This is a genomic window from Methanobrevibacter thaueri, from assembly GCF_015062905.1.
Classification (GTDB): Archaea; Methanobacteriota; Methanobacteria; order Methanobacteriales; family Methanobacteriaceae; genus Methanocatella; species Methanocatella thaueri_A.
Genome location: NZ_SUTK01000009.1, coordinates 1 through 49604, shown reverse-complemented (window position 1 = coordinate 49604; position 49604 = coordinate 1). Strand labels below are relative to the sequence as shown.

52 protein-coding genes are annotated in these 49604 nt (G+C 37.7%); 37 read left to right on the top strand and 15 right to left on the bottom strand.

Annotated features, from left to right (window positions below; all coding sequences use genetic code 11):
* The first annotated feature begins 1 nt into the window (after position 1).
* The 18 genes from E7Z79_RS03345 (at position 2) to E7Z79_RS03265 (ending at position 13176) form a co-directional block, all read left to right on the top strand.
* Positions 2-367 (top strand): 50S ribosomal protein L18e, encoded by a 366-nt coding sequence (locus E7Z79_RS03345; protein ID WP_303738562.1) that lies wholly within the window; start codon positions 2-4, stop codon positions 365-367.
* Positions 368-382: 15 nt separating this feature from the next.
* Positions 383-805 (top strand): 50S ribosomal protein L13, encoded by a 423-nt coding sequence (locus E7Z79_RS03340; RefSeq protein WP_303738565.1) that lies wholly within the window; start codon positions 383-385, stop codon positions 803-805.
* A gap of 16 nt (positions 806-821) precedes the next feature.
* Entirely contained in the window at positions 822-1223 is a 402-nt protein-coding gene (locus tag E7Z79_RS03335; RefSeq protein WP_303738561.1) for a 30S ribosomal protein S9, read from the top strand.
* 42 nt (positions 1224-1265) lie between these two features.
* Positions 1266-1436 (top strand): DNA-directed RNA polymerase subunit N, encoded by a 171-nt coding sequence (locus tag E7Z79_RS03330; protein ID WP_042694539.1) that lies wholly within the window; start codon positions 1266-1268, stop codon positions 1434-1436.
* 50 nt (positions 1437-1486) lie between these two features.
* Positions 1487-1684: a DNA-directed RNA polymerase subunit K gene (locus E7Z79_RS03325; protein ID WP_303738560.1), complete on the top strand. Its 198-nt coding sequence runs from the start codon at positions 1487-1489 to the stop codon at positions 1682-1684.
* A 129-nt stretch (positions 1685-1813) separates the two neighbouring features.
* Complete coding sequence (eno, locus tag E7Z79_RS03320) at positions 1814-3064, top strand: phosphopyruvate hydratase (RefSeq protein WP_303738559.1); 1251 nt, start codon at positions 1814-1816, stop codon at positions 3062-3064.
* Positions 3065-3076: 12 nt separating this feature from the next.
* On the top strand, positions 3077-3271 hold the full coding sequence (locus E7Z79_RS03315; RefSeq protein ID WP_292604242.1) for a 4Fe-4S binding protein: 195 nt from the start codon (positions 3077-3079) through the stop codon (positions 3269-3271).
* Positions 3272-3286: 15 nt separating this feature from the next.
* Positions 3287-3889, top strand: a complete 603-nt coding sequence (gene rpsB, locus E7Z79_RS03310) for a 30S ribosomal protein S2 (protein WP_292888383.1) — start codon at positions 3287-3289, stop codon at positions 3887-3889.
* 9 nt (positions 3890-3898) lie between these two features.
* Entirely contained in the window at positions 3899-4747 is an 849-nt protein-coding gene (gene amrB / locus E7Z79_RS03305) for an AmmeMemoRadiSam system protein B (protein WP_303738564.1), read from the top strand.
* A 9-nt stretch (positions 4748-4756) separates the two neighbouring features.
* Positions 4757-5719, top strand: a complete 963-nt coding sequence (mvk, locus tag E7Z79_RS03300) for a mevalonate kinase (RefSeq protein ID WP_303738558.1) — start codon at positions 4757-4759, stop codon at positions 5717-5719.
* Between the two features lie 4 nt (positions 5720-5723).
* The gene (locus E7Z79_RS03295; RefSeq protein WP_303738557.1) at positions 5724-6524 is read left to right on the top strand and encodes an isopentenyl phosphate kinase; all 801 of its coding nucleotides are present in this window, start codon (positions 5724-5726) and stop codon (positions 6522-6524) included.
* Between the two features lies 1 nt (position 6525).
* Positions 6526-7572: a type 2 isopentenyl-diphosphate Delta-isomerase gene (fni, locus tag E7Z79_RS03290; protein WP_303738556.1), complete on the top strand. Its 1047-nt coding sequence runs from the start codon at positions 6526-6528 to the stop codon at positions 7570-7572.
* Between the two features lie 3 nt (positions 7573-7575).
* The gene (locus E7Z79_RS03285; RefSeq protein ID WP_303738555.1) at positions 7576-8919 is read left to right on the top strand and encodes an RNase J family beta-CASP ribonuclease; all 1344 of its coding nucleotides are present in this window, start codon (positions 7576-7578) and stop codon (positions 8917-8919) included.
* Between the two features lie 12 nt (positions 8920-8931).
* Positions 8932-9912: a short chain isoprenyl diphosphate synthase IdsA gene (gene idsA / locus E7Z79_RS03280; protein WP_303738554.1), complete on the top strand. Its 981-nt coding sequence runs from the start codon at positions 8932-8934 to the stop codon at positions 9910-9912.
* A gap of 682 nt (positions 9913-10594) precedes the next feature.
* Positions 10595-10696 (top strand): hypothetical protein, encoded by a 102-nt coding sequence (locus tag E7Z79_RS09705; RefSeq protein WP_369693423.1) that lies wholly within the window; start codon positions 10595-10597, stop codon positions 10694-10696.
* A gap of 31 nt (positions 10697-10727) precedes the next feature.
* The gene (locus E7Z79_RS03275) at positions 10728-11609 is read left to right on the top strand and encodes a molybdopterin-dependent oxidoreductase (RefSeq protein WP_303738553.1); all 882 of its coding nucleotides are present in this window, start codon (positions 10728-10730) and stop codon (positions 11607-11609) included.
* 13 nt (positions 11610-11622) lie between these two features.
* Positions 11623-12762: a Coenzyme F420 hydrogenase/dehydrogenase, beta subunit C-terminal domain gene (locus tag E7Z79_RS03270; protein ID WP_303738552.1), complete on the top strand. Its 1140-nt coding sequence runs from the start codon at positions 11623-11625 to the stop codon at positions 12760-12762.
* A 9-nt stretch (positions 12763-12771) separates the two neighbouring features.
* On the top strand, positions 12772-13176 hold the full coding sequence (locus E7Z79_RS03265) for a hydrogenase iron-sulfur subunit (protein WP_292604264.1): 405 nt from the start codon (positions 12772-12774) through the stop codon (positions 13174-13176).
* 355 nt (positions 13177-13531) lie between these two features.
* Here the strand turns inward: E7Z79_RS03265 and E7Z79_RS03260 are convergent, their stop codons facing one another.
* Positions 13532-14353: a nicotianamine synthase family protein gene (locus tag E7Z79_RS03260; protein WP_303738563.1), complete on the bottom strand. Its 822-nt coding sequence runs from the start codon at positions 14351-14353 to the stop codon at positions 13532-13534.
* 219 nt (positions 14354-14572) lie between these two features.
* On the opposite strand from E7Z79_RS03260, the gene E7Z79_RS03255 reads away from it, so the two are divergent.
* Genes E7Z79_RS03255 through E7Z79_RS03245 form a run of 3 tightly spaced genes read left to right on the top strand, consistent with a single transcriptional unit; the run spans position 14573 to position 17272 of the window.
* Positions 14573-15358 (top strand): ADP-ribosylglycohydrolase family protein, encoded by a 786-nt coding sequence (locus E7Z79_RS03255; RefSeq protein ID WP_303738551.1) that lies wholly within the window; start codon positions 14573-14575, stop codon positions 15356-15358.
* Between the two features lie 51 nt (positions 15359-15409).
* Complete coding sequence (locus E7Z79_RS03250) at positions 15410-17044, top strand: Ig-like domain repeat protein (protein ID WP_303738550.1); 1635 nt, start codon at positions 15410-15412, stop codon at positions 17042-17044.
* A 48-nt stretch (positions 17045-17092) separates the two neighbouring features.
* Complete coding sequence (locus tag E7Z79_RS03245; protein WP_303738549.1) at positions 17093-17272, top strand: MarR family transcriptional regulator; 180 nt, start codon at positions 17093-17095, stop codon at positions 17270-17272.
* A 618-nt stretch (positions 17273-17890) separates the two neighbouring features.
* On the opposite strand, the gene E7Z79_RS03240 is transcribed toward E7Z79_RS03245, so the two are convergent.
* Positions 17891-18682, bottom strand: coding sequence for a TrmB family transcriptional regulator (locus tag E7Z79_RS03240; protein WP_303738548.1), 792 nt, complete (start codon positions 18680-18682; stop codon positions 17891-17893).
* A 120-nt stretch (positions 18683-18802) separates the two neighbouring features.
* Between E7Z79_RS03240 and hcp the strand changes: the two genes are divergently transcribed.
* A complete protein-coding gene (hcp, locus tag E7Z79_RS03235) occupies positions 18803-20110 on the top strand; it encodes a hydroxylamine reductase (protein ID WP_303738547.1) in 1308 nt (435 codons plus the stop codon).
* A 3-nt stretch (positions 20111-20113) separates the two neighbouring features.
* Positions 20114-20443 carry a cupin domain-containing protein gene (locus E7Z79_RS03230; RefSeq protein WP_303738546.1) on the top strand — a complete coding sequence of 110 codons (330 nt, stop codon included), beginning with the start codon at positions 20114-20116 and terminating at the stop codon, positions 20441-20443.
* A gap of 36 nt (positions 20444-20479) precedes the next feature.
* Here the strand turns inward: E7Z79_RS03230 and E7Z79_RS03225 are convergent, their stop codons facing one another.
* Genes E7Z79_RS03225 through E7Z79_RS03215 form a run of 3 tightly spaced genes read right to left on the bottom strand, consistent with a single transcriptional unit; the run spans position 20480 to position 22840 of the window.
* The gene (locus E7Z79_RS03225) at positions 20480-21022 is read right to left on the bottom strand and encodes a GNAT family N-acetyltransferase (protein ID WP_303738545.1); all 543 of its coding nucleotides are present in this window, start codon (positions 21020-21022) and stop codon (positions 20480-20482) included.
* Position 21023: 1 nt separating this feature from the next.
* Positions 21024-21836, bottom strand: a complete 813-nt coding sequence (locus E7Z79_RS03220; RefSeq protein ID WP_303738544.1) for a class I SAM-dependent methyltransferase — start codon at positions 21834-21836, stop codon at positions 21024-21026.
* Entirely contained in the window at positions 21833-22840 is a 1008-nt protein-coding gene (locus tag E7Z79_RS03215) for an aldo/keto reductase (protein WP_303738543.1), read from the bottom strand. The genes E7Z79_RS03220 and E7Z79_RS03215 overlap by 4 nt, the downstream gene beginning before the upstream one ends.
* A gap of 98 nt (positions 22841-22938) precedes the next feature.
* Between E7Z79_RS03215 and E7Z79_RS03210 the strand changes: the two genes are divergently transcribed.
* Complete coding sequence (locus E7Z79_RS03210; RefSeq protein WP_303738542.1) at positions 22939-24609, top strand: glutamate--tRNA ligase; 1671 nt, start codon at positions 22939-22941, stop codon at positions 24607-24609.
* A gap of 9 nt (positions 24610-24618) precedes the next feature.
* Entirely contained in the window at positions 24619-25083 is a 465-nt protein-coding gene (locus E7Z79_RS03205; RefSeq protein WP_303738541.1) for a hypothetical protein, read from the top strand.
* 103 nt (positions 25084-25186) lie between these two features.
* Here the strand turns inward: E7Z79_RS03205 and E7Z79_RS03200 are convergent, their stop codons facing one another.
* Positions 25187-26605: a hypothetical protein gene (locus E7Z79_RS03200; protein ID WP_303738540.1), complete on the bottom strand. Its 1419-nt coding sequence runs from the start codon at positions 26603-26605 to the stop codon at positions 25187-25189.
* A 292-nt stretch (positions 26606-26897) separates the two neighbouring features.
* Here E7Z79_RS03200 and E7Z79_RS03195 point away from each other — a divergent pair, with 292 nt between their 5' ends.
* Genes E7Z79_RS03195 through E7Z79_RS03180 form a run of 4 tightly spaced genes read left to right on the top strand, consistent with a single transcriptional unit; the run spans position 26898 to position 30026 of the window.
* The gene (locus tag E7Z79_RS03195; protein WP_303738539.1) at positions 26898-28133 is read left to right on the top strand and encodes an LL-diaminopimelate aminotransferase; all 1236 of its coding nucleotides are present in this window, start codon (positions 26898-26900) and stop codon (positions 28131-28133) included.
* A gap of 9 nt (positions 28134-28142) precedes the next feature.
* Positions 28143-28835, top strand: a complete 693-nt coding sequence (locus E7Z79_RS03190; protein WP_303738538.1) for a DUF6882 domain-containing protein — start codon at positions 28143-28145, stop codon at positions 28833-28835.
* A 4-nt stretch (positions 28836-28839) separates the two neighbouring features.
* Positions 28840-29436: a hypothetical protein gene (locus E7Z79_RS03185; protein WP_303738537.1), complete on the top strand. Its 597-nt coding sequence runs from the start codon at positions 28840-28842 to the stop codon at positions 29434-29436.
* On the top strand, positions 29433-30026 hold the full coding sequence (locus E7Z79_RS03180) for a hypothetical protein (protein WP_303738536.1): 594 nt from the start codon (positions 29433-29435) through the stop codon (positions 30024-30026). The genes E7Z79_RS03185 and E7Z79_RS03180 overlap by 4 nt, the downstream gene beginning before the upstream one ends.
* 103 nt (positions 30027-30129) lie before the next feature.
* On the opposite strand, the gene E7Z79_RS03175 is transcribed toward E7Z79_RS03180, so the two are convergent.
* From E7Z79_RS03175 to E7Z79_RS03155, 5 genes are all read right to left on the bottom strand, one after another.
* Positions 30130-30747 (bottom strand): hypothetical protein, encoded by a 618-nt coding sequence (locus E7Z79_RS03175; RefSeq protein WP_303738535.1) that lies wholly within the window; start codon positions 30745-30747, stop codon positions 30130-30132.
* Positions 30744-32489: a glycosyltransferase gene (locus tag E7Z79_RS03170; protein WP_303738534.1), complete on the bottom strand. Its 1746-nt coding sequence runs from the start codon at positions 32487-32489 to the stop codon at positions 30744-30746. Before E7Z79_RS03170 ends, E7Z79_RS03175 begins: the two co-directional genes overlap by 4 nt.
* Before the next feature lie 10 nt (positions 32490-32499).
* Entirely contained in the window at positions 32500-32910 is a 411-nt protein-coding gene (locus tag E7Z79_RS03165) for a response regulator (protein WP_303738533.1), read from the bottom strand.
* A gap of 85 nt (positions 32911-32995) precedes the next feature.
* On the bottom strand, positions 32996-34864 hold the full coding sequence (locus tag E7Z79_RS03160; RefSeq protein ID WP_303738532.1) for a sensor histidine kinase: 1869 nt from the start codon (positions 34862-34864) through the stop codon (positions 32996-32998).
* The gene (locus E7Z79_RS03155; protein WP_303738531.1) at positions 34854-36758 is read right to left on the bottom strand and encodes a histidine kinase dimerization/phosphoacceptor domain -containing protein; all 1905 of its coding nucleotides are present in this window, start codon (positions 36756-36758) and stop codon (positions 34854-34856) included. The genes E7Z79_RS03160 and E7Z79_RS03155 overlap by 11 nt, the downstream gene beginning before the upstream one ends.
* Before the next feature lie 183 nt (positions 36759-36941).
* Between E7Z79_RS03155 and E7Z79_RS03150 the strand changes: the two genes are divergently transcribed.
* The gene (locus E7Z79_RS03150) at positions 36942-37961 is read left to right on the top strand and encodes an adenylosuccinate synthetase (RefSeq protein ID WP_303738530.1); all 1020 of its coding nucleotides are present in this window, start codon (positions 36942-36944) and stop codon (positions 37959-37961) included.
* Between the two features lie 21 nt (positions 37962-37982).
* Here E7Z79_RS03150 and E7Z79_RS03145 read toward each other — a convergent pair whose 3' ends face one another.
* Positions 37983-38147 carry a hypothetical protein gene (locus tag E7Z79_RS03145; protein WP_303738529.1) on the bottom strand — a complete coding sequence of 55 codons (165 nt, stop codon included), beginning with the start codon at positions 38145-38147 and terminating at the stop codon, positions 37983-37985.
* A gap of 203 nt (positions 38148-38350) precedes the next feature.
* Between E7Z79_RS03145 and E7Z79_RS03140 the strand changes: the two genes are divergently transcribed.
* Complete coding sequence (locus E7Z79_RS03140; RefSeq protein ID WP_303738528.1) at positions 38351-40813, top strand: ATP-binding cassette domain-containing protein; 2463 nt, start codon at positions 38351-38353, stop codon at positions 40811-40813.
* Between the two features lie 147 nt (positions 40814-40960).
* Positions 40961-41767, top strand: coding sequence for a potassium channel family protein (locus E7Z79_RS03135; protein ID WP_303738527.1), 807 nt, complete (start codon positions 40961-40963; stop codon positions 41765-41767).
* A 49-nt stretch (positions 41768-41816) separates the two neighbouring features.
* Here the strand turns inward: E7Z79_RS03135 and E7Z79_RS03130 are convergent, their stop codons facing one another.
* Positions 41817-42071, bottom strand: a complete 255-nt coding sequence (locus E7Z79_RS03130) for a hypothetical protein (protein WP_303738526.1) — start codon at positions 42069-42071, stop codon at positions 41817-41819.
* A gap of 87 nt (positions 42072-42158) precedes the next feature.
* Here E7Z79_RS03130 and E7Z79_RS03125 point away from each other — a divergent pair, with 87 nt between their 5' ends.
* Positions 42159-42749 (top strand): stage II sporulation protein M, encoded by a 591-nt coding sequence (locus E7Z79_RS03125; protein WP_303738525.1) that lies wholly within the window; start codon positions 42159-42161, stop codon positions 42747-42749.
* Positions 42750-42801: 52 nt separating this feature from the next.
* Here the strand turns inward: E7Z79_RS03125 and E7Z79_RS03120 are convergent, their stop codons facing one another.
* On the bottom strand, positions 42802-44493 hold the full coding sequence (locus E7Z79_RS03120) for a hypothetical protein (protein WP_303738524.1): 1692 nt from the start codon (positions 44491-44493) through the stop codon (positions 42802-42804).
* Between the two features lie 137 nt (positions 44494-44630).
* On the opposite strand from E7Z79_RS03120, the gene fdhD reads away from it, so the two are divergent.
* The 4 genes from fdhD to E7Z79_RS03100 all read left to right on the top strand — a co-directional run bounded on the left by fdhD (position 44631) and on the right by E7Z79_RS03100 (position 49143).
* Positions 44631-45461, top strand: coding sequence for a formate dehydrogenase accessory sulfurtransferase FdhD (fdhD, locus tag E7Z79_RS03115; protein ID WP_303738523.1), 831 nt, complete (start codon positions 44631-44633; stop codon positions 45459-45461).
* An 89-nt stretch (positions 45462-45550) separates the two neighbouring features.
* A complete protein-coding gene (locus E7Z79_RS03110; protein ID WP_303738522.1) occupies positions 45551-46339 on the top strand; it encodes a class II glutamine amidotransferase in 789 nt (262 codons plus the stop codon).
* Between the two features lie 3 nt (positions 46340-46342).
* Positions 46343-47746: a hypothetical protein gene (locus tag E7Z79_RS03105; protein WP_303738521.1), complete on the top strand. Its 1404-nt coding sequence runs from the start codon at positions 46343-46345 to the stop codon at positions 47744-47746.
* 8 nt (positions 47747-47754) lie between these two features.
* The gene (locus E7Z79_RS03100; RefSeq protein WP_303738520.1) at positions 47755-49143 is read left to right on the top strand and encodes a glutamate--cysteine ligase; all 1389 of its coding nucleotides are present in this window, start codon (positions 47755-47757) and stop codon (positions 49141-49143) included.
* A gap of 2 nt (positions 49144-49145) precedes the next feature.
* On the opposite strand, the gene E7Z79_RS03095 is transcribed toward E7Z79_RS03100, so the two are convergent.
* Positions 49146-49604 (bottom strand): ThiF family adenylyltransferase (locus E7Z79_RS03095; protein ID WP_303738519.1); only part of this gene is annotated, 459 nt, incomplete at its 5' end.

Here is a 49604-nt window from a genome sequence, read left to right as displayed (position 1 = left end):
AATGGTTAAGAAAGTAGTAAAAACAAATCCTAACCTTATTGAACTTATTAATAAACTTTATGAACAATCAAGAAGTGAAGATGCAGCTATTTGGAAAGATGTTGCTCAAAGACTTGAAAGGTCTAACAGAAGAACCGCTGAAGTAAATCTATCAGATATTGCAAGATACGCTGAAGCTGGCGAAACTGTTTTAGTACCTGGTAAAGTTTTATCAAATGGTGATTTAGAAAACAAAGTAGATGTTGTAGCATTAAAATTCTCAGCTAAAGCACAAGAAAAAATCGAAAGTGCAGGCGGAGAATGCATCTCAATTGACGAAATTATTGAAAGTAATCCTAAAGGATCAAACATAAGGATTATGGAATAGGGGATGTGTGTTATGATGATTATTGATGGAGAAGGATGCGTTTTAGGAAGATTAGCTAGTGTAACTAGTAAAAATCTTTTAGAAGGCGAAGAAGTAGTAATTCTCAACGCTGAAAAAATTATGTTAACTGGTAACAAGGATTGGGCTTATGCTAAATACAAACAAAGAGTTGACAGGGCAAGTATCTCTAACCCTCGTGACTTAGGTCCAAAATATCCTAGAAGACCGGATGATATATTCAGAAGAACTGTAAGAGGAATGTTACCTTTCAAAAAATCCAAAGGTAAAACAGCATACAAAGGCTTAAAAGCTTTCGTTGGCGTACCTGCTGAATATGCTGATGCTGAACTCACCGCAGTTCCAGAAGCAGAATACAAAGATCTTAAAAAAGGTATCGAATTAGGAGAAATCTCCAAACTTTTAGGAGCTACCTTTTAGATAAGTAGGTGTTATTATGGTTAAAGTTATTCATACTAGTGGAAAACGTAAAACAGCTATCGCAAGAGGTACTGTTCGTGAAGGAACCGGTAAAGTTAGAATCAACAAAGTTCCTTTAGAACTTTATTCTCCTGAGCTTGCTAACTTGAAATTACAAGAACCATTAACCTTAGCTGGAGACTTAGCTAATCAAGTGGATATCAATATCCACGTTATTGGTGGAGGAGTAATGGGTCAAGCTGAAGCTGCACGTATGGTAATTGCAAAAGGACTCGTACAATGGTCTCAAGATATGGATTTAAAAGAAAAATTCATTCACTATGACAGAACCATGTTAGTAGGTGACCCAAGACGTTCAGAACCTAAAAAATATGGTGGTCCTGGAGCAAGAGCACGTAAACAAAAAAGTTACAGATAAATTCTGTACTTTTATATTTTTAAATTAAAAAAGATGATATAAATGATTCCTATAAGATGCTTAAGTTGCGGAAAACCTGTATCAGCTTACTTTGATGAATACAACAAAAGAGTAGCAGCTGGTGAAAAGTCTAAAGATGTTTTAGATGATTTAGGTTTAACTAGATACTGTTGTAGAAGAATGTTGATTTCCCATGTGGAAACCTGGGAATAAACGATTGTAGGGATATTTTTTAAAAATAATCTTGGTAAAATGCCTAAAAAATGGAAGTAATATTCATGGATGTTGAAAAAAAATTGACAAGGTTTGAAAGAGCTAGAATTCTTGGAGCTAGAGCAATTCAAATATCTATGGGAGCAAAACCTTTAGTTGAAATTGGCGACTCATTAGATCCGATTGACATAGCATACGAAGAACTCAAAGCTGGAGTTTTACCATTAGATGTTATTAGAGATGAATAGATTTAATCTATTTTTCTCCAATTATTTAAAAAAAATAGTAAATACCAACATGACTCTATAAAGAAACTTACTGATTTTTTCAAGATATGGAGCGGTTGGTAATAAATTGAATGACACTGAGGTGTTTTTTTGGATAGTATAATAGAAGATGTCCAAGTCCGAAAGATTTTGGACAGCAGAGGCAATCCAACCATAGAAGTGGATGTAATTACATGGAATGGTTTTGGAAGAGCAGCTGCACCAAGTGGAGCAAGTACCGGTTCAAGAGAGGTAGTATCATTCCCTGAAGGAGGGGTTGACATTGTAGTAAGTGAAATGGAAGACTTGATTGCTTCTGAACTTATTGGAATGGATGCATGTGATGTTGCTACAATTGATGAGATATTGAGAGAAATCGACGGTACAGATAATCTGGCCGCTATTGGAGGCAACACTACTGTTGCTATTTCTATGGCTACCGCCAAGGCTGCCGCATCATCTTATAATATGCCGCTTTATCAGTACATTGGAGGTAATTTCGCAAATGAATTGCCATACCCATTGGGCAATATGATGAATGGTGGTGCTCATGCAGGTGTTAACGCTCCAGATATTCAGGAATTCCTGGTTGTTCCTATTGGAGCCACCAATATGGTTGATGGAATTTTTGCAAACGCTTCTATTCATAAAAAATTAAAAGAACTTATTCAATCTAAAGATTCATCCTTTACCGGAGGTAAGGGAGATGAAGGCGGTTGGGTGCCTAATATCACCAACATGGATGCTTTAGAGATTCAAGCTCAAGCATGTGAGGAGGTTGGCGATGAGATAGGCATTGAAATCAGGCCAGCTTTAGATATGGCTGCATCCGAAATGTGGGATGCCGGTGAGCAGAAATATGTTTATGCTCATGATGGTATCAAAAGGGATACCGGAGATCAAATCGATTTCGTAAATGAAATCATTGATACTTACAAAATGTTTTATGTAGAAGACCCATTTGACGAATCTGACTTTGAAGGATTTGCTCAATTAACTTCTAGAGTTGGGGACAAATGTCTTATTTGTGGAGATGATTTATTCACAACCAATAAAGAGCTTTTAGCTAAGGGTATTGAAATGAATGCCGCTAATGCAATCATTATCAAGCCGAATCAGATCGGTTCATTATCCGAAACCTATGCCACCGTCAAACTGGCAAAGGAAAATGGTATTGTACCTGTAGTTTCACACAGATCTGGCGAAACAACTGATGACACTATTGCTCATCTTGCAGTCGGTTTTAATTCTCCTTTGATTAAAACCGGTGCTATCGGTGGGGAAAGAATAGCTAAATTGAATGAGCTTATTCGCATAGAGGAAAAACTTCCAAATTCAAGAATGGGTAAATTTAGAAAATAAGGAGATTATATTATGTCAAAAGTAATTCTAGATTACGATAAATGTGATGGTGCTGACTGCGCTGAATGTGCTGACGTTTGCCCAATGGAAGTGTTAGTTCTTGAAGGAGACAAAATTACAATCAACAATCCTGAGGACTGCAGTTATTGTGAAGTATGTATGGACGTTTGTCCTAATGAATGTATTAAAATTGAAGATGACTTTTAAATTGTAGGTGAAAAAATGGTAAATGAAGAACTTTTAATAGACTTAGATAATTATTTAGCTGCTGGTTTACACATTGGTACCCAGCAAAAAACTAGTGACATGGAAAAATACATATTCAGAGTAAGATCTGACGGTTTATATGTATTAGATATTCAAAAAACTGATGAAAGAATCAGACAAATTGCAAAATTATTAGCAAAATATGACCCAGAAGACATTTTAGTAGTAGCTACCCGTCAATACGGTCAAGCTCCTGTTAAAAAATTCGGTGAATTAACCGGTGCTAAAACCATTCCTGGAAGATTCATCCCTGGTACTTTAACAAACCCAAATTACGCTAAATTCATTGAACCAAAAATCATTGTTGTAACTGACCCAAGATCAGATGCACAAGCGATTTTAGAATCCAAACAAAACGGTATTCCAGTAGTTGCATTATGTGATACTGAAAACTTACTCAGTTTTGTTGACATTGCTGTACCTGTAAACAACAAAGGTAGAAAAGCTATCGCTTTAGTTTACTGGTTACTTGCAAGACAAATCTTAAGAGAAAGAGGAGACATCCCAGAAGACGGTGACCTTGATATTGATTCAACTGAATTCGAACTTAAATTTTAAGTGAGTCAGATGTTAAGACAACCTGCAGTTGCTGGAGCATTCTATCCGAATGACCCAGACAGATTGAAAGAACTCATTGAAAGTTGCTTTTTGGATGATTCCGGCGTCGGTTATATTCCAGAACTCGGATCATTTGATGGTGAAGAGTATCCTGTCAATGTTATGGTTCCCCATGCAGGTTATCAATATTCTGGTCCAATAGCCTCTCACGGCTATTGCGAAATCGTTAAAAATGGTTTTCCTGAAGTTTTTATTATTATAAGTCCTAACCATACTGGATTTGGTAGTGAGATATCTGTATTCAATGAAGGAGAATGGATTACTCCTTTGGGAAATGTGTGTGTTGACAATGAGTTTGCAGAAAGCATCATTGAGTCTTCAGACATTGCTTCTGCGGATTTCATGGCACATATCCGTGAGCACAGCATTGAAGTTCAGCTGCCATTCCTACAATTTTTCTCGAATGAGTTCAAGATTGTTCCAATCACAATGGGAAAGCAGGATTTTGTAACTTCAACTGACTTGTCAAATGCGATTTTTGAAGCTGCAAACAAATTGAATAAATCCTATTGTGTTATTGCAAGCACTGACCTGTCCCATTTCAATAATCAGGAAAGGGCAAATAAGGTCGACGGATTCGTTCTTGAGGATATTGAGGAAATGAATGAGTTCAAGCTTTTGGAAGAAGTCATTCAGTATAATATTACCATGTGTGGTTATGCTCCGGTAATGGCTACGATGTCCCTTTCCAAAAGATGCAATAAGAACACAAGTGATATATTGGCTTATGGGACTAGCGGTGATGTTACTGGGGATTTCACATCCGTTGTAGGTTATGCTTCAGGTGTTTTTAGATAAGGTGTATTTATGATAGCTAAAGCCTCTGCTCCGGCAAAGACAATACTGTTTGGTGAACATTCTGTAGTTTATAGTGAACCTGCTATAGCAGGAGCAGTCAATAAAAGAGCTTATGTTACTGTTAAACCATCTGAAGATGATGTTACTATTTTTAGAGCTCCAGACATCGGGTTTGAAGCGGAATTACTTACACAACAGAAAAAATACATTTTACTTAAGGGAAAACCGGGAATTATCAGATATATTTTAGAGTCTCTTTATCGAGTACATGACCATACTCCAATAGACATTACCTTAAATTCCAATGTCCCTATAGGTTCAGGGCTTGGATCATCAGCTGCAGTGACTGTAGCCACTCTTGCGGCATTATACAGGTATCATAATATTCGTTTTAACAAACAATCTCTTGCACATGACGCTCACATGGTTGAGCAGGCTGTTCAGGGAGTTGCAAGTCCGCTTGATACTTTGGTTTCAACATATGGGGGGCTTGTCTATCTGTCAAGAAACAAGAAAGTAGAACACTTCAACGTTAATTTCAATGTCCCATTTGTTGTGGGGTACACCACCAAACATGGAAATACAGGCAAGATGGTTAAGGATGTTAAGGCCCGTAAGGAAAGAAATCCGAAAATCATTAATCCAGTCATCACATCAATGGGAAATCTGACCAACTACGCAAAACAGGCAATCCTGAAAAGAGATTTCACCAAGATTGGCGAACTGATGAATATCAACCACGGATTTTTAGATGTTTTAGGTGTAAACACCTTGGAACTGTCCCGTATGGTATATAATGCAAGGGAAGCTGGTGCCATAGGTGCCAAAACTACCGGTGCCGGAGGAGGGGGCAGTATTATTGCGCTCTGTCCGGGCAAAGTGGATGAAGTGGCTGAAGCTATTGACAAGGATGATAATGTCTTAAAAATAAGATTTACTCGAAAAGGAATTTCTTCAAGGGTTTATAAGTGATTTAATGATTATTTTAAAAATTGGCGGCAGCATCTTAACTAATAAGGACTCAACTGAAAGTGAAGTCGATGCTTTGAGCCTTAAAAGAATTGCATCTGAAATCAAAGCTTCTATGGATGCGTCACCTAAACAGTTAGTTATTGTTCATGGTGCAGGTTCTTTTGGACATCCTCCCGCAAAAAAGCATAAGATTGGAGAGGAGTTTGATAAATCTGAGTATCCTCAAAAAAGGCTTGGTTTTTGCGAAATTCAAAATGAAGTTAAAAAACTGAACATGTATATATGTGAAGCATTTATTGCGGAAGGACTGCCTGTCATTGCAGTTCCGGCATCTGGTTTTATAACAGCAACCAATAAAAGAATAACCTCCGGAAATCTGGATTTGTTTAAGAATTATCTTGAAAAGGGTTTCATTCCAGTGATTTACGGTGATGTGGTTTTGGATGACGATTTGGAATTTTGCGTTATTTCAGGAGATCAGCTAATTCAATACTTGGCTAAAAATCTCTCTCCAGACAAGGTTATTTTGGGAACAGATGTTGATGGGGTTTATAACAAGAATCCTAAAACAAATGACGACGCCGTATTTTTTGACAAGTTCACTTCACTTAAGGATTTGGATACTCTCGAAGGAACCACCAACGTTGACGTAACCGGCGGTATGGTCGGAAAGATTAAGGAGCTTTTATATTTAGCAGATTTAGGAATTGAATCTAAAATAATAAATGCCGAAGTGGAAGATAATATTTTCAAGGTATTGGAAGATAAGCCCGTTAAGGGAACAATAATTTCAAGGGGAAATTAACATGATTTCTGATAGAAAATTGGAGCATTTATTAATTTGTGAAAATTATGACGTTGAGTTTAAGGACAAGACCACAGGATTTGAAGATATAGAATTGATCCATAATGTTTTGCCGGAAATCGATAAGAATGAAATTGACTTGTCAACTTCTGTTTTCGGCAAGAAATTAAACTCACCTTTATTCATTACAGCTATTACAGGAGGCCATCCTGCAGCTAAAGAGGTTAACAAACAATTGGCAATAGCAGCCGAAAATCACAGAATTGCTTTGGGAGTGGGCTCTCAAAGGGCAGCCTGTGAACATCCGGAACTTGCAGACACTTATAGCGTTGTTCGTGAAAATGCTCCGGACTGTTTGCTTGTTGGTAATATTGGAGCACCTCAACTTAATTTGGCTCAAAAGGCAGTTGAGATATTGGATGCTGATATATTGGCCATTCATTTAAATCCTCTTCAGGAATCAATACAGCCTGAAGGCGATTTGGATGCAAGGGGTTACACTGAACTGATTGGCCAGATAACTGAAACAGTTGACATTCCTGTTCTTGCAAAAGAGACAGGCTGCGGCATTTCCGCCGAATCAGCAAAAATACTGGTTGAAGCGGGTGTCGATTTCATTGATATTGAGGGAGCTGGAGGAACCAGCTGGGCAGCTGTTGAGACATACCGTGCCGAAGACAGATATCTGGGAGAGATATTCTGGGATTGGGGAATTCCAACTGCTATAAGCACAGTTGAAGTTACTAATGCGGTTAATGTTCCTGTAATCTCTTCAGGGGGCATAAGAACAGGTCTTGAAGCTGCAAAAGCAATTGCTCTTGGAGCCGATGCTGTCGGTATGGCATTGCCATTTTTAAAGAATTGTGCTTCTCAGGAAGCCTTAAACACATTTATTGATAGATTTAATGATTCACTAAGAATCGCTATGTTTTTAGTTGGAGCAAATAATATTGAAGAATTGAAACAGTCTAATTTGGTCATTCGCGGAAAAACAAGGGAGTGGCTAAATGAAAGAGGTATTAACACAAAGAGTTATTCAAGGAGATGAAACATGAGCGTAGAAGTTATCGCTATAGGGGGATATCAGGAAGTCGGGAAAAACATGACTGCTATCCGCATAGGTGACGATGTTGTTATTTTTGATATGGGAATTCACCTGGACAGGATTAGTATGCACGAGGACACTGATATCGACAGAATGCATAGTTTAGATTTAATCGAAAGGGGAGTTATTCCGGACGATACATTGATGAAGGATGTTGACGGTAAAGTAAAGGGAATAGTTTTCTCTCACGGTCACTTGGACCACATCGGTGCTGTTGCTAAGCTTGCTCACAGATATGATGCACCATTAATCGGAACACCATATACTGCTGCTTTAATAGAAAAACAGATTAAAGGGGAACGCAAATTTAAAGTATCAAATCCAATCAAGGTTTTAAACCCTGGAAGCAAGGTAAAGCTTTCAAAAGACATCACATTGGAATTTGTACAATCAACCCACAGTATTCCACAGGCAGTATTTCCGGTATTGCACACTCCTGAAGGAATTATCGTATATGCACTCGATTTTAAATTTGATAACCATCAGAAAGTATCTCCTCCGCCTGATTATAAGAGATTAAAAGAGTTGGGCAAAAAGGGAGTGCTTGCATTGATTGTTGAAACAACCAATGCCAAAAACTTTGACGAAGTAAAAACACACTCTGAAAGGGTTGCAAAAAACATTTTGGAAGACGTGATGAGAGGGCCATTGTATGAAAAGACAGGCATGATCGTTACCACATTCTCATCCCACGTTGAACGTGTACAGGCAATTGCTGACATTGCCAAAAAGAGCCACAGGGAAATATTCTTTTTAGGCCGTTCAATGGAGAGGTTCTGTGGTATTGCACAAAAGCTGGGAATATTGAAATTGCCTGAAAACGCCAGCATTTACGGATCTCCAAAGGCAGTCAACAAGGCCTTGATGAAAGCTGATGAGGACCGTGCAAACTACTTACTTGTAACTACAGGTCACCAAGGAGAACCTGATGCACTGCTTCCAAGGATTGCTAACGGAAGAACTCCGTTCAATATTAAAAAAGGAGATAATGTTATTATTTCAGCACCTATTATTCCAAACCCTACCAATGCGGCCAACAGGCACATCATGGAAAGGAGATTGAAGGTGAAAGGTGCAAGAATTTATCCTAATGCTCACGTTTCCGGACACGCTGGAAGGGAAGACCACCGTGAATTCCTACGTATGTTGAAACCACAGCATATCATACCGGCACACGGAGACTTATCAATGCTTGCGGCTTATGCTGAGCTTGCTGAAGAGGAAGGTTACAGAATCGGATATGACATTCATATTTTGAGAAATGCTCAAGCACAAGTTTTTAGAAGTTAAGGAGGGATTATTATGAGTGATGTAAAAGAAGTACTGGGAAATTATTCAACAGACATTACAAAAACAATTGAGGAAGAATTAGCCACCATAACTCCAGATAATTTGGCTGAAGCATCAGTTTACTTAACTCGTGCTGGAGGAAAAATGCTAAGGCCGGCTTTGACATTAATAACTGCCGAAGCTGTTGGTGGAAAACGAGAATCCGCTCTTAAGACAGGTGCGGCCATTGAACTGATTCATACATTTTCCTTAATACATGATGATATCATGGACCAGGATGATATGAGAAGGGGAATGCCTTCCGTTCATAAGGTTTGGGGAGATGATGTTGCAATTCTTGCCGGAGACACCCTATTTTCAAAAGCTTTTGAAATAATCATTTGTTCTGAAGGAACTAGCTCAGAACAGAACAACAAGGCTTTGGCCACCGTTGCAGATGCATGCGTTAAAATCTGTGAAGGTCAGGCATCAGACATGGGCTTTGAAGACAGGTTTGATGTTACCGAAGATGAATACATGGAAATGATCTTCAAAAAGACAGGTGCTTTGATTGCGGCTGCCACTAAAGCAGGAGCAATCATGGGCGGTGCAAGTGATGAAGTGATTGACGCAATGTATGAGTATGGCCGTTTGATTGGTCTTGCTTTCCAGATTCAGGATGACTATCTTGATATTGCAGCTGATGAGGAAACCCTTGGAAAACCGATCGGTTCCGACATCGGCAAGGGCAAGATGACAATCATTGCAATCAAGGGTTTGGCAAGTGTCGATGACGACAGGTTACTTGAAATCTTAAAATCTGACAATAATTCTCAAGATGAGATAGATGAAGCGGTTGAGATTTTAACAAATTGTGGAGCCATTGAATATGCTCGTAATTTGGCACAAGAATCTGTAGTCAAAGCAAAAGAAGTACTCGAAATATTAGACGACTCTTCATCTAAACAGATACTTGTTGACATTGCAGATTTTGTACTTGAGAGAAGTGCCTAACTTTTCTCATTATTCCTTATTTTTTTACTTTTTTTTATAACTTTTTTTCAGGATCAAATATTCGAAAACTTATTTTTCAGCATCATGATTTCAATTTTTTTTAGGGTAGATTGTTCGTTAGTATTTGAACATTTTTCATTTTTTGAATTGCTGAAATTCTTGTAAAATTAGAAAATAATTTGTCATTATTTTAAACGATTTATCACGATTTATAATAGTTTTAGTTTTTTGGCTATATGTTCTTTATTTTATAAGAATAGAATGAATATAATTTTAAATTCATTTTTGAAATATAGGTAATTAAAATTAAGATATAATTAGCATTTTCTATTATTTATATTGTATTTAAGTTTATTTAAATCCTCAGATATTTTAATAACATTTATATATTCAGTAATATAATATCTATTATTAGGTTATGCAATTAAAATTTTTTAATTGGATAATTTTGTTTCACTGATTAAAAATTGTTCAGAGTTATACGAATAATTTTTCTAAAAATTGGATATTTGGGCATGATTTTAAAAATATAAATTTGGGCCGTATGAGGAGTGACAATAGAATTTTTTTTAAAATCTTGTGACAGTTTCCAGTTTTTCTTATAGTTGAGAATCTGTTAAATTTCGATTATAGTTTTCGCTATGAAAAATATTCTGATGCTCTATACTAATGGAGATAAAATATGTTGGAGATTAAGCACACTTTATGTCCTTCCTGCAGTGTAGGCTGCGGCATTAATGTTGTTTTGAAGGATGGGGAAGTTGTGGGAACATTCCCAATATAAGAGGCACCCTGTTAACGCAGGTAAAAATTGTTTGAATGGAAGAAACTCCATTGATAGTTATTTAAACAAATTCGAGAATGCAGATGGCGATGCATTTATTGATGATATTAAAAAAGAATTGCAATCCGCTGATTCTTCAAATGTCACAGTAATTTGTTCAGGTAACAACACAATTGAAGAAATAGAAGCGATAAAGGAATTCGCACAGTCAAATGGCTATAACATTGGCTTTTATGCAGATGACCTGAAGAATTATGATGAAGTCGCATCCTATGAGGACGTGGAAAATGCCCAAAAGGTTTTTGTCATTGGAGACCTGTTGTATGAAAACCCATTGATCGGAAGAAGAATCGTCCATGCAAAACAGAACGGGGCCAAGATTTCCGCATTCGTTAATGCTGAAAGTTCCGTAACATCTAACATAGCCGATGAATGCTTCAGCGAATCAGTTGGGGAATTTTTGGATGCATGCAAAGGTGACATTGATGAATCCTCTGTTGTAGTATTCAACCAGATTGAAGCCGCTGATGATTTGGCCAAAATCGAAGCTCTCAACTGCAAGATACTGCCTGTATTCAGCAAATCAAACACCAAAGGAGCATTAGGCATTTTGGATGCAAAGTCCAAGGATGAAATGTTTGAGCTGCTGGACAGCACCAAGGTCCTTCTGGTATTTGACGATGACATTGTTGACGAATTAGGATATGACTTTTCAAAAATTTCAAAAATAATAAGCTTTGCGCCATGTGCAAACAAGACAACCGAAGCTTCAGACATTGTTGTTCCAATCAAAACATGGCTTGAAAAAGACGGATCATTTGTAAATGCAATGGGTGAAACCCAAACTTTCAATGCTGCAATTGAATCAGATGTTTTAAGTGAAATTGAGGTTATTGAAAAATTAAACGGATAGGCAGGTGAGTTATATGAGTTATGTTTTAGCAAAATCCCAAAATGATGATATTCATAAAGCGGGCGAATGCGGAGGTGCAGTAACCAGTATCCTCAAGTATCTGCTTGATGAAGGAATAGTTGATGGAGTATTGGCAATCAGCCCTTGCGATGACGTTTATGACGGAATTCCAACTTTCGTAACCGATTCAGAAGATCTGATGAAGACTGCAGGTTCATATCACTGCGCCCCTACAATGATTGGGGACCTTGTGCAGAAGTACTTCTTCGACAAGAAAGTGGCAGTGACCGCAAAGCCTTGTGACATGAGGGCAATAGAAGAGCTTATTGCAAGACACAAAATCAACAGAGACAACATTTACGTAATCGGATTGAACTGCGGAGGAACAGTTTCACCTGTAAGTGGAAGGAAAATGATTGATTTGTTCTATGAAGCAGATCCTGATGATGTAATAAGCGAAGAAATCGACAAGGGACAGTTTATCATCGAGCTTGCAGACGGTTCCGAAGAGGCAGTCAAAATCCATGACCTTGAAAATGAAGGCTACGGCCGCCGTACCAACTGCCAAAGATGTGATGTTAAAATCCCAAGAAAGGCAAACCTTGCCTGCGGTAACTGGGGAGCTGAAGACTGCTGGACATTCATTGAAATTAATGATGAAAAAGGTCAGGAAATGATTGACGGTGCCAAAAAGGCAGGAATTCTTGAAACCAAAACTCCTGCTCAGGGAGCTATCGACGGAAGAGCTAAAGTTGAAGGCATCATGATCAAGATGGCCAACAAGGTTCAAAATGCAGTTTATCCTACTGTAAGTGAAATGGACGAATGGAAGCGCTGCATCAGCTGTTACGCTTGCCGTGACGTCTGTCCGATTTGCTGGTGCTTTGAAAACTGCGAACTGAACAAGCCATACTTCAAGGATGAAACCAACATTCCACCTACTCCAATAGCATTCCAGGGAGTAAGGCTGTCCCACATGAGCTTCAGCTGTGTTGATTGCGGACAATGTGATGACGTATGTCCAATGGACATTCCTGTTTCATTGATTTTTGACAAATTGCAGAAAAAATACTTTAATAAGACTGGCTATGTAGCTGGAGTTTCAGATGACATCAAACCTCCATTATACAGTCCAGAAAAAACTGAATTATGAGGTGATTAGATGGCAGATGATTTAAAAATTGTAGGTTTATTATGTAACTGGTGTTGTTATGGTGGTGCTGATACTGCAGGAACTGCACGTATGCAATACTCTCCTAACATCAGAATCATTCGTGTAATGTGCTCAGGAAGAATCAGCCCTTCCATGATATTCAAGGCATTCCAGGAAGGCGCCGACGGAGTGTTTGTAGGCGGTTGCCACATAGGTGATTGCCACTATGACGCCGGTAACTACAAATGGTCAAGAAGATCCAAGATTGTTGAAGACATTCTTGAGGAATTCGGAATAGAAAAGGAAAGGTTCTGTCATGAATGGATTTCAGCATCAGAAGGTGAAAAGTTCCAAAGGACAATGGAGGAGTTCCGCAAGGAATTGAATAAGCTCGGACCATTGGAATTAGACTAATCAAATATGTCAAGGAAAGTAAATGGCTCATAGCTATTTACTTTCATTAATTATCTTTCCAACATCAGGGATTCGTTGCTGATGTTAGAAAGATAGTTGGATAGAGAATATTTGATTGTCTTTCGAGTTAATTTTTTCTATGTTGATAAATTCATCATTGGCCTTTAACTGTCGACTGAGCATTACCGGTTTATAGTTAATCTTTTCTCCATCAATATAGGAAGGTTAATTGAAAAAAGAGATTTATATGAGCACATGTAGGTTTCTTTTACTGTCTACAATAGCTATTGAAGTTCATCACTTTAATAGCTATATTTTATTTTACTGATTTTGAAAATGAGGAGAAAAGAAATTTTTAAATCACTTTTCTCAGAAGCACGCTTGTATTGTTTGAGTTTCCAAGCGGAAGCAGCATCACTTCCTTGTGGAATCCTCTGAGGATTGTGTCTGTTAGGGGAGCATAGAGGATCGCTCTCATACCGCTGTATGTTCTGACAAGAACCGGTGTCTTTTCATCAACGATTTCCCAGACATTGGCGAATACCCTTTCCTTAGGCTCGGCAAAAGCGGCCACCATCAATATGTCGAAATCGATATCCCTGAGTAATGTTTCGTCCCCTACAAGGATTTTAATGCCGTCATCAAGGCCCAGCTTTTTAATAACTTTTCTGGACAGTTCCGCCACATCTTCCTGTATTTCAATGCCTATGCATTTGCAGCCGAATTTTTCCCTGAACAGTATCAGTGTCAAAGGCAAAGGTCCGCTTCCAACGAAAACAAATGTTTTATCGTCATGCCAATGTGCCAGTTTTGATTCATTGGTGAGCAGGCCTTGGTATCTTTCATAGAAATGGAATGTGTCAAGGGTCGCCTTAGGGTCATCTGATTCTATTATTTCCATTGCATTGTTTGTCTCAAGTCTTGCGCCGATGTAGAGATAGAATTTTCTGATCAGATTCAGGGCACTGTTCATCTTTTCATCATCTAAAATATGCTTTGCGGAATCAAAATCTATTGTTTCATCGTGTGCAATGACTTCTATCTCATCCAATAATAATGTTATTTCATCTAAATCCACGTCATTCAGGGAAGACATGTCATTTAATGAATCAATTCCATAATCTTCTAATTTGTTTGCAATTTCCTCAATTTTTGGCCAATATTTCCAGCAGCTCATTTTAATCACTATTATAATATATTGAAATAATGGTAAATAAGCTTTTAATCTTTTTCAATTTCATATTACTAAATTGAACTTGCAGTAATACTCAAAAATCCTCTTTTCAATTCTTGAAATTCAAAAAGGAGTGTTTTGGAAAAATCAGTTTACAGGATTGAGACAATTTTTCCATATGATATCAGTATCTTATTAATGTATTAAAACAAATGTATATTCATGAAAGGAATAATTGGTGCAATTAGCGGTGATGTGATAGGATCCGTTTTTGAGAATCGACCTATCAAAACAAAAGAGTTTGATTTGTTCAGCTATTATTCTCAATTTACGGATGATACAGTAATGACACTGGCTATTGCAAAATGGTTGTGTGAAGACAAGACTTCAAAGGATGCCCTGATTAGAAATCTCAAATATTTCGGGAACATGTATCCTAATGCAGGCTATGGGCGCAATTTTTATTACTGGCTTAAACAGGAATCACCAGAACCTTACGGAAGTTGGGCAAACGGCTCTGCAATGAGGGTTTCACCCTGTGCATGGGTGGCTGACTCTCTGGAGGAAGCTCAGGAATTGGCTAAAACCTCATCCATCGTCACCCACAATCATCCTGACGGGGTGATAGGTGCCCTTGCAACATCAGATGCAATCTATCTTGCAAGAACCGGTGCGGGCAAGGATGAAATCAGGGAACATGTTGAATCAGAATATGGCTATAACTTGTCTTTATCGCTGGATGAGATTCGACCAAGCTATAAATTCGAGATATCCTGCAAGAAAAGTGTGCCGGAGTCCATAATCTGCTTTTTGGAGGCGGATGATTTCGAGGACACCATCAGGAATGCCGTTTCCCTTGGAGGTGATGCGGATACCCAGGCGGCAATTGCGGGAAGCATCGCATCTGCATATTGGGACGTGCCTGATGATATCTATGATGAGACGGTAGAATGCTTGGATCATTTCCTTTTAGGCGTTTTAATGGATTTTGAAGAGAGATTCATCTGAGCAAATATTTAAGTATCCATATAAATAAAAGTTTTAATTGGATGTGAATATATGAGAAATAAAGCAATATTCTGTTTTATTATTCTTTTGACATTGTTTCTGTCTGTTTCTGTAATATCTGCAAGTGAAAACAACACTTGTGATAATTTAAATTCTGTTGATGGAGATGCAATCGAAGTTCCTTCAGCAGATGCAGATTTGGATGAACTGTCCTTATCAGACGGTAATTTGAATGAAGTTTCTTCAGCGGATGAAGATTTTGATAAAGTATTGTCCTCGGATGCTAATTTGAATGAAGTTTCTTCAGCGGATGATGCTGTGATTGCCAGTGATGATGCCAAATCATCAACAGTAATTTCAGCCAAGGATAAAACATCCTATGTTGACTATAAGGACAAATTCACTGTTCAGTTGACTTCCGGAGGAAAGGCTTTAGCAAACAAGCCTGTTACAATAACTCTAAACAATGTTAAGTATAATAAGGTCACAGATTCAAATGGACAAGCAACAATAAATTTCAAACTGAAAACAGGAAAATACAAGGTTAAATATTCATTTGCGGGCGATGATGAGTTCACAGCCTCAAGTGGAGCTTCAAAAATTAACGTAAAGTCAAACTTAAAGACATCAATAAAACTCATTGACAGAAGTAAAAAGGTTCACTGTGAAGGGGTAAAATCAGTTTTCCGCATCAAACTTAAAGATGTGCATGGAAAACCTGTTTCAGGCAAAAAAGTTAAGATTAAAATAAAAAGCAAGGTCTACAAGGCCAAAACCAATAAAAAAGGTGTTGCCAAATTTTATGTAAATCTTAAGAAGGGAAGCAATAAGGTTCAATACTATTTCCTTAAGAATGGAAAGTATCTGAAATCAGCAGGAAAACGTTATATTGACGTCAAATATAAACTTGACCCTGGAGACGGTTATTGGGTCAACCAATGGGACATGAAAAACGTTAACCTCAAAAAGCTTTCAAATCTTGGAACAAAACACATATTCCTGCTCCACACAGCTTTTGAGTTGCATGGAAAAACTGCAGTTTTAAACTGGATTAAGGAAGCGCATAAATATGGAATAAAAGTTCACATGTGGATATGCGCATTCTATAATGGAGGATACGTTCTTCCTTGTAAAGGTGATGGAGGCATCAACTACAACCAGATTAATAAAGTAATCAAGAAGTCAAAATACTATGCTGGTCTCAAGGAAATCGATGGGATCCATTATGATTATACAAGATTCCCTGGAAATGCTTATAAGTACAAAAACGGAGTCAAAGCCGTCAACTACTTTATAGAACAGGCAAGCAAAGCCGTTAGGGAAGTAAGGCCGGGAATTATAGTCACAGCAGCAATCATGCCTGAGCCAAATGACATGAAATATTATTATGGTCAGGATGTCGCTACAATGTCCAGGCATGTTGATGCGCTCGTTCCAATGGTTTACAAAGGAAATTATGAGGCAGGGGTTAACTGGATTAAAAAGACAACCCATGCATTTGTAGAGAAATCCAAAGGCGCTCAGGTTTGGGCAGGACTTCAAAGCTACAGGTCAGATTCAGATATCAGCAAATTGTCCTACGGTGAACTGTTCAAGGATGCACAATATGCCAAAAGTGGCGGAGCGACAGGAATCATCATGTTCAGATGGGGATTGTCAGCTTTGTTGGACTTTAATAAGTTATAGGGTTTTCAACTCTATTCTTTTTAATTTTTTTTAAAAATAGGTGATAATATGGATGACAGAGAAAAAGTTATAGAAGCATTCAGAAGTTCTGACGAACCGTTGAATGCTAAAAAAGTCAGTGAAATATCTGGCGTAGACAAAAAGGAAGTAGACAAAATCATGAAGGACTTGAAAAAGGATGAAACCATAGTTTCTCCTAAAAGATGTTATTGGACTCTTGCGGACTGATAACATATTTTCTTTTTTTTTAAATCTAAATATATACTATTTTTTACATCAAACTATTTTTTCAATATGCCTGTAAAAATTAGTTTTCATTCCATTATTGCTTTATACCTTTGTGAATTGTTATTTATTGGGTTTCATTTGTCATGATAATTGATTTTAATATTTTTTTGTATGGGTATTTGTAATTCAGTGTACTTTCAGTTTTTTTTGGGGCATTTATTTTTGTATTTTTTTGATATGTATCACTTTTACAATGGAAAATTTGTAGTTTCATTTGTATTTCACGGGTGTTTATTTAATGTTTCTTGTTGTTTTTTAAACGTTTTTTAGTTGATTTTTGTGGGCGATATTACTTTTCAAATGCTCTCCGGGTATCTTTATATAATAATGGAGCATAAATTGTACTATTATGTGAAGATGGGTTAATAGTGTGGTGTTTTATGTTATGGTGGATGTTAAAAAGGGAATGAAGGTAAAAAATACACTGTTAAAACAAACAGTAAAGGCAAAGCCACCTTTAAAATCAAAAACCTAAAGAAAAAAGGTAAATTCAAATCCACAATAACCTTTAAAGGTAACGCATACTACAATAAAGTGACCAAAAAGTTAAAATAACTGTTAAGTAACTTGCTTTGGCTTGTTACTTCTTTTTTTTATTTTTTTAAGCTGATTTTCAAACCTTTCATCATAGTTTCTTGCAACATCCTCGTATTTGTTCCAGATTCCGATTGCAGTTTCGGGAATGACGTTACGTTTGTCTTCACTGAACTTGGTATATGTGTGCATCATCTCCTTTGAATCTGAAATCAGAACTTTAACAAATGGTATGTCCGCCTTTTGGATATTGATGTTGTGGTCCTTAAACATTTTGATGATATTTACCTCTTCATTGTTGATGTAGCATGTTGGTGAAGCCAGTATATTCACTTTTAAGCTTTGTCTTTTTTCAAATGCATTTATCAATGCCTCTCCTTCACCCTCAAAGAGAAATCCTATTCTCATGTTGATCGTATTTTTGGCCCTTTTAATGATTTCGATTTCCTGGTTGATGATTTTTTCGACACCGTATATTCTCCATATCGGAGCCTGAACCTGGCTCATTCCGTTTTCATAGATGTTTGTCAGTCTGCTTATGCTGTCATCGATTTTAGAGTTCAGCCTTTCCTTTTCACGGTTCAGGACTTCGACCGGCGATTTGACAATGTAGGTCAGTGGCCTTCCGTCCTCGACTTCAATGAAATCCTTTTCGTTCAGCTTCTTCAACACATCATATATTTTACTTCGAGGAATGCCTGAGCTTTTTGATACTTCATCGGCTGTCCCTTGAATTAATGAAGTGAGCGTTACATATGCTTGAGCCTCATACATTGTCAATCCAATTCCCTTAAGTGTAGCTATATTCTCGTCCATGTTTATTGTTATTTAGTTAATAATATATAAATTTGTTACTTTTAACCCTTAAAAAGTGACAAAATCTTTATATATGCTTCAGAGGTAAACTATAATTAACAATAAAATGAGGTAATTATTATGTCTGACGGATTAGATATGTTTTGTTATCAATGTTCCCAAACCGCTAAGGGAACAGGATGTACAGTAAGCGGAGTTTGTGGAAAAAAACCAACTGTAGCAAGACTGCAGGATAATTTGATTTTCACCATGAAAGGAATCAGTGCATACAACTACAATGCAAACGTCTTAGGAAAAAACGACCCTGAAATCGATGCATTCTTGACCAAAGGTTTATACACTACCTTAACAAATGTCAACTTCGATGTGGAAGATCTTGTTGCATTAGCATTGGAAGCAGGTAAAGTCAGCGTGGACGTAATGAGACTGCTCAAGGACGCTCACATTGAAGCTTACGGCGAACCTGTACCAACTGAAGTGAAAGTCGGAGCACAGGAAGGACCTGCAATCATCGTAACCGGTCACGACTTGAAAGCTCTTGAAGAACTTTTAAAACAGGTTGAAGGAACAGACATCAAGGTCTACACCCACTCTGAAATGCTGCCTGCTCACGGATATCCTGGACTCAACAAATACGAAAACCTTGCAGGACAATTAGGTGGAGCATGGCACGACCAAAGAACAGTCTTCAAGAAATACAATGCAGCAATTGTCGGAACCAGTAACTGTGTATTGCCTGCACTTGACTCATACAAGGAAAGAATGTTCACCATGGATGTTGCAAAGCTCGAAGGCGTAAAAACCGTTGAGGATTATGACTTCTCAGAAGTAATTGAATGCGCAAAATCTCTCGGATCTTTAGAAGCTGAAGAACTGACCACAATCACAACCGGTTGGAGTGCAGGAGCTATTGTAGAACATGCTGACAAAATCAAAGAATTGGTATTGGACGGCAAAATCTCCAGATTCTTTGTTGTCGGCGGTTGTGACAAGGCTGCTAAACACAACGACTACTACAGGGAATTCGTACAAAACCTTCCGGAAGACACAGTTATATTAACTTTAGCATGCGGAAAATACAAATTCAACGACCTTGACTTAGGTGACATCGAAGGAATCCCAAGACTTCTCGATGTAGGTCAATGTAATGATACTATTGTAGCGGTTGATGTTGCTGTTGCATTATGTGAACTCTTTGACATGGAACTTAATGAATTGCCGTTAACAATTGTCCTTTCCTGGATGGAACAAAAAGCTGCTGCAGTGCTCTGGGCATTGTTATACTTAGGAAAAACCGACATGTGGATTGGACCTGTACTTCCTGCATGGGCAAATGAAGACATATTGAATGTCCTTGTTGGAAATTACAACCTGACTCCAACAACCGGCGATGCAATAGCTGACATCAAGACAATCATGGGGGAATAGGCAATGAGTGAGGATATTAAGGCTAAAGCTTTGGATATCCAAACATTGGTTGAGTATCAGGACGATACTGTAGTCAGCCGTGAAGTAATCAAAAAGGAGCTTGGAACAGTCACATTCTTCGCCTTTGATCAGGACCAGGGACTGTCAGAACACTCCGCTCCTTTCGATGCGATGGTTCAAATCATTGACGGTGAAGCTGAAATTACAATTTCCGGTGTCAAAAACACTGTAAAAAAAGGTGAAATCATTATCATGCCGGCAAATGAGCCGCATGCACTTCAGGCTGTAAACAGTCCATACAAAATGATTTTAACAATGATAAAATCCGATTAAAATCATATAAAAATATTATTCGCCTATAACGATGAGTTATAGGTGATTTTTCTTGTTTTTTGTTATATATTCGTATAAATGAAACTTTTCAAGTCCGACAGCCTTGTGAAACATTTCAACAGTATCCACATATTCAAATCCGAACTTTTCAAATACTTTTTGGGCACCAACATTTCCATCGATAATGTCGATTCTGATTGTTTTCTGATTATTTTTTAGGGCATTATTTCTTATTTGATTGAATATTTCTTTTCCAATGCCTTTTCCGGCAAAATCGGAGCTTACCGCAAAAGTGTGGATTATGATAGTTTCCTGTGAGGTTGCATTGATGGTCCATTCAATATTTTCATATTCCGGATCAAAGAGGTTATTCAAGACAACGCAGGATATTATGTTGTCTTCTTCTGTGCAGACATACAATTCCTCCTTTTCAACACAGCCTTCAATGAATTCCAGATTAGGATAATCCCTATTCCATTTTGGATTGAATTCAGTGCCTCTGGTTGAATCGATAACCTTTTGGTAGAATTCTAATATCTTTTCTGCTTCTTCAGCTTTTGCTTTTCTTAGATTGACCATATTATTTTTTCCACCAGAACATTATCCAGTCTGCCTTGTCTTTTTTGTTATAATATTTTTTTGTTTCGCTGTCATATGTAAGGATTCTTTCCAGATAATCTTTTAACAGCTCTTTTTCTTCATTAGTGTATAATTCAAGTCTGAACTTGCCGTTGTCCATCGCCTCTTCGATGCTGTCATATTCACGATAATTATTCAGGTCAAATCTCTCGACGTTAGGGTATATTTCGAGATTATACAATATGTTAAAGAAGTAATTGTAGTCTGGAAAATCTTCAGTTTTCCTGCCAAGCTCCTTTTCAAAATCCTTTTCGATTTTCTTGTTTTCAGGTCCGAAAACGGTTATGAAAACAAATTTGTTGGCAATCTTATTCAATTCCAATAGTACTTTATCGATTGGAATGATGCCGTTCAATGATCTGGAGCAGACCACGACGTCAACATCCCTTATCTCTTCATATGTTATGTCTTCAATCGGTTTCAGGATGGTTTCAATATTGTTGATGTCATTATCTTCAGCCCTTTTTTCCAGATATTCCAGCATTTTTGGTGATGAGTCAAGCCCTATTACCTTTTTCACCCTTTTGGCTATCGGTATGGTGACTGACCCTTCTCCGCATCCGACATCAAGCACGGTATCGTTTTCATCCAAGACAAGCATGTCAAAAAGCGCATGTTGATAGTCGTCTTTTCGGGTTCTTTTGTAAAATCCAGGTGCGGCCTTGTCCCAGTCTTTATTGACCTTTCCTTCCAGGCGCTCAGTCCAGAATCCCAGCCAGTCAACGTCATTAGGGTTTTCAATGCTTTGCCTCATATTATTGTCCGTCCTTCTAAAACATTCATGTAGTCTTCGTAGTTTTCCTTTAATAGCTCAGGAATGTCCAATTCATATGGGCATTTGTCAACACAGGAATAGCATTCTGTACAGTCAAGGGTCTTTTTCATTATTTCCTGGGTTTTCTCATCCATGTTAGGCTCTGTCGGGAAACGCCTAATCCAAAGTGACATTCTTCCGCATAGGCTTATGTTGATTTCTTCAGGGCATGGCATGCAGTATCCGCAGCCTCTGCAGAAGTTCACTCCGAGTTCCTTTTTGTCTTTTTCAATGTCCTTTTTGAGTTCATCATTGAGAATGGTGTTCTCGTCATATGACAGGAACTCGTTAAGCTCCTCGAGCTTTTGGATTCCCCAGATAGGCAATACATTGTCAAATTGGTTAATGTAAGCGTAACTTGCTTTTGAATTCTTAATCAATCCGCCTCCCATTGCCTTCATTGCAATGAAACCTATATCTGATTGTCTGCATTTTTCAACCAGTTCAAGCTCTTCGGCTCCGCTTAGATATGAAAATGGATATTGCAATGTTTCATACAGTCCGCTGTCAATCGCTTCATGTGCATGGGTTATTTTATGGGTTGTTATTCCGATGTGGTTGACTAAACCTTGATTTTTGGCTTCCAGCATTGCTTGGTATAATTCATCCTCTTTTTTCGGACAGAATGAGATGTTATGAAATTGATAAAGGTCAAGATAGTCAGTTTTCAGTTCCTTAAGTGAGGTTTCAAGATCCTTCCAGAACTCTTCAGGTGTTTCCATTCCGGTTTTGGTTGCAAGATAGATGTCTTCCCGAACATTTTTAAATGCCTTTCCGAGCTTCTCTTCACTGTCTGTATAGAAACGTGCGGTGTCGTAAAAGTCAATGCCGTTTTCATATGCGGTCTTCAATATTTCAATTGAATCTCTTTCATTTCTTCTCTGGATTGGAAGTGCTCCGAATCCATTTTTATTTACCTCAAGGTTAGTTTTTCCAAGCCTCATTTTAGTATGCCCCTATCTTTCTTAATGTTTATATATCTTCAATTAGATAAATAATATTACTTATTTTTTTAATTGAATTATTAAATTGTGATGATTAAATGAATGATTTAGAAGAGATTATCTATAAGCATGCCTTGCTCAATGCGGCCAAGCATAAGGGATCTGCAAATCCTGGTGCCGTAATGGGTTCAATCATGTCAAACGAACCTGAACTTAGAAGCAGGGCAAAAGAAATTGGTCCGATGTCCGGTAAAATTGTAGCGAAAGTAAACGCTTTGTCTCCTGAAGAGCAAGCAAGCGAAATGGAAAAATTGGGTGTTGAAGTAGAAACCAAAAAACCTAAGGCAAAGGAAACCGGCTTGCAGGAGCTTCCTGGAACTCATGAAAATGTTGTTTTGAGATTTGCCCCTAACCCTAGTGGGCCGTTACATATCGGGCACTCCCGTGCTGCGGTTCCAAACGCTGAATATGTAAAAAGGCACAACGGTAAGCTAATATTAAGGATTGAGGATACCGACCCGAAAAGGGTCTATGAGCCAGCTTATGAAATGATTCCTGAGGATTTGGAATGGCTGGGAGTCAAGGCCGATGAAATAATCTATCAGTCTGACAGGTTTGAGATTTATTATGACATTGCCCGCCAATTGATTGAAAAGGGCGCTGCCTACATGTGTACCTGTGACGGCGCAACATTCAAGGAGCTTAAGGACAGCTGCAAACCTTGTCCATGCAGGGACAACTCTGTTGAAGAGAATCTAGAGTTATGGGAAAAATTCGACACAATGAATGCAGGTGAGGCTGTATTGAGGGTCAAAACCGATATCAATCATAAAAACCCTGCAATCCGTGACTGGGTTGCAATGAGATTGGAGGACGCCGAACATCCTCGTCTGGGCACCAAATACAGAATCTATCCTATGATGAACTTTTCCGTATCCGTGGATGACCATCTGATGGGACTCACTCATGTGCTCAGGGGAAAGGACCACCTGGCAAACACTGAAAAGCAAAAGTATCTCTATGACCATATGGGCTGGGATGTGCCTGAATACATACATTACGGCAGATTGAAAATGGAGGACATTGCTCTCAGTACCTCAAAGGCCAAGGAAGGCATTGAGGACGGCACCTACAGCGGATGGGATGACCCAAGACTCGGTACCTTAAGGGCAATTGCAAGAAGGGGAATCCAGGCCAAAACCATTTACGACCTTATCATTGAAATCGGTGTTAAGATGGCCGATTCCGCAATCAGCTGGAAAAAGATCTACGGTCAGAACCGTAACTTTTTGGAACCTATTGCAAACAGGTACTTCTTCTGTGAAAATCCTCAAAAAGTAACAGTTGAAGGCTACAGTGATGGAAAAGTTGACATTGAAAGGCCATTGCATGCAGACCACATGGACAGAGGAAATAGGGTCTTGCCTTTCGACGGCGAGGTTTATCTTGCAGAGTCTGACATCAGTGATGGAATATTCAGGCTTATGGATGCCGTCAATGTTGAAATCGCAGGTGATGATATTAAATATCATTCAACTTCCTTTGAAGATGCAAGGGCAGTTAAGGCCAGAATCATCCAATGGGTTCCGGTTGAAGACAATGTTAATGTCAAAATAGTCATGGATGATGCATCAACCAAAACAGGTCTTGGAGAAGGAGCACTTAAAGACCTTGAAGTCGGAGACATCGTGCAGTTTGAAAGGGTAGGATTTGCAAGGCTTGATGAAATCGCCGATGACGAATTGATATTCTACTTTGCACACAAGTAGGTGACCTGCATGACAATGTTCACAAACGGATTTTCAACTCTCACAATGCCAGAGGATTTTGAAAAGATTCCTCCCAAGGATGAGTTTACGGAATTGTATCTCGTAAATACCAAGATTCCAATGTCCATCAAGTTTTTGACAACACCGACATTGTCAGGACTTCCAGAAATAATGGACGGTATTGAAAAGAATTTGGAAGGTAACGACAGGATTGATCTTGTCACTTCCGATTTCATTCTTATCAATGACAATCTTTATTATATGGTCGTTTCCTCATTTTCCGACGGTGAGAATCAGGTTCGCAGGAATGAGTTTATGTATGTGGAGGATGACAATCTATATGTTTTTGAATTCACATATCCTTATGCCGACAGAGAATTGGATGACTTCTATTTGAATATTATCCGTTCCCTGAAAATCAGCGTTCCGAAATACATCGTTGAGGATGGAAGTTACAGGATTAATCATCAGTGATTAATCTCTTTTTTTATATTTTAATAGTATTATCTAAAAACAGAATTAGTGTAGTTTTAGGTGATGTGGCATTAAAAAAAGAAAGGGTCGTAAAAAGATATAGTTAGTATATCTTTTTAACTTCGCTTGTTTTGATTTTAATATTTTTACCTCTGTACCTAACTGAGATGTCGTCACCGTTTATTGCATAAACTTGGCTGGAATAGGTCTCGCCGTCATGGTTGTAGATGATTTCGTCTCCTTTTTTAAGTACAACTTCATTGTTATTTATAGTGATTTTCACGTTGTCCCTTGCAGGTTTGCTTTTGATTTCACCCACTTTAGGTTGAACCGGTTCAGGTGAATTCTGAGCCATTTTAAAGACACGTTTGGTGTTTTCCTGTCTTAATTTCTGGTCGTGGTAATCCTCATAGGTACCGTCATCAATGTCCATGTATGTCTCGTTAATGATCGGTTCGTATTCATCGTATTCATTCACGTTTCTTATGAATTCGTTTTGAAGGCTTTCATCTTTTGGTATTGGGATTTCTTCAGGTTCGGAATTCAATTTGTCTTTAACCTCTTGGAATAGTTTTGAACTTGTAATTTTATTTTTGACCTTGTCCAAATCTTTTCTGTAATCAAGATCCATTGTGTCTTCTTCAGCTGCTGATTCAAATGAGGTTTCACCAACTTTGTTTGGTGTTTTTAAAGCAGGTTCACTTATTTCTTCCTGTTTTAACAGTGTGTCTGTAATGTTGTCATCTTCAGAAATGCTTTCAATTTCTTCTTCGCTTTCTTGTGCGGCAGTGGTTATTGCTTCATCAATGTCCTTTTGTGATTCGACAGATGCAGGTTCCTCTTCAGGAGCATCATCGCTGTCCTCAATTATATCACTGATTTTCTCTTCCTTGTCTTCAGCGATAATTTCCTCAATTAAAGGTTCCTTTGTTCTGTTTTTGATGCTTTCTTTGATTTCTTTCAATTCTTCATCTTCTTCATCATTTCTAATTGTTTGAGATTCTTTTTCTCTTTCACTGTCTTTTCTTTTAGATTCTTTGATTAATTCATCAATTGTAAATAAATCTTTCAGTTCGCTGGTTTCTTTATTATTTTGAGTCATAATATCCATCTGGCTTTGTTTAATTGGTTCTTGAAATTTTTCAACGTTATCATTATAATTAATAAGCACTTGATTCTGAGATTCGTATTCATAAGTTTTTACATTGTCTGTTTCGACTTCCGGAACAATGTAAGCTTCATCATTGACTTTCGGCTCAGTAATTCCGCTAAATAAGTTTCGGCTTTTTTTAGGAATATTTGGGGATAAACTACGAGGAGTATTTTTTGAAGAATTACTTTTTCGAGCATTGTTTTTATTTCTACCAATGTTTAACGCTTCATTTAAATTTATACCTTTTGGTAGTATTGATCCTTCGTCATGCTCTAATTCATCGCCTCTATAGTGTAGTTTAACGACTATGATAGCTATTGCGGCGATTATTGCAATAGTTATCCAAATTAAAATAGTTATTATATTCATTTTTTCCCAACCCTTATTTAGTATGTATATATTTATGTTATTTTCATCAATTTAAATATTTTCATAATGATGATTTTTCGATAGGAATCCATATTTTCAAAAGAATGCATAGTTTATCTTACATGTGTTGTTTTTAGGCATGTGATTTGAACCATTTTCTGATTTAATCGGCACTTTAAACACAATTCTTCTGAAATTGATTTTTCACATGGGGATTAACTTTTTCTAATCATTCATTTTATATATTTCAAAAGTCAAATATAAATTAGATTAATATTTTTGAGGATTAATCATGGTTGTTAAAATTAATGAAAACTATCTTAAATTAAAAAGCAGCTACCTTTTTGTTGAAGTGGCTAGAAGAGAACAAGAATTTATAAAGAATAATCCCGATGCAGACGTAATCAAGATGGGTATCGGAGATGTTACAAAACCATTGGTACCTGCTGTCGTTGAAGCATTTAGGAATGCTGTAGATGAAATGGCTGACGGCGAAACATTCATGGGATATGGTCCGGAACAAGGTTACGGATTTTTGGCTGAAGCCATCATTAAGAATGATTATGAAAAATATGGCATTTCACTGGATACCTCAGAAGTGTTCATTAGCGATGGAGCTAAATGTGATACAGGTAATATTCAGGAAATCTTTGGAATCGACAATAAGATTGCAGTAACCGATCCTGTATACACTGTTTATGTTGACACCAATGTAATGGCCGGAAGAACCGGTGAAATGGGTGATGACGGCATGTATGAAGGTTTGACATACCTTAAGGCAAATGCTGAAAACGGATTTGTTCCGGAATTGCCTGCAGAACCTGTTGATATCATCTATTTATGTTTCCCAAACAATCCTACAGGTACAACATTAACTAAAGATCAGTTAAAGGTATTTGTCGATTATGCAAAAGAAAACAAAGCAATCATTCTATTTGATTCCGCTTACGAAGCATTCATCAGTGAAGATGATGTGCCTCACAGTATCTATGAGATTGAAGGTGCAAAAGATGTTGCTATTGAATTCAGAAGCTTCTCAAAGACTGCAGGTTTCACAGGAACCCGTTGTGCATACACAGTTGTTCCTAAGGAATTGAAAGGATACACTGCAGATGGAGAGGAAGTTGAAATCAATCCATTATGGAACAGAAGGCAAACCACCAAGTTCAATGGTGCATCCTATCCTGTCCAAAGGGCAGCTGAAGCGACTTACTCTGAAGAAGGTCAAAAACAGATTAGGGAAGTCATTGACTATTATATGGAAAATGCCAAAATCATTCGCCAAAGCTTGTCTGACATAGGCCTTGAAGTCTATGGTGGTGTAAGTTCTCCATATATTTGGGTAAAAACTCCAAACAACATGGATTCATGGGATTTCTTTGACATATTGTTAAATGAGGCAAATGTTATCGGAACTCCTGGTTCAGGATTTGGTCCAAGTGGTGAAGGCTATTTGAGGCTCACCGCATTCAATACATTGGAGAACACTATTGAAGCAATGGACAGAATTTCAAAATTAGAATTTTAGGTGTTATAATTGAAAATAATAGAAAAACCTGTTACAATTGAAGAAGGTGACTCATTTAAGGTACTATTATCTAAATATGGTGCTCTGGCTCTTGACAAACAAGAAAACCTATCAGAATTAATTGGAGATGGGGCTGGAGATTTGGATATTGAAAAAGGTGAGCTCAAATTTGATGACATAATATTCCCGGTTCAAATTCTCGGATTTTTCATGCAGGACTCCAGACAGTGGTCATGGGCATGGGACAATGAGGACATATTCGGTGAAAATCTGATTAAATCCGCTTTACAAATCAAGGCTATTGGAGAGGAATTTGGAATTCCTGAATTCACCACTCCTTTATTGAACGCAACCTATGACGATTGCCATACCTTGGCAATGACTACAAGTTCCATTCTCGCCATGGATGCATATTATGCAGTTTCAGAAGACGGTTTGGATATTTTTGTAGGCATCAAATCAGACTTGATTAAGGAAAACGATTCCGCAAAAAAATTCAGGGATACCTTTTACACTTTCCAAAAGAATTTCAATATCTATCCGAAAATCGCTTTCGAATCATACACCAAACTTAAAGGATATGGATTCAAGCCTCATGACGACTTTGCACTTGCAAAAATCGGTGAAGCGAGAGTGATGGCCGGATATACCGAAAGAGGAAATATCACTCGTCTCTTGATATTTGGTGACGATGAAAGGTGAGACCATGGATTCTGATTTGGCAGAGGAAATTGAATATATGAAGGATTTGCTTTCTAAATCAGGATTCTTTAGTGTTGGTGAAATCATTGAGATATTGGAAGACCAGTTTATTGATGAGGAAATTGATTTTTCCAACTGCAATATCTCCCTGAGTGATTCCGCCAATGAAAACTTTTCAAAACTGGAAAATGCATTTGCAAGGCTTTCACAAGAGGGCATTGTTGCTGTTCACAATTGCGGTTATGACATCAAGGAGGGTGTGGCCGATGCATTTGAACTGCAGGTTCACCTGTTAAATAACAAGTTTGCGCCTATCGGCTTTTGCTTTTACACCTTTGAGGATGTTGAATACAGCGTTTTCGATGGTTATTTAAGGATTACCTTTGGAGACTATGAAAACGATGAGGCTAGTGCATTGGAAATTGGTAAAACCGTTTCTAAATATTTGAAGGAGGAAGGTTTCACTATTGATTGGGATGAGACTGTTAACAACCAAATTGAGATTAATCCTTTTATATGGGATAAGTCATATGATGATGAAAAGGAATATGAAATTGAAGGGGCATACGGTGTTTTTGTTAAAAATCAGGTGTTAGAATGAATACAAGATCTTTAAAATTAATTCGGGATGTAATAATTAATTCAGGTAAATGGACTGCAATAGAAATATCTCAGGATTCAATATATGTTGGATTTAAGAATGTGGAGCTTGGAAATCCCAAATCAAATGAAGAAATGTCTTTAACTGTTCGTTTTGCCGAAGATTCATTTTTCTCTGTTTTTTATAATAACATTTGGGATGTTGATTTTTTATCAAACTATGATTATAAAAACCATTTGCTTAGTGAAGATGTTGATTTTGACGTTAAGGAAATCAAGTTCATCGACTTCGAATATTTGAATACATATTTCTACAACTATAAAAGCGAAAAATCAATTTCCTGTGTTGAAGACTTCAACATTCACAATATTCGCAATGACTTTTTCCTGCTGGTCGAAACAAAGAACTTGGCCTTTGTTGCCGGCGGAAATCAGATGGATTTCTTCACTCCTTTTGAAAGACTTGACGATGCGTCACTACGCGAACTTTCCAATGAGTGGATGCTTTATTTCTTAAATTATCATTTGAAAAGAAACATTATAAAGGATCCTATGTGCGAAAATCATCCGTTGATGTATACTAAAAAATAATTCTGCATGTTTTTAACAATATCTATTAAAAATATTAATTTGATAGATATTTTAAATAACTTTTTTTTTACTAGCTATTAAAATTATCCATCATTATTTTAATCTAAGACCTGCCTGTAACAATTCCATATATGTGGTTCGCAGTTGAGATGAAAGCGTTGAAGTTGTTGTTATGGAGGTTGTCCATGTCCTCTCCAATACACTCATCGATTTCCTTTACGAATGTGGCATTGTTATAGTCTTGGCTTGTAAAGTAATGGACCTGTATTGCATAGTTGGTGTCTTCTTTTGAGAATACATAGTTGACTCCGACATGATTCCAGACGTTGTAGTTATTTCTTGAAGGATTAGAAAAATACTGTTTAGATACAGAAATTCCATCAAGTGTAACATTTTCATTCTTTAGAACATTGTATTGTCCGTTTTCCATTTCCCTGAATTTGGCTTCAGATATGGAAGTGATATGGTCCTCTGGCCAGTCATCCCAGTGATCAATATAAATGTATCCATTTGTTATCGCATTGGGAGTTTTGGACATGTTGTTTGAGGTCGGTTCATTAGTCGTATTCCATAATTGGGGAACTTTAGTTGCGCTATGTCCAAATTCTATTGTCTGGTCATGGGTTCCACTTAAAACGTCATTAATCTCATTAACGTATGATGCAAAGAAAATAATGAGGATTATCACTAACAGTCCAATCAATTTTTCTTGATTCCTCATTTTTTACCTCCTTTATGTACAGTTTTAGACCATCTGCGTTCTTTTCTGCTTATCATTGACTGCATTGTTAGGAAAAACAATGGAATTAAATGGAAACAGTAAATGTAATATTTCACAATGTCTTTAATGAGTTCCTGGATGGAAGGCTTGTCCCTTGACAGGGCGATAATTATTCCAGGGAAAAATGCAACGACTGATAAAAATCCGACAAGGAATGGGGCTTCCATTCTGATTATTGTTGCTCCATGGAACATGAACCAGGATATTGCATTGATGATTGTGACTATAAATCCGAAAAAGATTAACAAGTTAAAGCTGTAAAAGGAAATGTGTTCAAGAATATTGAATTTCTTTAAAATAGGAATATTTCCCTTTATGATTTGATGAAAGTAAATGAACAATGTTTCGAAGTTGCCGATTGCCCATCTTATCCTTTGTCTGAAGAATGCTCTCCAATCTTCCACGGCTTCCTGATAGACGGCACATTCGCCGCAATAGCGTATCTTTCCGCCTTGAAGTATGATTTTTATTGCAAGGTTCAAATCTTCGGTAACCGCAAATCCGTCCCATCTTCCACAATTGATGATGGCATCCTTTTTAACGAATTGGCCGTTTCCGCCTAAAAATCCGGTACTTGCCATATTGTCCTTGGCGATAAGGGTATTTCCAAAGCTTGCAAATTCAAGATGCTGCATACGGGCCAGATAGTTCTCGTCACGATTGAACATTTTTACCCTTGACTGCACTCCGTCAATATCTCCATTTAGATATTGAACAATGGTCATCAGAAAATCAGTTTTAATCTGGGTGTCCGCATCAAAAACGCCAATTACTTCTCCTCTTGATAATGTTAGAGCATCATTTAAAACAAAACCTTTTCCTTTTCCAGATCTTGGGGGATGTCTTGAAACAATCTTTATCTGAGGCAATTCCTTTTTTAAATTGGCCAATATTTCGCCTGTGCTGTCGGTTGACCCATCATTAATAACGATGACTTCATAGTTTGGTTCGCCATTTTTCATATATTCGCTTTGGCAAACGCTTCTAACGGTTGCTTCAATGGTGTTTTCCTCATTGTGTGCAGGTATGAAAATGCTTATGAATGGAAGGTCTTCCTCTTTGTAGGGGGTGATAGGCTTCATCTTTTTAAGGCTGATTAGTGAATTGAGCAGCATTGTCAGTGACGGAATTAAGAGCACCCATTGAAGCCAGGTCGCATTTCTACTTAGAATGGCTGTTAGAATTAGTGCAATACACAATATCAAAAGAAAACTTGAATCTGACTTTTCAATAACAAGTTCAGTGCTTTTCTCTTTAATTTTTGCCTGAGCAGTTTTAACATTGATTATATTCTGTTCATGCTTCTTTAGGGCAACTGCCATGGACCTTTGAACTTCTCCGTCTTCCAATGGCTTGAGCAGAAATCCGTATGGGTTGTTTGTCAGCAGCTTATCGATTGTCTCATCAAAAAGCGCTCCAATAACAAGTAGAATCGGAACATTAAAAATTTCCAAATCTCCTGCAAGCTCTTCTAAATCAATATTCTCTATGTCGGTGTCTAAGAAAATGAGGTTTGGCGATATTTTATCAAGCTTATCAAAAATATCCTCCTTTGCAAATGCACTGCCTGCAAATTCATACCCATAATCTTCAACAAATTCCTTCAATAAAGCTAATGATTCCTCATCAGAGCTAATAGCAAAAATTTTAGGTTTTCCACTAATTAATTCTAATTCAGTCATTTAAATCCGTTTATTTGGTAAAACCGCTTGCGTCATTTAATTTTTTTTCTTCTAATCGGGCTCTGTTGATTGTTATTTTGAGGGTTTTGTCCAATTTGTTAATGTCATATGGTTTTGAAACAAATCCGTATGAGCCTTTAATGTTTGATTTTTCAAAGGTGGCGGCATCTGTGTTTGCGGTTAAGTATATGATTGGAATGTGCCATTCGGAAATTACTTCTGCCGCTTCAATACCTTCCATATCTCCTTTTAATTTAATATCCATTAAAACGACGTCAGGAGTTTTTTCTGCAGCTGTATCAATTGCAGCCTGTCCGGTATCAACGGTATCAACTATTTCATAACCCAACTCTTCTAGACTGTATTTCAAATCTAATGCGGTAATAGCCTCGTCTTCCACAATTAATATTCTCTCATTCATATTATCCTTCCATTAGTAATTCTTTATTTATGTTGTTTTTTTTATTTATATTTTTAGTTAAATTTGTTTTATTCAATTGAAACAATCATACTTCGATTGTATGCTCCATAATAATCGGAAATGTCAGTCTGTATCCTGTTCCTTGTCCATTCTGCAATAATTCGATTTTACCGTCGAGTTGCTTTGTTAGATTCTTGATAATCACACATCCAAGGTTTTTGGTTATGGAACTTGGGTCATCAATTCCAACTCCATTGTCCTGAAATATAAGTTCTGCGGTATCATCATCCAATTTGGTAATTTTCTTGCTAATCTTGTTGGATGTTGTCTTATCAGGAAATGCATGTTTGATCGCATTCATGGTCAGCTCATCAATAATCAATAATAAAGGTGTGATGATATCAATTGACAGGTTCAAGTCGCTGTCAACTTCAGATTCAAAAATAATTCCATCTCGCATACCGATTAAACTTCTTAATTGAGCGTCTTGGTCGACAATGTATTCTTTCAAGTTGATGTTTTTGAAATCTGATGTATTGTATGTTTTCTCGTGAAGAATGGCCAGTGAGGATAGTCTGGATTGCATATGATCAATAATCACGTCTGGCTGATTCTTATAAGCCCTTTTTTCCAGGTTCAAGAAACTGTTAAGAACTTGCAGGTTGTTTTTGATCCTGTGGTGGACCTCTTTAATCAGAATTGTCTTATGTTCGTTAGCTTCTATAAGTTCTTGTTGTTTCCTGCGCTCTTCTGTAACATCAGTTAGAAAACCGATACTGTGGGCTGTTTCACCGTATTCAAATCTTTCAATATAGATTTCAGCGATTTTTTGGTTGTTCTCATCACCATGCACATTATAGGTCAGTCTGTCAATGAGTTCGTCTCGTTCTCCTCTGACCAATTGCATAATTTTTTCCTTGATTGATTCTTCAACAATGTTGTCAATAATCTTGATGGAATGTCTGTAAGTTTCCGGATTTTCTTCAACGATATAAAAGAAACCTTCTGAAAATTCATAATGCTTTATGCTCAATGGGTCAATGAGCAATGCTAATTTTTTACTGTTATCAAAACCCCTAAGTAAAAAGTCAACCGGCCTTGTCATCTTACGGGTTGAATCTGTACTCACATCTTTAAACATTCCGTAACGGCTCAACAAATGCCCCTCTTCATCGAACTTAGAGTAAAGGTTGGCCTCGATATATTTCAATATGCCTTCATGAGTTTTTATTCTAATGATGGTTTCATAATGGGCTCTTCCATGGTCCAGTTCATTTAGAAGTTTTTTGACTAATGGTTTGTCCTCGGCAATGACAAGGTCAAAGATAATGTTGTAGTATTCGTCATTCGGTTCACGTGCACGGTTAATGATATTGTATACCCCTTGTGTCCAGGAATATCTGTCATTTATTTTGTAATAACTTCCGGTTTGTGAGAAATATTCAATCAGATTAGCTTTTTCACCGTATTTACCATCATCAATCATTGATAGGTTTGTTCCCCGGTTATCACGATTTTCTGAAATTAATATGATCTTTTCCATATCATAAACCACTTTAACATTTGAAAATCTTGCAAGTTTTCCGTCGAAATGATAATTGAATCTCATCTGTTTTGTTTCATGAGTCTCGTAAACCTCTTTCAAAGTGTCTTTTAACACTTGATAGAAACCAGGCGATACCTTACTGAGCAAACGTCCTGAAATTTCATTTTGATTAATTTTCCTTTTTGTAAATGCGTTTAGTCCCAATCTGTGGATAATGAAATCATTACCCTCATCGATAGGAACTAATATATCCAAGTCGTTATTAAGATAGTTCAATGTTTTTTCAAAGGGTGTGTAAAACATATCATATTCCTGAGGCACCTCTCTGAAAAGTTCTTCTTCTGTGATATCATAGATATGAACTTCTTCTGTATCTTCTAGCTGCCTATATGTTCTTTCAATTCTCATCGCTTTTACCTCGTTTCTCGTTGAACTCATCAAGGGTTTGACCGAATTCAACAGGGAAGATTATTCTAAATCCAGTTCCAACTTCACATTCTAAAATTTCAAGTTCTCCACTAATCTGTCTAGTTAAATTTTTAATTATCTCCCAACCTAAATTATGGTTTTTCAGGACATCTGAGTCTTTAAGTCCGATTCCGTTATCCCAGAAAATCATCTCACAGGTTTTCTCATCAAGCAGGTCAATCTTTTTAGAGATGGTTTTATCCTTCATGGTAGAATAAGGAAATGCATGCTTGATTGCATTCATGGTCAGCTCATCGATAATAAGAAGCAATGGAGTAATTGCCTCAATTGACAGGTATATTTTTGGATCGATTTCTGACGTAAATTTGATACCCTTTGCCCCAAACAGGGTGTTTAATGTTGAATCCTGGTCTCTCATGTAGTCTTCAAGGTTGATGTTATGGAAATCTTCAGTAGTGTATGTCTTTTCGTGAAGCAGTGCAAGGGATGATAAACGTGTTTGCATGTTGTCCAATATCTGATTCGGCTTATCTTTGTAGGCTCTGCGCTCAAGATTTAAGAAACTGCTCAGTACCTGCAGGTTGTTCTTAACTCTGTGATGCACTTCCTTGATTAGGATGTTTTTAGCGGCATTTGATTTTTTCAATTCCTCCTGTTCTTGTCGTGAAACTGTAATGTCTGTTAAAAATCCCATGCTGTGTTCATTGTTGCCGTATTTGAACCGTTCAATAAATAATTCACATATCTTGAAGTTATTAGGATCTCCTTTCACTTTGTATGTCAATACAGTATTGACTTCACTTATCTCTCCTGCCATTAATTTCTCAAGCTCATTTCTGACATCTTCTTCAACGATGTTGTCTAAAATCGATTTATTGTGGATGTATTCATTTTTTGGAACCTCAATCATCTTGTAGAATCCTTCGCTGAACTCGTATCTTTTGCTTAAGGGTTCCACAAGCAGGGATAATTTTGAATTATGGTTGAATCCGTTAAGCATGAAGTCAACGGGTCTTGTCAGGTGCTTGTGTGAATCTACACTGACATCTTTAAATAGACCGTAACTGCTCACTTCTTCTCCGTTTTCGTCAAATTTTGAGTAAAGATAAGTGTCCAAATATTTGATGTGGCCTCCAGGAGTCTTAATACGAATGATGTTTTCGTAAGTGTCTGTTTCGGGACTCATGGTTCCCAGCAGTTCATCCACTAATGGTCTGTCTTCGGGTATTACCAAATCAAAGATGATGTTATAAAATCTGTCTCTTGTCTCTTTGCTACGGTTTATAATGTTATAAATTCCGGGAGTCCAGGTGTATTCATCATGTAATTTGTAAAAGCTTCCAGTGTGTGAGAAATATTCAATCAAGGCAGCCTTGTTTTCTTCTTCTTCCTTTATCTGGTCTTCAACGCTTTTGTTTAATTCGTCGGTTTTTGTCAAATCGGAAATGAGATACACCTTGCCTTCATCAGAGATAATGTGGACATTTGCAATGGAGATGACCCTATCGCTGATATAATAGAATACCCTCAAGGCTTTTGCCTCTTCGGTTTCACGGACTTCCCTTAAGTCCTCTTTAAATAGGTCATAGTAAAACGGAGAGGTTTCACTTAATTTTCTGCCTTCAACGTCTTCCAAGTTCAGATTCATTCTTTCAAGCAGATTCCATCCCACTCTCTTGATCAGGTAGTCGTTGTCATCTAAAGGAAGAAACACGTTGATGTCTGAAGGGACCTGCTTCATGATATTGCTGAAGCTAACCTTCTCAAACTTCTTCACTTGTTTCGATGGACAATATACCTTGTTTCGGTCAATATTATAAATCCGTATTTCCTCGATTTTTTCCAGTTCTCTATATTGTCTTTCAACACGCATGCAATTTACCTTTAGTTAATGGATTATATGAATAATTTATATTCCCTATAATATTTATATTAATATGAATCTTTTTTTTGAAGGTTATTGGAAAAGTTTTTTAAATATAATAAACATAATATTAGTGTTATGGAAATTTTCTAAAATTTTCTTACTTTTATTAAAATTATAAGGAGTTATTAAATGACTTGTAGTATTTTAGTTGGTGGAGCATGGGGTGATGAAGGTAAAGGAAAATGCATCACTTACCTTTGCGATAATGATAAACCGGATATTATAGCTCGTGCAGGTGTTGGACCGAATGCAGGACACTCCGTTGAATTCAACGGGGAAAAATACGGTTTAAGATTAACCCCGTCTGGCTTTGTCCACACTGATGCAAAACTCATGATTGGAGCAGGAGTTTTAGTGAACCCTGACGTATTATTTAAGGAATTCGAAGACCTGAAAAAGTATAATGTTAAAGAAAGAATGTGCGTTGACCCTAGATGTGCAATAATCACTGAAGACCATATGGACAGGGATAAGAAATCAGAGCATTTGGCTAAAAAGATTGGAAGTACAGGTTCCGGATGCGGACCGGCAAATTCCGACCGTGTTTTGAGAACAATCAATCTTGCAAAAGATATTCCTGAACTTGAGGATTACATCACTGATGTATCACTTGAAGTCAACGAAGCGATTGACAATGGCAATGATGTATTCATTGAAGGGTCACAAGGTTTTGCCCTATCCCTTTACTACGGATCATATCCTTTCGTAACCAGTAAGGATACAACTGCATCAACCTTTGCGGCTGATGTGGGTGTAGGACCAACTAAAGTGGATGAAGTCATCAATGTATTCAAAGCTTACATTTCACGTGTAGGTGAAGGGCCGTTTCCAACTGAAATGACACAGGAAGAAGCAGAAAGTAAAGGCCTTGAAGAATATGGTGTTGTCACTGGAAGACGCAGAAGAATCGGTTACTTTGATATGGAGCTTGCAAAGGAATCCTGCAGAATCAACGGTGCAACCCAAATAGCATTAACCTGTGTTGACAGGCTGTTTGACTGTGCACGCGTACAGGATTACAGTGAACTGTCCGCTGAAACCAAAGCTTTCATTGAAGACATACAGACCGAAACAGGTGTTCCGGTAACCATAATTTCCACCGGACCTGATTTGAAAGATACAATCGATTTAAGAAAAGAGTTGTTATAACCTCTTTTTTTCTATTTTTTTTCACACTATTTCTTCTTTTGATTTCTTTTTGTAGAATATGGTCGACAATGCCAGGACTATGACGACAATCCCAATATCGACCATCAGTTCAAATTGGCTGACGTTCATGAACAGGTTAAATATTCCCATCAACCAGATTATTCCAGAAATATTGTTGAATCCCATTGGCCATATTCTTCCATGATTCAAAGTATATTGTTAATGTATATTAAATATTTTTAATTTATTTTGATGGAGCCTCACATTCATTTACTTTTTTTTAGGTTTTGTTATTCTTTTTTCAATGAGGAATAGGTTAGTTCGTGAAATGTGGTATATGCATTCATTCGAGTGAAGATATATTACTTTTGATGTTCAGATATTATATCATGTACAGGGATATGATAGTCATTCGGGGAGCGAGAGTTCACAATCTAAAGAATATAGATGTTGACATTCCTCTTGGAAAAATTGTTGCGATAAGCGGTGTTTCAGGAAGCGGCAAATCCTCGCTTGCTCTTGGAGTGCTGTACTCGGAAGGGTCAAGGAGATATTTGGATGCTCTATCGACATATACTCGAAGAAGGATTTCACAATCCCAGAAAGCCCAGGTTGACCTGATTCAGTATGTTCCGGCCGCTTTGGCTTTGCATCAAAGACCCAACATTCCAAACATAAGGTCGACTTTCGGAACATCAACAGAACTCTTAAACTCTCTAAGGCTATTGTATTCAAGATGCGGAAACTACTTTTGCCCAAATGGCCATATGCAGGAGGCAACTTTGAATGTGGCCCGTGAACTGCCGATAAAATGTCCTGAATGCGGTGAGGAATTCTATGGTTTGGGAGCTGAGGAGTATGCCTTCAACTCTGATGGAGCATGTCCTGCCTGCAGCGGAACTGGTTTTGTTCGCGATATCGATTCGGCAATGTTGGTTCCGGATGAGACAAAAACATTGGAGGAGGGGGCGGTTGCCGCCTGGAATCAGTTTGGAATCTCATGGATGTATCACGTTGCAGGCGAACTTGGAGTCCGTGTGGATGTTCCATTCATGGACTTGACCGATGAGGAAAAGGATATTGTCTACAATGGCCCGCAGGTTAAAATATACATCAACATCCCGTCCAAAAACGGCAAACTGTTTGAATTGAATGCGGAGTATAGGAATGCTCACCGTGCAATTGAAGAGGCACTGAAAAATGCAAAAACCGAAAAGGGACTTGCAAAAATCAATAAGTTTCTAACGACTAAGGTTTGCAGTGACTGTGGCGGTACAAGGCTCAATCCAAAAGCTCGTGAAACTCTTTTAGGTGGAATCAACATTTCCAAGGCATGTGAGATGTCTTTAAAGGATTTGGTCAAGTGGGTTTTGGATATCGTTGAGAATCTGCCTGAAGACTTAAGGCCGATGGCAAGAGACATTGCTGATGAGTTCATGGACAATGCCGATATCCTGCTTGATTTGGGCCTGAACTATATTTCCCTTGACCGGCCGGCCAACACCCTATCGACAGGGGAGCTTCAGAGGGTGCAGCTTGCTAAAACCCTAAGGAACCATACAACCGGTGTACTGTATGTTTTGGATGAACCGTCAATCGGACTTCATCCCAATAACGTGAACGGCCTAATCAGTGTCATCAGACGGTTGGTTGAGGATGGAAACTCAATCATTCTTGTTGACCATGACACAAGGATACTTTCAATCGCTGATTATATGATTGAAATGGGGCCAAATGCAGGTAATGGCGGAGGCAATATCATCGCACAGGGCAGTTTGGATGAAATCAAAGATAATCCTTCATCACAAATCGCTCCATTTCTGACAAACTCCAAAAAAATCATAATCAGAGACAAATCAGAGGATGCGTTTGAAGAGGGAATTATTGCAATTAAAACGGATAAGATTCATAATGTCCTTCCGATGGATGTAAAAATCCCTAAAGGAAAACTGACTGTTGTAAGTGGGGTTTCAGGCAGTGGAAAAACGACACTTCTTTTAGAAGCCCTTTACCCTGCAGTGAAATCATGCATTGACAATGAAGATTTGCCTGAGGATATTTTGGATATTGAATGTGAGGGCATTAAAAAGATAGACTTGATTGACAGCGTTCCTATTGGGCAGAATGTCAGAAGCACCGTTGCAACATACTCAAAGGTCCTGGATGATTTGAGACGGGAATTCGCCAAATTGAGTGATGAATATAAGATGTCCGATTTTTCATATAATACTGGAAAGCTGAGATGCCCTACATGCAATGGAACCGGCAGCGTTTCAATGGATGTGCAGTTCCTGCCAGATGTCGAAATGACCTGTCCTGATTGTGACGGAACACGCTACAATGCAGACATTGAAAATGTGAAATACAATGGCCTGTCCCTGGCTGAAATTATGGGTCTGACTGTAGATGAGGCGCTGGAGAATCTCTTTGGCCTTGAAAAGGTAACTGCCAAGCTGCAGAAGCTGTCTGACTTGGGACTTGGTTATTTGACTCTTGGCGAGGCAACACCTAGCCTTTCTGGAGGTGAAGCGCAAAGGCTTAAGCTTGCATCTGAAATTGGAAAAACCCAGAAGAATTCTGTTTTCATCTTTGATGAGCCGACAATAGGACTTCATCCATTGGATGTGAAGGTGCTGATTGACGTGTTCGACCACCTGATAGACAGGGGCGCAACCGTCATCGTGATCGAGCATGACCTTGATCTGATTGCAAATGCCGATTACATAATTGATATTGGGATTGATGATGACAACAATGCCGGTGAAATATTGGCCTCAGGAAGTTTAAATGACATTATAAATTCCAAAAAGAGTCTCACAGGCAAGTATTTGGCTGAAAAAGAGTTATTATAGTTTTTTCTATTTTTGCATTTGCAGATGCAATGATTGATTTTTGGATATTGTCGGCAACATTTAATTATAATATTAAACATATCAATGTTTAATTCACATTAAAATCAAAAAAAGTTGAACCATTTAAAAATTCAGGAGTGCTGTCAAATGGAAATCTACGGCAGGAAAGTCAATCTTAAGTCGATATATATATTTTTATTACATCTTTTTATCTTTGCCGATATCCTTTTCATCACTATAGGTCTGCTTTTGGACCTTCCGGATTCCATTTCAAATTTTATTCTGTTATTTGACTTGGTTATATGTATTTTCCTGCTGTCGGAATGGATAATTAGTTTTCACCGTGCCGAATCAAAAAAGCAATTCCTAAAAGAAAAGGAGAATTGGGTGACATTAATAGCTTCCATGCCGTTTGAAGTGATGTTTCCTGCACTCCTCCCCGGAGCCAATGTTTTAAGATATATCATGTTCTTCAAGTTGCTTAGGATAATGGTTCTCTACAACAGGTTTTTTGTCGGGATTAATAAGTTCATCAGAAAGACAAAGCTGGACAAGATTCTCGGATCAATATTCCTGACAGTAATAGTATTTACATTGGCGTATCTGTTTTTCGGTTCATCTTCCACATTATTTGAAAGCTTCTATTTTGTAATGGTCACACTGACAACCGTAGGCTACGGGGACATAGTTCCCCAAACATTTAACGACAAGATAATAACCATCCTGCTGATTATCGTAGGGATATTCATCGTATCCACGATTACTGCGGCATTGTCTTCATACCTGACCGACCGTTTAATGTTTTCTGAAGATGCGGAAATGATTGCCCTAATTAAAGAAAATCTTGATGAAAATTCCGAACAGATGATGAAGGAGCTTACCGCCATTCGCGAGGATAATAAAAGGCTGCAGGATGAAATCAATGAATTAAAAGAGATGATTGAAAAGAAATAGTGATTGGCAGTATATATGGTTGAGCGAACTTGTTTTTAAGATAGTCTTTTCAATATTCCTCTCCCAGCCAGCCCTGATTGATATCAGGATATCCGCATTCCTCACAATATCCATCAAAGAATGGTGCTCCACATGAAGGGCATTCACAATATGATGGAGGGCCGTAATATTCATTCCTTCGATAATTTGTATTTGCAGTTCTTTTTTGGGTGTTTGTGGTGTTGCTTGAAGAACCGCTGTCGCTGGAACAGCAGGCTGCAACAACGAGTATGAAAAGTATCGCTACGGTGATTGTTCCTATCATGTATAATTGTTATGTGTAATTTAATATAAGGTTTGCCATAATGCTGAAACTAAAAAATATTTAATTAAAATAAAATATAATAACTGTATGAAAGAATTTTTTAAAAGAAACAGGAATGTCTTGCTGATATCTCTGGCATTATTTTTAATCTGTGCTATTGGATGCGCAATCTATGCACATATCGCCATTGGGGATAAGTATGGTATGATTTCACAAAGATTATACGAGATGAAGGCCAATGGAACCTTGATGACCGATAACAAAATGCCTAGACTGAACACTTTGGACCTGTACCTGCACAATCTTGGTGCGGATATGGTTGTGATTCTTGGAGGTTTGTTGTTTTCTGTATTTTCAGTGCTTATTGTGATATTCAATGCAGCAACCATAGGTGCGCCTTTCGGTACTGATTTCACATATGCTGTAGTAACAATCTTGCCTCATGGGATAATTGAATATGCTGCGTTGGTGTTCTCTCTTGCATGTGCATTCAATATAACAAAGCTTGAAATTAAAATGATTAAAAACAGAAGTTTCAGGAATACGTTAAATGAGCATAAAAGGGAGCTTAAAGACATTTTGATAATGATTGTAATCGTTGTAGTGCTGCTTGCAATTGCGGCAATAATTGAATGCAATCTTGTTGAGTATATTATGAGATGGTTCTTTGGATTTTGATTATTTTTAAAAAAATAGGGAAGTTAGGGAATTTGATTTTCCCTAATCATAATCAGACATTCGGAATCCTTTCATTGACGTTCTGGGCAGTCCATCCTGTGCCCATGCTATAGTAGTATTTATCAATCTGGTTTTTCAGATAGTCTGACATGTCATAATCAAGCTTGACTACCAAACCGATTCCTGCAAATTTGCTTTTGAAGTATTTTACTGACACCCAGTTTGTCGGAACGTTTTTGGATCCTACATCATAGCTTCCATATGAGTTGCTTACCAGAATCTTTTTGCCGTCGGGACTTATGTCTATGATGGAAACATAATGGTTTGGAAGATATGCTATCAGTGCAGCTCCTGTTTTCAGTTCATTCAGGGCATTGTCAAAGGAGGAATCATCATAGAAATAATGTGTTTTAAAGCCGTTATCCTCCAGCATTTCTTTAATGTCTGGGAGGTTCATTCCGTCGTCACAATCGCCCTCTTCTGCAAAGTACTTTTCTGAATAGTATTTCTTCAACGCTTGGCTGCAGACGCTGGATGCTGTCGGGCCGCAGTTGTATCTGGTATTCTGAATGTCTCGAACCACCGGATATGTGTATGCCTTTCCCTTAAGGTTGACGGTAATTGAATCCGGCCAATAGCTGTATTTGTATGTCTTGACAAGTTTGGTGTTTAATGACCTTTCAATCACATTCCATTTTTCACGTTTTATGACGTGGCAGGTGTTCGGACAATCCTTTGTCTTAAAGAAGGTATATTTTGACAACTTGTCAAATAAACACAGGCAGTAGCTGTCCCTTTTGATTGTCTGCAGGTATTGTGATTTTAGGAGGGTGTATTTTGCATCGCCATCTCCCATTATATAATTTCCGGGCATACTGTCAATGTCTGGAACTCCATTTATTGTGGGAATTCTGCTTTTCAAGGGATTCAGAACATTACCCTTAATGCATTTGACGTTCTTATAGCTTTTGTACTTTCCGAATTTGACGCATACCTTGTATGTCTTCGGATCTACCTGAGGTTTTATGACGACAAAGCTTTCTGAATTTGTTCTTTTTTTGAATGTCTTTGAGCCAATTGTAATCTTTATGGTTTTTTTAGAGGTTGCCTGTTTGTAACCTTTCAGGTAGACTCTAAGATAACCGTTTGTCAGCAGTTTTTTATTTCCAATGTCGATTTTAAACGAGTTTTGCACATATACCCAAATCTTTTTGTAAAGTGAATAGTGTGCCTTATCTGCGCTGACTTTTACTTTGAGTTTCACCACAGGACTTTTTGTTTTGATTTTGATGGTGAATTTTCCGTTTTTATATGTTGTTTTGTCATATGTCTTTCCGTTAAATGTTACTTTTAGTTTCTTGTATGATACTGCTTTGCCTTTTGAGTCAACCAGATACATTGTGTATTTTTTACCCTTCTTCACATAGTTTGCATAAGTTTGGATTTTTAGTTTTGTTTTTGTTGTTTTGCTTGTACTGGTAACCACATTAGATGCTTTTGAATCTGTAGATGTGATGACATTTGATGATGAATCGCTTTTTATATCATCAGCCTTTTCATTGCTGGCTTTTAAAACATCTTCATCACTATTCGTTTTATTTTCATTCAAATCGGCAGTCACTGGAGTCTCATCGTGATTTTCTTGGATGATGTCTGTTGCATTATCGTCACTTGCTGATGCAACGCCGATAACTAAAAATAATAAAATGGTTAAAAACAACATAAATGTTATTTTCTTCGTCATGGTTGTTTATTTTGGTTTTTTACTATATAAATTGAACTCAAATTACAGTTTTGACATGTAATATGTTCTTTACATATTTTCTTATTTCTTAATCTATAAATATAACAATTGTTAATATTTATTATTGGTGAGAATATATGGATTTTTTAAGGCAAAGTGATGTGATACAGTGGAAGGATGGAAAATATGAGACCATCAAGGAAAACAGCGTTGATGACGAATACACTTACTTGTTTATTGATTACTTGCCTCCAAGAAAGTTTTCAACATATCCTAAGGATTTAGAGGATTTTGCAATCGGATATTGTCTTGGGGAAGGTTTGATTAAGGAGTATTCCGATATAGAATCCATCAAGTTGGATGGAACTAATGTTCTGGTTTCAACCAAGCTTTCGCATGACCCTGAAGAGGATCTTGAGCAGGATGGAATTGTCCAGGAGAGAAAGGGGAACTGCGAGCATGCATGTGTCTGCAGACTGCTTGAATATCAGGGTGTGAACTCAGACAATGCAGGAGGAATCAGGTCAGAATTAAAAACAATAGAGCCTAATGAGTCAGATTTGACAATTGAAGCTACCCAAATTATCAAGGATATCAGACATTTGACCGATGAGGCCAAGGTTTGGCAGAAAACCGCAGGGGTTCATGTTGCACAATTGAAATGCGGTGATGAGATAATTATCCGTGAGGATGTGAGCCGTCATGTTGCGGTGGATAAGGTTATCGGAGCTGCTTCAAAGGAAGGTTATGACTTTTCCCAATGTTATATCTCCTACAGTGGCAGGATGCCTGCTGACATGCTCATCAAGGTCATAAGGGTTGGAATTCCAATCATTATTTCCAATGCAGCTCCTGCATCCTCCGGAATTGATGTTGCACGGGCAGGAAATATTACGATGGTAGGTTTTGTCCGGGATAACCGATTCACTGTTTTTACCTCTCCTGAACGGGTTGATTTGGAAAGTTAGTTATACCAAAATATTTATATAACAATAGTTATATAATTCTTATTGTTACAATATAACAATTGTAATATCAATTAAGAGGAGGATAATAAATGTGCGAAATTTTTTGTTTTAATTCAGATAAGCCAAAACAAATAAATGAATGTTTAGAATGTTTTTATAATCACTCAGAAGAACATCCGCATGGATGGGGATTAGCTAATATGCAATCCAATGAATTTGTTATAGATAAAGAGCCTATAAAAGCAGCATGTAGCCAGCACTTGAAGGAAATATTGTCCAATCCGCTTGTTAGTAAAAACGTTTTTGCCCATATCAGATTAGCGACTATGGGTGAAATAATATCTCCCAATTGCCATCCATTCACTGAATTGGATGATAATAACAGGTCATGGATGTTAATCCATAATGGGACAATATTCGATTATCCTCCGCTTGATAAATACCAGGAAATAGAAACCGGCGACACAGATTCGGAGAGAATATTGCTCTACATAATAGATAACATAAACAAGTTTGAAAAGGTTAAAGGAGCTCCATCAACAATAAAGGAAAGATTTAATCTGATTGCTGAACTGATAGAAGGACTGTCAAAAGGCAATAAGGTAAATCTGATGATTTATGATGGGGATCTGACATACATTCATTCAAACATGAAAGATTCACTATACTATCTGAAGAATGATGATGGTTTTCTTGTCGCATCAACTCCAATAACTGATGATGACGGTTGGAAACCGGCTGAATTGAATAAGCTGTTCGGTATAATCGATGGAAACATCATTTTTGAAAGTAAAGAGCACAAAAACGAATTCATATTTACAGAGGAACATGAAAAATTCCTACAGAAATCCCTTGATTCCATAAATTCAGGAGAATAATTCATGATAGACAACAATTTACAGAGTATGATAGAGGAAAGGATTTATCAGCAGTTCATCAAACCGACAAAGCAGAAGAAGAATTTCGTCGGTATTGAAATTGAAGTGCCAATCATCAATCTCAACCGTAAAGCGGTGGATTTTGGAATTGTTCACAAAGTAACTTCTAAAGTCCTTAATCACTTTGATGATTTCGAAAAGGAAGGTATAGACTATAATGGAGATATATTTTCAATCAAAAATCCAAAAAATAGTGATATAATCTGTTATGACTGCTCCTACAATAACATCGAATTTGCAATGGGACGTGAAAAGGATTTGTTTACAATAAACGACCGATTCATCGAGTACTATTCATTCGTCAAGGAAGAATTTGAAAAATATAATCATACATTAACCGGGATGGGCATTAATCCGTATAGAAAATACAATCAGGAGGAGCCAATCCCTTCTGAAAGATATTTGATGCTTTATCATCATTTGAAGTCATTTAAAAATTATAAGAATGTTCCGATGCATTTTCACGATTATCCCGCATACGGAATGTTTTCATCAGCATCTCAGGTGCAGCTGGATGTTTACAAGGATGACCTGGTCAAAACAATAAATGTCTTTTCCAAAATCGAACCGATAAAGGCGATACTGTTTTCGAATTCGGTGTTTTTGGATGAAAACAAACACGTTACATGCTTCAGGGATGCCCTTTGGGAGTATTCCACCCATGGAATAAACCCCCACAATATTGGAATGTATGAGGTGGAATTCAATAATCTGGACGATTTGGGAGCATATCTCGAGTCATTGAACATATACTGTGTTATGCGCGATGGGGCATACATCAATTTTCCCACAATGAGTCTTCAGGAATACTTTAAACAGGATTACGTCAGGGGAGAGATCTATTCAAACGGCGAGTACAAATACATCGATGTCAAACCTCTGATTGATGACATCAATTATTTGAGGCCATTCAAATTCATCAATCTGACATTCAGGGGCACAGTTGAGTTTCGAAGCGTATGCACACAGCCGATTTATGATACCATGACTGTTGCGGCATTTCATTTGGGACTGAAGAACAAGCTCGATGAGATGGCTGAAATCATCGCCAACGATAATGTAATCTATCATAAGGGATATACTGCACGCGAGCTTAGAAAGCTCCTTATCCAGGATGAAATCCCATCATTCATCGACAAGGACGATTTGTGCAGACTGACAAAGGACATCGTCGATTTGGCAAATGAGGGATTATGCGAAAGGGGCATCGGAGAGGAAACATTTTTAAAGCCGTTATACGGACGCATTAAAGATCATACAAATCCCGGCAAAAACATCATAGAATCAATGCACAACGGGGTTGAATTAGAAAAAATTATTAAAGATTATGGAAAAATCAAAGAATAGGGATTGAAATGGAATTGATAACTTTAACAAAAATTCCTAGCAATGAAATTTTGGCTGGTTTATTTGGTATTGAATGGGAGGCTTTAAGGGTTAAAAGCGACGGAAAGCTAGCTTTAAGTCCGCACCCGGAAGTATTCGGTGACAAATTAAAGAATCCTGTAGTCACAACTGATTTTTCTGAAAGTCAAATAGAGATAATAACCCCTACATACAACACTATCGAGGAGGCGTTCAGCACATTTTCCATGTTGGCTGACATCGTCAATTTCTCGCTCAGGGACGATGAATACCTGTGGTTTCAGTCTCTTCCTGCAATATTGCCATATGACAGCCAAATTCCGATAGCGCAATATTCCGAAGAGGGTCAGGGCTCTCAAAAGTACCGGGAAAACCTTGCAAACAAGTATGGCCTTAAAAAGCAGATGATTTCCGGAGTTCACTTTAATTTTTCATTCACTGAGGATTTCATCCAGAAATTATACGAGTTAACCGGTTTTGATGGTACTTACCAGCTATTCAAAAATGAGATATATCTGAAAATAACCCGGAACTACCTCAGGCACTGCTGGCTGATAATCTATCTTACAGGATGCTCTATCGGGTCTCATGAATCCTTTTCAAAGGAATGTATTCACCTGATGGATGAGGTGGATGCATATGGAAACCATTATTCGACAAGGGGACCGTCCCTTAGAAATTCATCATGCGGATATAAGAACCTGAAAAGGTTATATCCAAGGTATACAAGCATCGATGAGTTTGTCAGTGATGTCAATTCATTCATTGAAAGGGGTGATCTCTCCCAGGCCAAGGAGCTATACACACAAATCAGACTAAAGCCCAAAAATCCGGCTGAGTTATTGGACTCCTTGAAAAATGACGGAATCAAATATATAGAGGTCAGAACCCTTGACATCAATCCGTTCTATAACTGCGGCCTTGTCGAGCATGACATGAAATTCCTGCAGCTGTTTTTGATTTATATGCTTGTCAAAAGCGAATCCGACTTCGTATGCTGGCAAAAGGAGGCATTCATCAATGAGGAGCGCGTTGCCGAAAGTGCATATGACGATGAAATGAGGCTGGTCCGGGATGGAGAAGAGATAACCCTTAAGGAATGGGCATATGATATAATCAATGAAATGTATGGGATGTGTGAAGTTCTAGGCTTTGATGAGTTTGATACATTGAAATTGATGCATGACCGTGTTCTAAATCCTGATTTGACATATGGAAAAAGGCTTTTGAAATTGATTAGGGACGAAGGATACATCAATGCTCATATGAATCTCGCAATCAACAACAAAATGACAAGCATTGCAAAAATAAGAGAATTGGAGGAGAATGAATCTCCTGAATTCAAGAAATATTTCTCTCTCGCATTGAAAGATAAGTAGGTTTAGATTTCATCCAATGAGAATGAACCTAAATCCAATAGGTCAAATGTCAATATTTTCGGAGCTACGGTGACCTTGCCGACTCCAGTTATTATTTTATAAGCTTCAAACGCTTCAAGACAGCCTATTAGGTTTGGTGTAGGTCCGATGACTGGAGGAACACCTGAAGTTACATTTTTTAAGGCATCAATTGTTTCATCATCTAATTCTTTGCCAACTGAAGGCAGATTGAACATTTCCTCATAGGTCTTATCGCTATTAGGCAGAAATACGGTAATCTGTCCCATAGTTCCATGAATTGCACCGTGGATATATGGAATTCCTTTCTCTTTTGCTTTTCTGGACACGATTACTCTGGTCAATACATTGTCGAGAGCGTCAATTACAATATCTGAATCTGCAATGACCTTGTCGATGTTTGTATGGTCGATGTGTTCATTGAATGTGGTTGTTTTGACATA

Coding starts and splice junctions, on each gene's coding strand:
- E7Z79_RS03345 (WP_303738562.1), top strand. CDS start 2: ATGGTTAAGAAAGTAGTAAAAACAAATCCTAACCTTATTGAACTTATT.
- E7Z79_RS03340 (WP_303738565.1), top strand. CDS start 383: ATGATTATTGATGGAGAAGGATGCGTTTTAGGAAGATTAGCTAGTGTA.
- E7Z79_RS03335 (WP_303738561.1), top strand. CDS start 822: ATGGTTAAAGTTATTCATACTAGTGGAAAACGTAAAACAGCTATCGCA.
- E7Z79_RS03330 (WP_042694539.1), top strand. CDS start 1,266: ATGATTCCTATAAGATGCTTAAGTTGCGGAAAACCTGTATCAGCTTAC.
- E7Z79_RS03325 (WP_303738560.1), top strand. CDS start 1,487: ATGGAAGTAATATTCATGGATGTTGAAAAAAAATTGACAAGGTTTGAA.
- E7Z79_RS03315 (WP_292604242.1), top strand. CDS start 3,077: ATGTCAAAAGTAATTCTAGATTACGATAAATGTGATGGTGCTGACTGC.
- rpsB (WP_292888383.1), top strand. CDS start 3,287: ATGGTAAATGAAGAACTTTTAATAGACTTAGATAATTATTTAGCTGCT.
- amrB (WP_303738564.1), top strand. CDS start 3,899: ATGTTAAGACAACCTGCAGTTGCTGGAGCATTCTATCCGAATGACCCA.
- mvk (WP_303738558.1), top strand. CDS start 4,757: ATGATAGCTAAAGCCTCTGCTCCGGCAAAGACAATACTGTTTGGTGAA.
- E7Z79_RS03295 (WP_303738557.1), top strand. CDS start 5,724: ATGATTATTTTAAAAATTGGCGGCAGCATCTTAACTAATAAGGACTCA.
- fni (WP_303738556.1), top strand. CDS start 6,526: ATGATTTCTGATAGAAAATTGGAGCATTTATTAATTTGTGAAAATTAT.
- E7Z79_RS03285 (WP_303738555.1), top strand. CDS start 7,576: ATGAGCGTAGAAGTTATCGCTATAGGGGGATATCAGGAAGTCGGGAAA.
- idsA (WP_303738554.1), top strand. CDS start 8,932: ATGAGTGATGTAAAAGAAGTACTGGGAAATTATTCAACAGACATTACA.
- E7Z79_RS09705 (WP_369693423.1), top strand. CDS start 10,595: ATGTTGGAGATTAAGCACACTTTATGTCCTTCCTGCAGTGTAGGCTGC.
- E7Z79_RS03270 (WP_303738552.1), top strand. CDS start 11,623: ATGAGTTATGTTTTAGCAAAATCCCAAAATGATGATATTCATAAAGCG.
- E7Z79_RS03265 (WP_292604264.1), top strand. CDS start 12,772: ATGGCAGATGATTTAAAAATTGTAGGTTTATTATGTAACTGGTGTTGT.
- E7Z79_RS03260 (WP_303738563.1), bottom strand. CDS start 14,353: ATGAGCTGCTGGAAATATTGGCCAAAAATTGAGGAAATTGCAAACAAA.
- E7Z79_RS03255 (WP_303738551.1), top strand. CDS start 14,573: ATGAAAGGAATAATTGGTGCAATTAGCGGTGATGTGATAGGATCCGTT.
- E7Z79_RS03250 (WP_303738550.1), top strand. CDS start 15,410: ATGAGAAATAAAGCAATATTCTGTTTTATTATTCTTTTGACATTGTTT.
- E7Z79_RS03245 (WP_303738549.1), top strand. CDS start 17,093: ATGGATGACAGAGAAAAAGTTATAGAAGCATTCAGAAGTTCTGACGAA.
- E7Z79_RS03240 (WP_303738548.1), bottom strand. CDS start 18,682: ATGGACGAGAATATAGCTACACTTAAGGGAATTGGATTGACAATGTAT.
- hcp (WP_303738547.1), top strand. CDS start 18,803: ATGTCTGACGGATTAGATATGTTTTGTTATCAATGTTCCCAAACCGCT.
- E7Z79_RS03230 (WP_303738546.1), top strand. CDS start 20,114: ATGAGTGAGGATATTAAGGCTAAAGCTTTGGATATCCAAACATTGGTT.
- E7Z79_RS03225 (WP_303738545.1), bottom strand. CDS start 21,022: ATGGTCAATCTAAGAAAAGCAAAAGCTGAAGAAGCAGAAAAGATATTA.
- E7Z79_RS03220 (WP_303738544.1), bottom strand. CDS start 21,836: ATGAGGCAAAGCATTGAAAACCCTAATGACGTTGACTGGCTGGGATTC.
- E7Z79_RS03215 (WP_303738543.1), bottom strand. CDS start 22,840: ATGAGGCTTGGAAAAACTAACCTTGAGGTAAATAAAAATGGATTCGGA.
- E7Z79_RS03210 (WP_303738542.1), top strand. CDS start 22,939: ATGAATGATTTAGAAGAGATTATCTATAAGCATGCCTTGCTCAATGCG.
- E7Z79_RS03205 (WP_303738541.1), top strand. CDS start 24,619: ATGACAATGTTCACAAACGGATTTTCAACTCTCACAATGCCAGAGGAT.
- E7Z79_RS03200 (WP_303738540.1), bottom strand. CDS start 26,605: ATGAATATAATAACTATTTTAATTTGGATAACTATTGCAATAATCGCC.
- E7Z79_RS03195 (WP_303738539.1), top strand. CDS start 26,898: ATGGTTGTTAAAATTAATGAAAACTATCTTAAATTAAAAAGCAGCTAC.
- E7Z79_RS03185 (WP_303738537.1), top strand. CDS start 28,840: ATGGATTCTGATTTGGCAGAGGAAATTGAATATATGAAGGATTTGCTT.
- E7Z79_RS03180 (WP_303738536.1), top strand. CDS start 29,433: ATGAATACAAGATCTTTAAAATTAATTCGGGATGTAATAATTAATTCA.
- E7Z79_RS03175 (WP_303738535.1), bottom strand. CDS start 30,747: ATGAGGAATCAAGAAAAATTGATTGGACTGTTAGTGATAATCCTCATT.
- E7Z79_RS03170 (WP_303738534.1), bottom strand. CDS start 32,489: ATGACTGAATTAGAATTAATTAGTGGAAAACCTAAAATTTTTGCTATT.
- E7Z79_RS03165 (WP_303738533.1), bottom strand. CDS start 32,910: ATGAATGAGAGAATATTAATTGTGGAAGACGAGGCTATTACCGCATTA.
- E7Z79_RS03160 (WP_303738532.1), bottom strand. CDS start 34,864: ATGAGAATTGAAAGAACATATAGGCAGCTAGAAGATACAGAAGAAGTT.
- E7Z79_RS03155 (WP_303738531.1), bottom strand. CDS start 36,758: ATGCGTGTTGAAAGACAATATAGAGAACTGGAAAAAATCGAGGAAATA.
- E7Z79_RS03150 (WP_303738530.1), top strand. CDS start 36,942: ATGACTTGTAGTATTTTAGTTGGTGGAGCATGGGGTGATGAAGGTAAA.
- E7Z79_RS03145 (WP_303738529.1), bottom strand. CDS start 38,147: ATGGGATTCAACAATATTTCTGGAATAATCTGGTTGATGGGAATATTT.
- E7Z79_RS03140 (WP_303738528.1), top strand. CDS start 38,351: ATGTACAGGGATATGATAGTCATTCGGGGAGCGAGAGTTCACAATCTA.
- E7Z79_RS03135 (WP_303738527.1), top strand. CDS start 40,961: ATGGAAATCTACGGCAGGAAAGTCAATCTTAAGTCGATATATATATTT.
- E7Z79_RS03130 (WP_303738526.1), bottom strand. CDS start 42,071: ATGATAGGAACAATCACCGTAGCGATACTTTTCATACTCGTTGTTGCA.
- E7Z79_RS03125 (WP_303738525.1), top strand. CDS start 42,159: ATGAAAGAATTTTTTAAAAGAAACAGGAATGTCTTGCTGATATCTCTG.
- E7Z79_RS03120 (WP_303738524.1), bottom strand. CDS start 44,493: ATGACGAAGAAAATAACATTTATGTTGTTTTTAACCATTTTATTATTT.
- fdhD (WP_303738523.1), top strand. CDS start 44,631: ATGGATTTTTTAAGGCAAAGTGATGTGATACAGTGGAAGGATGGAAAA.
- E7Z79_RS03110 (WP_303738522.1), top strand. CDS start 45,551: ATGTGCGAAATTTTTTGTTTTAATTCAGATAAGCCAAAACAAATAAAT.
- E7Z79_RS03105 (WP_303738521.1), top strand. CDS start 46,343: ATGATAGACAACAATTTACAGAGTATGATAGAGGAAAGGATTTATCAG.
- E7Z79_RS03100 (WP_303738520.1), top strand. CDS start 47,755: ATGGAATTGATAACTTTAACAAAAATTCCTAGCAATGAAATTTTGGCT.